This window comes from Halorubrum sp. GN11_10-6_MGM, assembly GCF_005435165.1.
In the GTDB taxonomy this organism is placed as follows: Archaea; Halobacteriota; Halobacteria; order Halobacteriales; family Haloferacaceae; genus Halorubrum.
The window spans coordinates 1-54,229 of sequence record NZ_SGUC01000007.1 but is presented as its reverse complement, the minus strand read 5'-3'; the positions used below and the strand labels follow the sequence as shown (position 1 = coordinate 54,229).

The 54,229-nt window shown below is 71.3% G+C and carries 55 protein-coding genes, 1 tRNA gene and 3 pseudogenes; 27 read left to right on the top strand and 32 right to left on the bottom strand.

Annotation, left to right across the window (positions count from 1 at the left end; genetic code table 11):
• The first annotated feature begins 35 nt into the window (after positions 1-35).
• On the top strand, positions 36-923 hold the full coding sequence (locus EXE46_RS05565) for a hypothetical protein (protein WP_137687495.1): 888 nt from the start codon (positions 36-38) through the stop codon (positions 921-923).
• Between the two features lie 91 nt (positions 924-1,014).
• The gene (locus tag EXE46_RS05560) at positions 1,015-1,605 is read left to right on the top strand and encodes an NAD(P)/FAD-dependent oxidoreductase (RefSeq protein ID WP_137687494.1); all 591 of its coding nucleotides are present in this window, start codon (positions 1,015-1,017) and stop codon (positions 1,603-1,605) included.
• A gap of 95 nt (positions 1,606-1,700) precedes the next feature.
• Here the strand turns inward: EXE46_RS05560 and EXE46_RS05555 are convergent, their stop codons facing one another.
• Both EXE46_RS05555 and EXE46_RS05550 read right to left on the bottom strand, forming a co-directional pair.
• The gene (locus tag EXE46_RS05555; RefSeq protein WP_137687493.1) at positions 1,701-3,359 is read right to left on the bottom strand and encodes a succinic semialdehyde dehydrogenase; all 1,659 of its coding nucleotides are present in this window, start codon (positions 3,357-3,359) and stop codon (positions 1,701-1,703) included.
• A 60-nt stretch (positions 3,360-3,419) separates the two neighbouring features.
• Entirely contained in the window at positions 3,420-4,454 is a 1,035-nt protein-coding gene (locus tag EXE46_RS05550) for an AI-2E family transporter (protein WP_137687492.1), read from the bottom strand.
• Positions 4,455-4,631: 177 nt separating this feature from the next.
• Here EXE46_RS05550 and EXE46_RS05545 point away from each other — a divergent pair, with 177 nt between their 5' ends.
• Positions 4,632-5,807, top strand: coding sequence for an aminotransferase class I/II-fold pyridoxal phosphate-dependent enzyme (locus EXE46_RS05545; RefSeq protein WP_137687491.1), 1,176 nt, complete (start codon positions 4,632-4,634; stop codon positions 5,805-5,807).
• The gene (locus tag EXE46_RS05540; protein WP_137687490.1) at positions 5,807-6,091 is read left to right on the top strand and encodes a hypothetical protein; all 285 of its coding nucleotides are present in this window, start codon (positions 5,807-5,809) and stop codon (positions 6,089-6,091) included. The genes EXE46_RS05545 and EXE46_RS05540 overlap by 1 nt, the downstream gene beginning before the upstream one ends.
• Here EXE46_RS05540 and EXE46_RS05535 read toward each other — a convergent pair.
• Complete coding sequence (locus tag EXE46_RS05535; protein WP_241981497.1) at positions 5,997-6,869, bottom strand: hypothetical protein; 873 nt, start codon at positions 6,867-6,869, stop codon at positions 5,997-5,999. The two genes, EXE46_RS05540 and EXE46_RS05535, sit on opposite strands and share 95 nt — an antisense overlap.
• A gap of 149 nt (positions 6,870-7,018) precedes the next feature.
• Between EXE46_RS05535 and EXE46_RS05530 the strand changes: the two genes are divergently transcribed.
• Together EXE46_RS05530 and EXE46_RS05525 are read left to right on the top strand one after the other, a co-directional pair.
• Positions 7,019-7,396: a translation initiation factor IF-5A gene (locus EXE46_RS05530; RefSeq protein ID WP_137687489.1), complete on the top strand. Its 378-nt coding sequence runs from the start codon at positions 7,019-7,021 to the stop codon at positions 7,394-7,396.
• Between the two features lie 6 nt (positions 7,397-7,402).
• A complete protein-coding gene (locus EXE46_RS05525; RefSeq protein WP_137687488.1) occupies positions 7,403-8,278 on the top strand; it encodes an agmatinase family protein in 876 nt (291 codons plus the stop codon).
• A gap of 10 nt (positions 8,279-8,288) precedes the next feature.
• Here EXE46_RS05525 and EXE46_RS05520 read toward each other — a convergent pair whose 3' ends face one another.
• Together EXE46_RS05520 and EXE46_RS05515 are read right to left on the bottom strand one after the other, a co-directional pair.
• Positions 8,289-8,540 carry a hypothetical protein gene (locus tag EXE46_RS05520; protein ID WP_137687487.1) on the bottom strand — a complete coding sequence of 84 codons (252 nt, stop codon included), beginning with the start codon at positions 8,538-8,540 and terminating at the stop codon, positions 8,289-8,291.
• A 95-nt stretch (positions 8,541-8,635) separates the two neighbouring features.
• The gene (locus EXE46_RS05515; RefSeq protein WP_137687486.1) at positions 8,636-10,237 is read right to left on the bottom strand and encodes an amidohydrolase; all 1,602 of its coding nucleotides are present in this window, start codon (positions 10,235-10,237) and stop codon (positions 8,636-8,638) included.
• 81 nt (positions 10,238-10,318) lie between these two features.
• Here EXE46_RS05515 and EXE46_RS05510 point away from each other — a divergent pair, with 81 nt between their 5' ends.
• Entirely contained in the window at positions 10,319-10,768 is a 450-nt protein-coding gene (locus tag EXE46_RS05510) for a universal stress protein (protein ID WP_137687485.1), read from the top strand.
• Between the two features lie 13 nt (positions 10,769-10,781).
• Here EXE46_RS05510 and EXE46_RS05505 read toward each other — a convergent pair whose 3' ends face one another.
• Complete coding sequence (locus tag EXE46_RS05505) at positions 10,782-11,759, bottom strand: alpha/beta hydrolase (protein WP_137687484.1); 978 nt, start codon at positions 11,757-11,759, stop codon at positions 10,782-10,784.
• Positions 11,760-11,808: 49 nt separating this feature from the next.
• Here EXE46_RS05505 and EXE46_RS05500 point away from each other — a divergent pair, with 49 nt between their 5' ends.
• Positions 11,809-13,191 (top strand): DEAD/DEAH box helicase family protein, encoded by a 1,383-nt coding sequence (locus EXE46_RS05500; RefSeq protein WP_137687483.1) that lies wholly within the window; start codon positions 11,809-11,811, stop codon positions 13,189-13,191.
• A gap of 368 nt (positions 13,192-13,559) precedes the next feature.
• On the opposite strand, the gene udk is transcribed toward EXE46_RS05500, so the two are convergent.
• Entirely contained in the window at positions 13,560-14,258 is a 699-nt protein-coding gene (udk, locus tag EXE46_RS05495; RefSeq protein WP_137687482.1) for a uridine kinase, read from the bottom strand.
• Between the two features lie 311 nt (positions 14,259-14,569).
• Between udk and EXE46_RS05490 the strand changes: the two genes are divergently transcribed.
• The 4 genes from EXE46_RS05490 to EXE46_RS05475 all read left to right on the top strand — a co-directional run bounded on the left by EXE46_RS05490 (position 14,570) and on the right by EXE46_RS05475 (position 16,398).
• Positions 14,570-15,313 carry a CBS domain-containing protein gene (locus EXE46_RS05490; protein WP_137687481.1) on the top strand — a complete coding sequence of 248 codons (744 nt, stop codon included), beginning with the start codon at positions 14,570-14,572 and terminating at the stop codon, positions 15,311-15,313.
• An 83-nt stretch (positions 15,314-15,396) separates the two neighbouring features.
• Positions 15,397-15,990: a GNAT family N-acetyltransferase gene (locus tag EXE46_RS05485; protein WP_137687480.1), complete on the top strand. Its 594-nt coding sequence runs from the start codon at positions 15,397-15,399 to the stop codon at positions 15,988-15,990.
• A 61-nt stretch (positions 15,991-16,051) separates the two neighbouring features.
• Positions 16,052-16,125, top strand: a tRNA-Thr gene (locus EXE46_RS05480).
• 63 nt (positions 16,126-16,188) lie between these two features.
• On the top strand, positions 16,189-16,398 hold the full coding sequence (locus tag EXE46_RS05475) for a hypothetical protein (protein ID WP_137687479.1): 210 nt from the start codon (positions 16,189-16,191) through the stop codon (positions 16,396-16,398).
• Between the two features lie 6 nt (positions 16,399-16,404).
• Here EXE46_RS05475 and EXE46_RS05470 read toward each other — a convergent pair whose 3' ends face one another.
• Positions 16,405-16,827, bottom strand: a complete 423-nt coding sequence (locus EXE46_RS05470) for a universal stress protein (RefSeq protein ID WP_137687478.1) — start codon at positions 16,825-16,827, stop codon at positions 16,405-16,407.
• Positions 16,828-16,887: 60 nt separating this feature from the next.
• Complete coding sequence (locus EXE46_RS05465; protein WP_137687477.1) at positions 16,888-17,400, bottom strand: CinA family protein; 513 nt, start codon at positions 17,398-17,400, stop codon at positions 16,888-16,890.
• Positions 17,401-17,459: 59 nt separating this feature from the next.
• Between EXE46_RS05465 and EXE46_RS05460 the strand changes: the two genes are divergently transcribed.
• The 4 genes from EXE46_RS05460 to EXE46_RS05445 all read left to right on the top strand — a co-directional run bounded on the left by EXE46_RS05460 (position 17,460) and on the right by EXE46_RS05445 (position 20,342).
• Positions 17,460-18,146, top strand: a complete 687-nt coding sequence (locus EXE46_RS05460) for a bifunctional 2-polyprenyl-6-hydroxyphenol methylase/3-demethylubiquinol 3-O-methyltransferase UbiG (protein ID WP_137687476.1) — start codon at positions 17,460-17,462, stop codon at positions 18,144-18,146.
• The gene (locus tag EXE46_RS05455) at positions 18,143-18,748 is read left to right on the top strand and encodes a hypothetical protein (RefSeq protein WP_137687475.1); all 606 of its coding nucleotides are present in this window, start codon (positions 18,143-18,145) and stop codon (positions 18,746-18,748) included. Before EXE46_RS05460 ends, EXE46_RS05455 begins: the two co-directional genes overlap by 4 nt.
• Before the next feature lie 68 nt (positions 18,749-18,816).
• Complete coding sequence (locus EXE46_RS05450) at positions 18,817-19,092, top strand: hypothetical protein (protein ID WP_137687474.1); 276 nt, start codon at positions 18,817-18,819, stop codon at positions 19,090-19,092.
• A gap of 68 nt (positions 19,093-19,160) precedes the next feature.
• On the top strand, positions 19,161-20,342 hold the full coding sequence (locus EXE46_RS05445; RefSeq protein ID WP_137687473.1) for a response regulator: 1,182 nt from the start codon (positions 19,161-19,163) through the stop codon (positions 20,340-20,342).
• Positions 20,343-20,406: 64 nt separating this feature from the next.
• On the opposite strand, the gene EXE46_RS05440 is transcribed toward EXE46_RS05445, so the two are convergent.
• The 4 genes from EXE46_RS05440 to EXE46_RS05425 form a co-directional block, all read right to left on the bottom strand.
• Complete coding sequence (locus EXE46_RS05440) at positions 20,407-21,048, bottom strand: thymidine kinase (RefSeq protein ID WP_137687472.1); 642 nt, start codon at positions 21,046-21,048, stop codon at positions 20,407-20,409.
• Positions 21,049-21,140: 92 nt separating this feature from the next.
• Positions 21,141-21,596 carry a hypothetical protein gene (locus EXE46_RS05435; protein ID WP_137687471.1) on the bottom strand — a complete coding sequence of 152 codons (456 nt, stop codon included), beginning with the start codon at positions 21,594-21,596 and terminating at the stop codon, positions 21,141-21,143.
• Positions 21,597-21,675: 79 nt separating this feature from the next.
• Positions 21,676-22,740: an amidohydrolase family protein gene (locus tag EXE46_RS05430; RefSeq protein WP_137687470.1), complete on the bottom strand. Its 1,065-nt coding sequence runs from the start codon at positions 22,738-22,740 to the stop codon at positions 21,676-21,678.
• Positions 22,741-22,796: 56 nt separating this feature from the next.
• On the bottom strand, positions 22,797-24,059 hold the full coding sequence (locus tag EXE46_RS05425) for an HD domain-containing protein (protein ID WP_137687469.1): 1,263 nt from the start codon (positions 24,057-24,059) through the stop codon (positions 22,797-22,799).
• Between the two features lie 261 nt (positions 24,060-24,320).
• Here EXE46_RS05425 and EXE46_RS05420 point away from each other — a divergent pair, with 261 nt between their 5' ends.
• Positions 24,321-24,725, top strand: a complete 405-nt coding sequence (locus EXE46_RS05420; protein WP_137687468.1) for a universal stress protein — start codon at positions 24,321-24,323, stop codon at positions 24,723-24,725.
• A gap of 77 nt (positions 24,726-24,802) precedes the next feature.
• Here EXE46_RS05420 and EXE46_RS05415 read toward each other — a convergent pair whose 3' ends face one another.
• The 8 genes from EXE46_RS05415 to EXE46_RS05380 form a co-directional block, all read right to left on the bottom strand.
• Positions 24,803-26,005, bottom strand: a complete 1,203-nt coding sequence (locus EXE46_RS05415; protein WP_137687467.1) for an HD domain-containing protein — start codon at positions 26,003-26,005, stop codon at positions 24,803-24,805.
• A gap of 72 nt (positions 26,006-26,077) precedes the next feature.
• Entirely contained in the window at positions 26,078-27,037 is a 960-nt protein-coding gene (locus EXE46_RS05410) for a halocyanin domain-containing protein (RefSeq protein ID WP_137687466.1), read from the bottom strand.
• 9 nt (positions 27,038-27,046) lie between these two features.
• Positions 27,047-27,607, bottom strand: coding sequence for a transcriptional regulator (locus tag EXE46_RS05405; protein WP_137687465.1), 561 nt, complete (start codon positions 27,605-27,607; stop codon positions 27,047-27,049).
• 99 nt (positions 27,608-27,706) lie between these two features.
• On the bottom strand, positions 27,707-29,029 hold the full coding sequence (locus EXE46_RS05400) for a phosphoribosylamine--glycine ligase (RefSeq protein ID WP_137687464.1): 1,323 nt from the start codon (positions 29,027-29,029) through the stop codon (positions 27,707-27,709).
• 76 nt (positions 29,030-29,105) lie between these two features.
• On the bottom strand, positions 29,106-30,326 hold the full coding sequence (locus tag EXE46_RS05395) for an FAD-dependent oxidoreductase (RefSeq protein WP_137687463.1): 1,221 nt from the start codon (positions 30,324-30,326) through the stop codon (positions 29,106-29,108).
• Positions 30,327-30,522: 196 nt separating this feature from the next.
• On the bottom strand, positions 30,523-30,756 hold the full coding sequence (locus tag EXE46_RS05390; protein ID WP_137687462.1) for a DUF2892 domain-containing protein: 234 nt from the start codon (positions 30,754-30,756) through the stop codon (positions 30,523-30,525).
• Positions 30,753-32,450 carry a cryptochrome/deoxyribodipyrimidine photo-lyase family protein gene (locus EXE46_RS05385; protein WP_137687461.1) on the bottom strand — a complete coding sequence of 566 codons (1,698 nt, stop codon included), beginning with the start codon at positions 32,448-32,450 and terminating at the stop codon, positions 30,753-30,755. The genes EXE46_RS05390 and EXE46_RS05385 overlap by 4 nt, the downstream gene beginning before the upstream one ends.
• 93 nt (positions 32,451-32,543) lie before the next feature.
• Positions 32,544-33,656: a hypothetical protein gene (locus EXE46_RS05380; RefSeq protein ID WP_137687460.1), complete on the bottom strand. Its 1,113-nt coding sequence runs from the start codon at positions 33,654-33,656 to the stop codon at positions 32,544-32,546.
• Positions 33,657-33,758: 102 nt separating this feature from the next.
• On the opposite strand from EXE46_RS05380, the pseudogene EXE46_RS17700 reads away from it, so the two are divergent.
• Positions 33,759-34,182 (top strand): annotated as a pseudogene (locus EXE46_RS17700) (hypothetical protein).
• Positions 34,183-34,251: 69 nt separating this feature from the next.
• On the opposite strand, the gene EXE46_RS05370 reads toward EXE46_RS17700, so the two are convergent.
• The 6 genes and pseudogenes from EXE46_RS05370 to EXE46_RS05345 all read right to left on the bottom strand — a co-directional run bounded on the left by EXE46_RS05370 (position 34,252) and on the right by EXE46_RS05345 (position 40,578).
• Entirely contained in the window at positions 34,252-35,124 is an 873-nt protein-coding gene (locus EXE46_RS05370; protein ID WP_137687459.1) for a sulfurtransferase, read from the bottom strand.
• A 139-nt stretch (positions 35,125-35,263) separates the two neighbouring features.
• On the bottom strand, positions 35,264-35,686 hold the full coding sequence (locus tag EXE46_RS05365) for a universal stress protein (protein ID WP_137687458.1): 423 nt from the start codon (positions 35,684-35,686) through the stop codon (positions 35,264-35,266).
• A gap of 69 nt (positions 35,687-35,755) precedes the next feature.
• Positions 35,756-36,745: a Gfo/Idh/MocA family protein gene (locus EXE46_RS05360; protein WP_137687457.1), complete on the bottom strand. Its 990-nt coding sequence runs from the start codon at positions 36,743-36,745 to the stop codon at positions 35,756-35,758.
• Positions 36,746-36,875: 130 nt separating this feature from the next.
• Positions 36,876-37,244 (bottom strand): annotated as a pseudogene (locus tag EXE46_RS05355) (GNAT family N-acetyltransferase); the annotation flags it as partial.
• Positions 37,245-37,390: 146 nt separating this feature from the next.
• Positions 37,391-38,639 (bottom strand): annotated as a pseudogene (locus tag EXE46_RS05350) (TIGR00300 family protein).
• Positions 38,640-38,676: 37 nt separating this feature from the next.
• The gene (locus tag EXE46_RS05345) at positions 38,677-40,578 is read right to left on the bottom strand and encodes a site-2 protease family protein (RefSeq protein ID WP_137687455.1); all 1,902 of its coding nucleotides are present in this window, start codon (positions 40,576-40,578) and stop codon (positions 38,677-38,679) included.
• Positions 40,579-40,681: 103 nt separating this feature from the next.
• Between EXE46_RS05345 and EXE46_RS05340 the strand changes: the two genes are divergently transcribed.
• Positions 40,682-41,185 carry a DoxX family membrane protein gene (locus tag EXE46_RS05340; protein WP_137687454.1) on the top strand — a complete coding sequence of 168 codons (504 nt, stop codon included), beginning with the start codon at positions 40,682-40,684 and terminating at the stop codon, positions 41,183-41,185.
• Positions 41,186-41,251: 66 nt separating this feature from the next.
• The gene (locus EXE46_RS05335) at positions 41,252-41,491 is read left to right on the top strand and encodes a hypothetical protein (RefSeq protein ID WP_137687453.1); all 240 of its coding nucleotides are present in this window, start codon (positions 41,252-41,254) and stop codon (positions 41,489-41,491) included.
• Positions 41,492-41,521: 30 nt separating this feature from the next.
• On the opposite strand, the gene EXE46_RS05330 is transcribed toward EXE46_RS05335, so the two are convergent.
• From EXE46_RS05330 to EXE46_RS05320, 3 genes are all read right to left on the bottom strand, one after another.
• Positions 41,522-43,201, bottom strand: a complete 1,680-nt coding sequence (locus tag EXE46_RS05330) for a methyl-accepting chemotaxis protein (protein WP_137687550.1) — start codon at positions 43,199-43,201, stop codon at positions 41,522-41,524.
• 200 nt (positions 43,202-43,401) lie between these two features.
• The gene (locus tag EXE46_RS05325) at positions 43,402-44,385 is read right to left on the bottom strand and encodes a 5,10-methylenetetrahydromethanopterin reductase (RefSeq protein WP_137687452.1); all 984 of its coding nucleotides are present in this window, start codon (positions 44,383-44,385) and stop codon (positions 43,402-43,404) included.
• An 18-nt stretch (positions 44,386-44,403) separates the two neighbouring features.
• Positions 44,404-45,159 (bottom strand): coenzyme F420-0:L-glutamate ligase, encoded by a 756-nt coding sequence (locus EXE46_RS05320; protein ID WP_137687451.1) that lies wholly within the window; start codon positions 45,157-45,159, stop codon positions 44,404-44,406.
• A gap of 434 nt (positions 45,160-45,593) precedes the next feature.
• Here EXE46_RS05320 and EXE46_RS05315 point away from each other — a divergent pair, with 434 nt between their 5' ends.
• Both EXE46_RS05315 and EXE46_RS05310 read left to right on the top strand, forming a co-directional pair.
• On the top strand, positions 45,594-46,097 hold the full coding sequence (locus EXE46_RS05315) for a DUF367 family protein (protein ID WP_137687450.1): 504 nt from the start codon (positions 45,594-45,596) through the stop codon (positions 46,095-46,097).
• A 106-nt stretch (positions 46,098-46,203) separates the two neighbouring features.
• Complete coding sequence (locus EXE46_RS05310; protein WP_137687449.1) at positions 46,204-46,677, top strand: redoxin domain-containing protein; 474 nt, start codon at positions 46,204-46,206, stop codon at positions 46,675-46,677.
• Between the two features lie 443 nt (positions 46,678-47,120).
• Here EXE46_RS05310 and EXE46_RS05305 read toward each other — a convergent pair whose 3' ends face one another.
• Positions 47,121-47,483, bottom strand: a complete 363-nt coding sequence (locus EXE46_RS05305; RefSeq protein ID WP_137687448.1) for a DUF5518 domain-containing protein — start codon at positions 47,481-47,483, stop codon at positions 47,121-47,123.
• Between the two features lie 137 nt (positions 47,484-47,620).
• On the opposite strand from EXE46_RS05305, the gene EXE46_RS05300 reads away from it, so the two are divergent.
• The 4 genes from EXE46_RS05300 (at position 47,621) to EXE46_RS17030 (ending at position 51,805) form a co-directional block, all read left to right on the top strand.
• On the top strand, positions 47,621-50,044 hold the full coding sequence (locus tag EXE46_RS05300) for a cation-translocating P-type ATPase (protein ID WP_137687447.1): 2,424 nt from the start codon (positions 47,621-47,623) through the stop codon (positions 50,042-50,044).
• A gap of 65 nt (positions 50,045-50,109) precedes the next feature.
• Positions 50,110-51,096, top strand: a complete 987-nt coding sequence (locus EXE46_RS05295; protein ID WP_137687446.1) for a hypothetical protein — start codon at positions 50,110-50,112, stop codon at positions 51,094-51,096.
• 109 nt (positions 51,097-51,205) lie between these two features.
• Positions 51,206-51,505, top strand: a complete 300-nt coding sequence (locus EXE46_RS05290; RefSeq protein ID WP_137687445.1) for a hypothetical protein — start codon at positions 51,206-51,208, stop codon at positions 51,503-51,505.
• A gap of 123 nt (positions 51,506-51,628) precedes the next feature.
• Positions 51,629-51,805, top strand: coding sequence for a hypothetical protein (locus EXE46_RS17030; RefSeq protein WP_199234110.1), 177 nt, complete (start codon positions 51,629-51,631; stop codon positions 51,803-51,805).
• 52 nt (positions 51,806-51,857) lie between these two features.
• Here the strand turns inward: EXE46_RS17030 and EXE46_RS05285 are convergent, their stop codons facing one another.
• Positions 51,858-52,925 carry a type II glyceraldehyde-3-phosphate dehydrogenase gene (locus tag EXE46_RS05285; protein ID WP_137687444.1) on the bottom strand — a complete coding sequence of 356 codons (1,068 nt, stop codon included), beginning with the start codon at positions 52,923-52,925 and terminating at the stop codon, positions 51,858-51,860.
• Between the two features lie 184 nt (positions 52,926-53,109).
• On the opposite strand from EXE46_RS05285, the gene EXE46_RS05280 reads away from it, so the two are divergent.
• Positions 53,110-54,060: an aminopeptidase gene (locus tag EXE46_RS05280; protein ID WP_137687549.1), complete on the top strand. Its 951-nt coding sequence runs from the start codon at positions 53,110-53,112 to the stop codon at positions 54,058-54,060.
• The last annotated feature ends 169 nt before the right edge of the window (positions 54,061-54,229 follow it).

The window sequence follows — 54,229 nt, the reverse complement described above, 5'->3', positions numbered from 1 at the left end:
GGGGCTGTTAAGTCGCTCGCGGCGGGAGCGGGGACATGGCCGACGGCGACGACAGACAGGCGACGTTCGGGACGGACGGGAGCCTCGAAACCGATCGGACGCCGGACGCGACGGGCGAGAACGACTTCGGCGAGGAGAAGGAGGCGAACGAGACCGACGGCGGCTACAGCCGGTACGTCGTCTCCAGCCTCCTCCAGAAGGCGGTCCGGCGCTCCGACGAGGAGATCGCGGCGTGGGCGGCGTGGGAGCTGGCCCGCTCCGGGTACGCGTGGAACCTCTGGGACCGCCTGAACCTCTACGTCGTCGAGGACCTCCGCGCGGGCGACGAGGTCGCGCTCCTCATCGAGCGCTACGAGGAACTGGCAACCGAACGCTGGGAGCCGGACGCGTGGAAGGGGCGCCTCTGTGCGGTCCACGCCGCGCTCGCGGCCGCCCGCGCTCGCTCGACCCGCGAGGCGTCGAACGCGGACGCCTACTTCTCCGCGGTGGCCGACCTGCGGGCCGAAGCCCGCGAACGCGGCGAGGAGCCCGCCCACGACTTCCCCGTCGGGGACCTCGAACCGGAGGGGACGTTCGACGCCGTCTTCGACGGCCACACCGGCGAGGGGTCCAAACGCGGGCGCGGCACCCGATTCTTCAAGACCCACGGCGCGCGCGTCGGCCCCGAGGGCGAAGACGAGCAGAGCGCCCGCTGGCAGCGGCTCGCGATGCTGCTCGACGAGGACGTCGAGTACGACGCCGACGAGCTCGACCGCGCCGTCGACCCGGTCGACCCCGACGATCCGTGGGGTGAGTCCGACCCCAACGAGCCGAGCGGCGACGGGGGAGACGGCTCGGGGGGCGACGACTCCGCGGACGACCCCTCCGAATCGGACGATTCCGGGGGCGACGACGCCGGATCGCTCGCCGACTTCGGCGGCTAGCGGCGTCGGATCACGGCCGGCGTCGGGCGCGCCGCCCCCGTCGATCCCCGCTTCCGTCAACCCTTATGCCCGGGCGACGTGATATGGCGGTATGACAGACGTCGCAATCGTCGGCGGTGGACCGGCCGGACTGAGCGCTGGACTGTTCGCGAGCAAGAACGGCCTCGACACCGTCCTCTTCGACACGAACGACACGTGGATGCACAAGGCGCACCTGTTCAACTACCTCGGCGTAGGCTCCGTCGGCGGCAGCGAGTTCCTGGCGACCGCGCGCCAGCAGGTCGACGACTTCGGCGTTGACCGCCACCAGGGGGAGGAGGTCACCGGCGTCGAGTCGACCGACGACGGCTTCACCGTGACGACCGAGGAAGACGAGTACGACGCCGACTACGTCGTCCTCGCGACGGGCGCGAAGCGGGACCTCGCGGAGTCGCTCGGCTGTGAGTTCGACGACGACGACACCGTCAGCGTCGACCTCTCGACGGAGACCAGCGTCGAGGGCGCCTACGCGACCGGCGCGATGGCCCGCGCCGAGGAGTGGCAGGCGGTCATCTCCGCCGGCGACGGCGCCGCGGCCGCGCTCGACATCCTCTCGAACGAGAAGGGCGAGCACTACCACGACTTCGACGTGCCCGACACCGCGGCGTCGGTGTTCGGCGACCTGATCGACGACGCGGAGTAATCCGGTCGCGCGCGGTCGAACGAACGCCGATTTTTCTGATCCGTTGCCGCCGCGAGCCGTGCGGATCGGGAGCGTGATCCGGACTACCGTTCCCGTCAGCGCCGCGAGAGCCGCCGCCGGGCCGCGTCGATGCCGCGCCTGATGCGTCGCCCGATCCGCGTCGCCGCGAACGCGCCGCGCACGAACCAGTCGGTCGGGAGCCGTTCCGGGAACGTCAGCGGGCCGACCCGCGAGACGCCCACCGTCCGCGTCTCGGTGTACCGCTGAATCCCCTCCCGTCCGTGCCGGCGTCCGAGCCCGGAGTCGCCGAACCCGCCCATCGGCGCGTCGACGGCGCCCCACGTCGCGAGGAAGGCGTCGTTGACGTTCACCGTCCCGCAGTCGATATCGCGGGCGAGCGCCGCGCCGCGCTCGCGGTTCGCGGTCCAGACGCTCGCGTTGAGTCCGTACGGCGAGTCGTTGGCGGCGGCGACCGCCGCGTCGGCGTCCGGGACCGGCGTCACCGCGACGACGGGGCCGAACGTCTCCTCGCAGGCGACCGAGGCGTCCGGGTCGACGCCCGTCAGGACCGTCGGCTCGTAGCAGTACGGGCCGACCTCCGGACGCGCGCGGCCGCCGGTCTCGACCGTCGCGCCGCGCTCGCGGGCGTCTTCGACGTGCGACTCGACGCGCGCCAGCTGGTCGGCGTCGACGAGCGAGCCGAGGTCGGCGTCGTAGTCGTAGCCGGTCCCGAGCGTCACCGCCTCGGTCTCGCGGACGAACGCGTCGAGGAACGCGTCGAACGCGGACTCGACGACGTAGATCCGCTCGGCGGAGAGACAGAGCTGGCCCGCGTTGGAGAAGCAGGCCTGGACCGCGCCCCGGGCGGCCTCGTCGACGTCGGCGTCGCCGAGCACGACGAGCGGGTTGTTGCCGCCCAGCTCCAGCGAACAGCCGATCAGGTTCTGCCCTGCGCGCTCCGCGATCGTCCGTCCCGTCGCCGTGCTGCCGGTGAAGGCGACGTAGTCGACCGCGTCGATAAGCGGCGGCCCGACGGTCGGCCCCTCCCCCGTGACGACCTGAAAGAGCCCGTCGGGGAGCCCGGCGACCTCCAGCAGCTCGGCGAGCAGCAGCGCGCCGTACGGCGTCTTCTCGTCGGGTTTGAGAACGACCGCGTTGCCCGCGGCCAGCGCGGGGATCGCGTCGGCCATCGACAGCGTCAGCGGGTAGTTCCACGGCGAGATGACCCCGACGACGCCGACCGGCTCGCGGGTGACCGTCGCGGTCGCGATCCCGGGCGCGACCCCCCGCCGCCGTTCCTCGGCGAGCGCGCCCGGGGCCTCGCTCGCGACGTACGAACAGCCGGTCGGCACGTCGAACAGCTCCTCGACCGCGGTGCGCCGTGACTTTCCGGTCTCCAGCTGGAGGAGGTCGAGCAGCTCCTCGCGGCGGTCCGCGACGAGGTCGCCGAATCGCTCGACGATCCGGGCGCGCTCGGCGGGCGGAGTCTCGGCCCACGCTTCCTGCGCGTCCCGAGAGTGCTCGACCGCGACCTCGACGTCGTCGGCGTCACAGGCCGGGACACTCCCGATCCGCTCGTCGGTCGCCGGGGCGAAGACGTCGATAGCGCCGGGGGAATCGGCACCGTCGGCGCCGGTCTCGGAGCCGAGTGTGGGGGACGCCGAGCGCGCGACGCGGTCCGCGAGACCGTCGACTCGTCGCGCCGCGAGGCTCGGAGCGTCTGCGACCGCATCGGGAGCATCCGTCGGGGGCATCAGATACCGAACGGACGAGCGGGCGAGGGAAAGCCGTGCCGGTGGTCACGGCGCGGGAAGTCACCGGTCGGCATCCGCGCTTGTCACCGTCGCGCCCTCCTCTCTCGCGTCTGCCGCCGCGCCCTCCTCGGAGAGCATGTCGATCACTTCGAGCAGCAGCGACACGACGAGGGGACCGACGATGACGCCGATCGCGCCGAGCGTGAGGATACCGCCGACGAACCCGACGAAGTACAGCCCCGGCGAGATCCGGCCGGTCCAGTCGGCGAGTTGCGTCCGGATCACCGCGTCCGGGACGAAGGCGACGACGACGAGTCCGATCACGAGTACGGCGATCGCCCGGGCGGTCTCGCCGACGAGGAAGTCGCCGGCCCCGAGCGCGACGATCAGCACGCTCGGCCCGACGACGGGGATGAACTGGAGGATCCCCGCGACGACGGCCAGCAGGACCGGCGAGCCGTAGCCGAGGAGCCGGAACACCGCGAGCGCGAGGACGAAGGTCCCGGCCGCGGTCGCGGCCTGGAGCACGTAGATCGAGTACAACGTCTCGCGCGTCCGCTCGTGGAGCCGGGTCGGAATGTCGTGGTATTCGGCCGGCAGGACGCCGAGGACGGCCGTTCCGACCGCTCCCGGCCGGTAGAGGATACCGTACACGAGGAAGGTGAACACGACGAGTTCCAAGACGAGCACGGGCGCCGCGCCCGCGAGCGCGAGCGCGACGTCCCGGACGAACGCCTCGGCCGCCGCGGCGAAGGGCGCGATCTCGACGACCGTCTCGAACCCGCCGACGCTGATCGGCACGAAGTCGGGAATCCCTTCGAGGATGGCGATCAGCTCCGACCGCCGCCGGTAGAGGGCGTACAGGAGTGGCGCCACGAGGAGCGTGGCGCCGGCGAAGGCGACGGCGGTGGCGGCGGCGCACGCGATCCGGCGCGAGAGCCCGCGACCGACGAGCCGCTGCCGGAGGGGGTACAGGACGTACGCGACGGTGACCGCGAACACGACCGTCCGCAGCACCTCCGCCAGCACGGCCGCCGCGAGCGTCGCGAGTGCGACGAGCAGCACGCCCAACAGCCGCTGCCGGTTGAGAACCATGTCGCCCTGTCGCGATCGGCGAGGAAAGTCGTTGCGGTGGGGTCCCCGCGGACGGGCTCGGAGATCCCCGCGGACGGGCTCCGAGGGTCGCGGCGGCGCGGGGGGGGGACCCGACCGCTCGCGGCGCCGGGCACCCGATACCACAGCACCTAACCTCGCGCCCGCCCGATAACGGGTATGCGCATCGACCCGTTCGGCCTCGAACGCTGGTTCGCGGAGTACGAACACGAGGCCGACATCATGCTGGCCGAGAGCGGCATCCGCTCGCTCGACGCGAGTCGGTTCGACCTCGACCCGGGGAAGCTCGACTACGTCATCCCGACGAACGGCGATCCCGAGTTCCGGGCGGCCGTCGGCGACCGCTACGACCGGGCCGCCGACGAAGTCCTCTTCACCTGCGGCACACAGGAGGCGAACTTCCTGACGTTCCTCTCGCTGCTCGGCGACGAGGGGCCGGTCGACGGCAGCGAGGGCGACGCCGAGGGAGCGAGCGGCGAGTCCGGAATCGGCTCCGGCACCCACGCCGTCGTCGTCACCCCGACCTATCAGGCGCTCCACGCCGTGCCCGACGCGTTCGGCGACGTGACCCGCGTCGAACTGGAGCCGCCGGAGTGGGAGCTCGATCCCGACGCGGTCGCCGAGGCCGCGCGCGACGACACCGCCGTGATCGTCGTCAACAACCCGAACAACCCGACCGGGCGGCACCACGACGAGGCCGCGATGCGGGCGGTGTACGACGTGGCGGTCGAGCGCGACGCCTACCTGCTGTGCGACGAGGTGTACCGCCTGCTCGCCGAGGAGCCGCAGCCGCCGGTCGCGAGCTACGGCGCGCACGGGATCTCGACGACCAGCCTCACGAAGGCGTACGGGCTCGCCGGCCTCCGATTCGGCTGGATCGCCGGCCCGGAGCCGGTCGTCGAGCGCGCGTGGCGCTGGAAGGACTACACCACCATCTCGCCGAGCCTGTTCGGCCAACACGTCGCGAAGCAGGCGCTCGGGCGGCGCGAGGACCACATCCTCACGGAGAACCGCGAGCTGGCGGCCGACCACCGCGACCGCGTCGCGGAGTGGGTCGACCGCCACGGCCTCGACTGGTACGACCCGGTCGGCGTCAACGCGTTCGTGACGGTCCCCGACGGGTTCGACGACGCGGAGGCGTTCTGCCGGACCGTCGTCGAGGAAGCGAGCGTCGTCCTCGCGCCCGGACACCTGTTCGGCTTCCCGGAGCGCTTCCGGATCGGGTTCGGGCTTCCGACCGAGGAGCTGGAAGACGGCCTCGACCGCGTGACCCGCGTGATCGAAGACCACGCGACGGCGTCCGACTCGGCCGCGGCGACCGGAGGTGACGCCTGATGGGCTTCTTCGGCGACCTCAAGGAAGACGTGGTCGAGTTCGTCCGCGACCCCACCGACGAGCAGAAGATACTGGTGACCGCGGCGGTCGCCATCGCGATCGCGGACCGCGCGCTCTACTTCGTCGACTTCCCGTTCGTGGTGCGGACGACCGCCGCGGTCGGCGTGGGCTTCATCGTCATGTTCGTCGTCAGCTACCTGTACACGGGGCAGCTCGTCCCGCCGGACGGGAACGTCGGCGACGACGAGGAGCCGGAAGAGTACGTCGACGAGCTCGATCCGTAGCCGCGTCAGCTTTTCCGAACACGCCCGGCTGCCGCGACGTCGTCGCGTTCGCCGCGCCGCTCGTCGCTACGTCGCAGCGGTCGGCGCCGCTCGCCGCGGCCGATCCGCCGCCGTTCGCGTAGTTCACCGCGTCGCCCCAGTCGACGGGAGGAACGCCGGGGTCGCCGTTGTCTCCGTCCTCCACGTCACTCCGGAGGTCGCGGTGGTCGTAGTCCGGGTCGCGGAGGCGCTCGGCGAGCTCCGGCGTGACCGCGACCCGTTTCACCGTTCGTCCCACGCCGCCTAGCGACCCGTCGTCGAGACCGAACTCGACGTCGTACCCGCGGACGTGCGCGCGGTCGAACTCGTCGTGGAGCGCCGCGGCCGCGCGGGCGGCGTGGCGGTAGACGCCGTCCCGTCCGGGGTCGCTCGTCGCCAACGGGAGGCGCACGACCGGGACGTACACCGGGTCGCCGTCGTCGTGTTCGGCGACCTCGTGGAGCGAGGCGTCGGCGGGGACGTCCGCTCCCTCGCGAAGCGGGGCGTCGGTCGGTGAGGGGTGGTCGTCAGCGAGCGCGTCGGCGACGCGGTCAACCCGCTCGTCACTGGAGCGGAGCGCGTACACCGCGATACCGGCGATCAGCGCGAAGCCGCCGGCCATCACCGCTCCGGCGACCACGAGCCCGTCGCCGTTCAGGGGGACCGCGGCCGGGTCGACGGTGGCGGCGGCGCCGGTCGCGACGAGGTCGGCGACGGTCGAGAGCGGTGCGTCCGGAGAGAGGGGGCCGGTCGGGGACACGCCCGGCGATCCAATGCGGGGCCTGTTGAGTGTTTTCCTCGGGGCCGGCCGGCGGAGTTCCCGAGTCGGGCGTCGGGTACGGACGCTCCGGATTTCGCGAGCGCCGCCGTTCCAAACCGTTTATACCCGCCCCGCGGGAAAAGTCGTTCATGCCGCGAGAGCAGAAGCAGGTTCGCGAACTCCAGGAGGGCAGCTACGTGATGATGGACGACGCGCCCTGTAAGATCAATCATTACAGCACCGCCAAACCCGGGAAACACGGCAGCGCCAAGGCCCGCGTCGAGGGCAAGGGCGTCTTCGACGACAAGAAGCGCTCGCTCTCGCAGCCGGTCGACGCGAAGGTGTGGGTCCCGATCATCGAGCGCAAGCAGGGCCAGGTCGTCAACGTCAGCGGCGACGAGGTCCAGGTGATGGACCTGGACACCTACGACACGTTCACGATGCGCATCCCCGAGGGCGAGGACTTCGAGTCCGACGACAACATCGAGTACCTCGACTACGAGGGCCAACGGAAGATCCTCGGGTAATCGGGTATGTTCCCCGGAGCGACGACGGACCGCGAAACTGCTTCCTACGTGGTCGTCGGCGCTCCGCTCGACGCCACGACCACCTTTCAGCCGGGCGCCCGGTTCGGACCGGACCGGGTCCGGCGATTCGCCGAGAGCTACGACGACTACGACCGCCGCACCGACAGCCGCTTCTCCGCGCTCGGCGTCGGCGATGCGGGCGACGTGCGCCCGTGGGACGACGTCGAGGCGTACCTCGATCACCTCGCCGCGGAGCTTCGGAGCGTCGCCTACGACGACGCGACGCCGCTGCTCGTCGGCGGCGAACACACCGTCACCTACGCGGGCGTCGAGGCCGTCGACCCCGACGTCCTCGTCGTCTGCGACGCCCACCTCGACCTCCGCGAGGCGTACGACGGGAACCCGTGGAACCACGCCTGCGTCACCCGGCGGTGCCTCGACGACCTCGGCGTCGACCGCGCGGTGATCGTCGGCGCCCGCACCGGCTCCGAGGCGGAGTGGGACCGCGCCGCGGACGCCGACGTGGAGGTCGTCGCGCCCGAGGACGCCCGGGAGTGGATCGACGCGCTCGGCGGCGACGCGGGGGGCGGGGACGCGTCATCCCCGTCCGCGGAGCGGTTCGCCGGCGAGTCGGTGTACTGTTCGATCGATATCGACGGCCTCGACCCCGGCTACGCTCCGGGGACGGGAACGATGGAACCGTTCGGGCTCGAACCGCGGGAGGTGCGCGACCTCGTCCGGGCGGTCGCCCCGCACACCGAGGGGTTCGACGTCGTCGAGGTGAACGACCGCGACGACGGGCAGGCGGCGGCGCTCGCGGGCAAGCTGCTGCGGGAGTTCGCGCACTCACACGCGGCGGCCGCCGCCGAGTCGGCCGACTGACGGCGACCGTTTACGAGACCTCAGAGAGCCGCCGTCGCGCGGCGGTCACCGCCTCCATCGCGTCGATCCACTCGCGCGGGTCGGTACACCAGATGCGGTCGCCTTCGACGCTGACGCAGAAGACCGAGTCCGCGGAGGGCGACAGGGTGACGGCGTCGACGTCGGGACGGTCACCGAGGTACGCGTTGATGAGCCGTCTGGCGGTCTCCGCCTCCGAGCGGAGGCGGTTCCCCGCGGCGTACTCGATAGCTATCTCTGCCATGCCTTCGCCTTCGAACTACACGATTAATAATTGCTGTTTCTTGGCAGCGATTGCGGGTTTCACGGGTCGCCGACCGGGGGGTTCTCGGCCGCCGACTACCGCCCGTCGAACACGACCTCGCCGTCGACGACCGTCAGCGCGACGTCTACCTCGTCGATCGCGTCGGCGTGCTCCCACGGGGACGCGTCGAGCGCGACGAGGTCCGCGCGCTTGCCCGGCTCGATCGTGCCGAACCGGTCCTCGTCGAAGCCGGCGTAGGCGGCGCCGCTCGTGTACGCGCGCAGCGCCTCGGTGACGGTCAGCCGCTGCGCCTCCGCGGGGGCGTTGACCGCGTGGTGGACGCCGACGAGCGGGTCCATCGGCATCCCGTCGGAGCCGAACGCGAGCTCGACTCCCGCGTCGAGCATGTCGCGGTAGCGGTTCGTTCGGGCCGTCCGCTCTTTCCCCAGCCGTTCCTCGTACAGGCCGCCCTCGTCCGCCCACTTCAGGAAGTTCGGCTGGACGCTGGCGACGACGCCCGTCTCCGCGAGCCGCTCGATCGCGTCGTCGTCCGCCATTTCGACGTGTTCGACGCGGTGGCGGGCCTCGGCCGGGTTGGTCTCCGAGGCCTCCTCGTAGGCGTCGAGGACGGCGTCGACCGCCTCGTCGCCGATGGCGTGCGCGGTGAACTGGAAGCCCGCCTCGGTCGCGTCCGTCACGGCTTCGCGCAGTTCCTCGGGGTCGACGACCCACTGGCCGGTCTCGTCAGGGGCGTCCGCGTACGGTTCCGAGAGCCGGGCCGTCCGGCCGCCGAGGCTCCCGTCGGTGTACGACTTGATCGCGCCGGTCTCGACGAAGTCGCTCCCGGCGTTCGTCGCGAGTCCGGCCTCGCGGACCGCGTCGAGGTGGTCGCTCCAGTAGTTGATCCGGACGCGGGCGGTGAGCTCGCCGGCCGCGTCGAGGTCGCGGTAGACGCGCGGCGCGTGCGAGTTCCGGACCATGTCGTGGAAGCCGGTGACCCCCCGTTCGGCGCAGGCGTCGAGCGCGGCCTCGACGACGGCGCGCGTCTCCTCGCGGTCCGGCTCGACCGCGCGGTAGATCGGATCGATCGCGGCTTCGAGCAGGACCCCCGTCGGCTCGCCGTCGCCGTCGGTCGGCACCGTCCCGTCCGGGGCGGCCGCCAACTCGTCGGCGAACCGGTCGAGCGCGACGCCGTTGACCGCCGCGACGTGCATGTCCTCGCGGAACGCCGCCACCGGGCGCTCGGTCGAGACGCGGTCGAGGTCTTCGCGGGTGAGGTAGCGCGACTCGTCCCACGTCGACTCGTCGTAGCCGTACCCGAGCACCCAGTCGGTCGCGTCGTCGTCGCCCTCGACGCCGCTTCCCTCCGGTTCCACTTCCGCCGCGCGCTGGGCGAGCAGGTCGACGGCCGCGTCCGGAGAGTCCGCCGCGGAGAGGTCGGCGTGGACGAGGTAGCGGCCGACGGTGGTCAGGTGCGTGTGCGCGTCGACGAACCCCGGGAGCAGGACGCGCCCGTCGAGGTCCACGACCTCCGTTTCGACGCCCGCGAGCAGCCGCACGTCGTGGCTCCGCCCGGTCCGGACGATTTTCCCGTCGCGCACGGCGACCGCCTCGCGGACCGCGTCGCCGCCGGCGTCCGGGTCAGCGAGCGTGTGTACCTCCCCGTTCACGAAGATCCGGTCCGCGGCCTCTGTCATGGGAATTCCGGGGGCACACAGCGTGTTAACCGTTCGGGAAACGGCGACCGATTTATTCGCTCCCGCGACGAACCGCCGCGTATGTACGACCACGTCCTCCTCCCGACCGACGGCAGCGTCGGCGTCGACCGCGCGATCGACCACGCGATCGACGCCGCCGACCGCTACGACGCGACCCTCCACGTCCTCTACGTCGTCGACAGCGACGTGGTGAACGCCTACTCGGGCGACGAGTTCGTCGACGGCGCCGAGGGCGCCGAGGAGACGCTCGAAGAGGCCGGCCGGGAGGCGCTCGACGCCGTGGCGGCGCGCGCTCGCGACGCCGACGTGGAGACCGTCACCGCGCTGCGGTACGGCGTCCCCCACGAGGAGATCCTCCGGTACGTCGACGAGGCGGACGTCGACCTCACGGTGATGGGGTCGAAGACGCGCTCCGGGAGTTACCGCCGGATGCTCGGCTCCGTCACCGAGCGCGTCTCCCGACAGTCGAGCGCGCCCGTGAGCATCGTGAAGACGACCGTCGACGCCTGATCTGCGGGCCAGCTTATAACCGGTCTCGGACGTCCGCAGCGACCGCCGACAGCGCCGCCTCCGCGGTGTCCACCCGATCCGCGAGGCTACAGAACCCGTGCGCCATCGCCGGGTAGTGGCGCCCCTCGACGGGCGTCCCCTCGCTCTCGAACCGCTCAGCGAGCGCGAGGCCGTCGTCGCGCAGGGGGTCGAAGCCGGCCGTGACGACCGTCGCGGGCGGGAGGTCGCCCAGATCCTCCGCCCGGAGCGGCACCGCGTACGGGTTCGCGGCGTCGACCGGGCTCCGCAGATACCGGTCGTAGAACCACCGCATATCCTCGCGGGTCAGCAGGGGGCCGTCCGCGTTCTCCCGGTACGAGTCGGTCTCGAAGTCGTCCCCGGCGATCGGATAGAGGAGGAACTGTCCCCCGAGAGCCGGAACGTCGCCGACGTCGCGGGCGCGGAGCGCGGTCGCGACCGCGAGCGCGCCGCCGGCGCTGGTGCCGGAGACGCCGATCCGGTCGGGGCCGACGCCGAGCGCCGCCGCGGCCTCCGCGACCCAGTCGACCGCCGCGGCCGCCTCGTCGACCGCGACCGGGAACGGGTGTTCGGGCGCGAGCCGGTAGTCGACGGAGACGACGACCGCGTCGGCGCGCACCGCGAGCTCGCGGCAGATCCCGTCGACCGAGTCGAGCGTGCCGAGCGTCCACCCGCCGCCGTGGAAGTGGACGAGAGCGCGGGCCGCGGCCGCGTTTTCGGCCGTTCCGCCGTCACTGTCAGCCGTCCCGCCGGCGCTTTCGGGGCGGTACACCCGCACCGGCACCTCGCCGTGCGGCCCGTCGAACGCGAGGTCGCGGACCTCGGACACGGGCGGCTCGGGCGGACCGGAGAAGAGATCGTCTTCGAGGCGGCGGGCGGCGTCGACGGAGAGGTCGCTCCACGCGGGGAGCCCCAACGACTCGATGTCTGCGATCGCCGCGGCGAGGTCCGGGTCGAGTTCGTCCGCGCGCATACCGGGGCGAGGCGGTGGGACTTTGTAAGTCGGTCGGCAACTCCGGGCGATGGACGTCCGGTTGACCTACGAGGACGGCACGATCCGGGTCGACGCGGACGCCGACCTCGCGGCCGACGCGCTGCCGCCGCTCCCGGGCGTCGAGACCGACCCCCGGACGGGGACCGGTCGCGCGCCGGCGCACCGCTACGCCGAGCTCCGGCGGGCGCTCCGGGTGGCCGGCGTCTCGGTCGACGACCGCGTCCTCGACGCGAGCGACCGGGCTGCCGAGGAAGCCGGGCTGCCGGACGCGCTCGCCACCGACTACGACCTCCGGGAGTACCAGCGCGAGGCGCTCGACGCGTGGCACGAGGCCGGGGACCGCGGCGTCCTCGAACTCCCGACCGGCGCGGGCAAGACCGTGATCGCGATCCGGGCGATAGTGGATCTGGGCGTGCCGACGCTCGTCGTCGTCCCGACCGTCGACCTCCTCGACCAGTGGCAGCGCGAGCTGGAACGCGAGTTCGACGCGCCGATCGGGCGGTTCGGCGGCGGCGAGCAGCGACGCGAGGCGATTACGGTGTCGACGTACGACTCGGCGTACCTCAAGGCGGACGGCGTCGGCGACGCCTTCGAGTTCGCCGTCTTCGACGAGGTCCACCACCTCGGCGGCGAGGGGTACCGCGACGCCGCGCGCCTCCTCGCGGCGCCCGCGCGACTCGGACTCACCGCCACCTTCGAGCGCCCGGACGGCGCCCACGAGGTCGTCGCGGAGCTGGTGGGCGAGCGCGTCTACGCGCTCGACGTCGACGACCTCGCGGGCGACCACCTCGCGCCGTACGACATCCGGCGGATCGAGGTGGAGCTGACGGACGCGGAGCGCGAGCGCTACGAGGAGACGCAGGGGACGTTCGTCGAGTACGTCCGCGACGCGGGCATCACGTTTTCGAGCGGCAGCGACTACCAGGAGCTCGTCAAGCGCTCCGGCAACGATCCGGCCGCCCGGGAGGCGCTCCTCGCGAAGCAGGACGCCCGCGAGATCATGATGAACGCCGACCGGAAAATCGAGCGGCTCGCCGAGATCTTAGACCGCCACCGCGACGACCGCGTGATCGTGTTCACGGCGCACACCGACCTCGTCTACCGCCTCTCCGAGCGTTTCCTCATCCCCGCGATCACCGCCGAGACGGGTGCGAAAGAGCGCCGCGAGATCCTCGAACGATTCCGGGACGGCACGTACGGCCGCGTGGTCGCTGCCAACGTCTTAGACGAGGGGGTCGACGTGCCCGACGCCAACGTCGCGGTCGTGCTCTCCGGCTCCGGCAGCGAGCGCGAATTCACGCAGCGGCTCGGTCGCGTGCTCCGACCGAAAGACGACGGCGGCCGCGCAACTCTCTACGAGCTCGTTAGCACCGAGACTGCCGAGGAACGGGTGGCGAGCCGGCGTCGATAAGCCGGAACGGTCGAGATACGAGATTTAAATGGCTGTGAGCGGCTGCGACGATTGGTAATAAATGGCGGTGCGGTGGCGCGTGCCTGCGAGCGGCCGCCCTCGGCGGCCGCGAGGAGCACGCGCGAGGGACGCGGTGAGCGCTCGGAGAGCGCGAACCGCGAGGCTGGGGAGGCGTGAGGTGCGGGGCTGTGCTGTGCCGGGTGGGATTCAAAGGGGCAGGCGCGCTCGACGAACCCCGGCGACGCAAGGACCGCAGGGAGCGGAGCGACCGAGGACCGCAGCGAGCCGTGGGAGTCGAGCGCGCCTGGGGCTTTGGCGGTGTCTGCCCTTCCGGTATCCGTCCGCAGAAATTCGACGTATCTACCCGATTAATCGTCGCCATCGACGTCGAGCGAGCGCTTCTCGCCGAGCTCCTGTTCGAGGCTCCCGCGCTCCCAACTCCGCACGGCGTCGCCCTCGACCTCGGCGCGGAGCTTCTCCTCCAAGAGGTTCACCGCGACGCTGTTGGCGCCCTCCGGGATGATCACGTCGGCGTGTTTCTTCGAGGGCTCGATGAACTGCTCGTGCATCGGCTTCACCGTCGAGAGGTACTGGTCGATGACGCCCTCTAGGTCGCGCCCGCGCTCGATCACGTCCCGACGGATCCGCCGAAGAATCCGCACGTCGGCGTCGGTCTCGACGAACAGCCGGAGGTCCATCATGCCGTTTATCTCCTCGTCGTACAGCGCCAGGATTCCCTCCAACACGATGACGTCGGTCGGCTCGACGGTGACGCGCTCGTCTTTCCGGTTGTGGATCTCGAAGTCGTACTGTGGCATCTCGACGGACTGCCCCTCCAGCAGCGCCTCCAAGTGCTCGCGGAGCAGCTCCCACTCGAACGCGGAGGGGTGGTCGTAGTTGACGTCCTGTCGCTCCTCGAACTCGAGGTGCGAGAGGTCCTCGTAGTAGTTGTCCAGGGGGATCCGGGTGACGCTGTCGCCGAGGTCGCGGGTGACGAGCCGGGAGACGGTCGTCTTCCCGGCGCCCGTCCCCCCCGCGATCCCGATCACGAACGAGGGAATGGTCATACCGGCGTTCGAACGGCCGCGGGCTTGAACGCTCCCTTTCGTCGGCGCGCGAGGGAGAGCCGACGCGCCCCTTCGAAGACGCGCGAATCCGTGGCGAATCCGCGACGAATCCGCGACGAGTCCGCGACGAACCCGCGACGAACCCGCGACGAACCCGCGACGAATCCGCGACGAACCCGCGACGAACCCGCGACGAACCCGCGACAAATCCGCGCGCCAAGTCGTGTGGCAACCGATCGCACAGCTACGCTCGCCGCGGATAAAACGCTACCGGGGGCACCTTTTAGCCGGTCGGAGCGGATCCGAGTCGTATGCGAACAGACACCACGGTTCGCGACGTGATGCATCGCGAGTTCCTCGGCGTCAGCGAGTCGGACGCGCTGTCTGAGGCGGCCGCGCTCATGGTCGAAGAGGGAACGAACTGCCTCGTCGTCGTGCGCGGCGGCGAGCCGGTCGGACGGTTAGCGGCTCACGACGCGCTCGACGCGCTGCTGGAGACGACCGACGACGATGCGACGGCGACGGACGGAGACGGGACGTCAGAGGAGACGCCCGTCACCGTCGGCGAGGCGATGGGGCCGCCGCTGCCGACGGTCTCGCCGGACGACTCGCTCGCGACGCTCGAAGAGCGGCTCGTCTCGGAGGGGACCGACCGAGTGGTCGCCGTCGACGACGGGGAGGCCGTCGGCGTCGTCACCGACGGCGACGCGCTCGCCGCGGGCGCACCCCGCACGGGGGCCGGCGCCGACGGCTTCGGCGACGAGACCGCGACCGGTGACCCGCGGCCGGAGGAGACGGTGCTGTCGACGGCGGCCGCGACGGATTCCGACGCGGAGCGGAGCGCCGCGGCGACGATGGACCCGGAGGCGACCCGAGAACGCACCGCGACCGCGTCGCGGGACGAGTCCTCCGGGACCGACGGCGGCGCCGACCCGATCGCGGAGGCGCAGGGCGGGGGCTCGACGCAGGGCGTCTGCGAGAACTGCGGCGCGCTGGTGCCCGACCTCGTCACCGCGAACGGGCAGGCCGTCTGCCCGAACTGCCGCGAGATCTGAATCGACAGCGAGATCCGAGTCGCTTCGGAACGGCCGATTCGCCGGCCGGCAGTCTCAACACGCCGCGAACCGAAGCCGGGGGCATGGGCGAGACGGACGCGGGGATCGAACCGGCGACCGCCGACGACGTCGACGCGGTCACCGACATGTGGGTGGCGCTCGCGGCCGATCAGCGCGAGCACGGCGCCACCCTCCGCGCCGAGGCGAACCGCGCGACGGTCCGCGAGTGGGTCAGGCAGTCGGTCGTCACGGGAGAACTGCTCGTCGCTCGCGGGTCGGACACCGCGTCGGGATCGGACGGTGACTCGAGGTCGGACGGCGACTCGACGTCGGCCGGCGACGGCTCCGGTCCCGTCGGCTTCGTCGGCTTCTCGCTCGAACGCGGCGACTACGAGCGCGACGCCGTCCGCGGAACCGTCAGTAACCTCTACGTGGTGCCCGAGCGTCGCGGGGAGGGGATCGGCGCGGCGCTGCTCGACGCGGCGGAGCGCGCGCTCGCCGAGGCGGGCGCCGACCGCGTCGCGCTGGAGGCCCTCGCCGACAACGACCGGGCTCGGGCGTTCTACGCGGACCGCGGCTACGGTCCCCACCGCGTCGAACTGATGAAGCCTTTAGGTGAGGAGGGAGCCGCGGACAGCGTCGGCGAGACGGCCGAATCCGCGGACGAAAGCGAGTGACCTCGGCCGGGTTCGCGGAAAGCGACACGCACTCATAGGAGGACCGAGTACGGCCGCACGCGCCAGGGGAGCATGGGTGGTTCATGCACTCGACTTGTAATCGAGACTTCCGGGGTTCAAATCCCTGCCCTGGCTTCGCGCGGTTCCGCCGACGCGCCCGCGGGCACTTCTTAAGTATCCCCGAGACCCACGTGCGGTATGGACTCGTCGGACCGCGCGCTGCTCGGCGTGGCCGGAATCGTCGGCGCGCTCGTGCTCGCGGTCGCGTTCGCCGGCGGCTACCTCTTCGGCTTCGACGGGTCGGCGGCCCGTCCGATCCGGCTCCTCGCGGTCGAACCGCTCACGTGGATCGTGATCGCCGCGCTCGTCGTCGCGGTCGTCGGGAACGCCTACATCGGCTCGGAGTGAGGCGGCTCATCGTACGACCGTCACCGGGACCGGCGACCGCTGGAACACCGTCTTGGCCACGTTCCCGACGAACAGGCGGTCCGCGAGCGACCCGCTGTGGGTTCCCAACACGACGACGTCGAACGCCTCGGCGTGGTCGATGATCTGGCGCGCGGGCCGACCCGCCTCCACGACCGTCTCGACCGTCGCGTCGTACTCGGCGGCTATCTCGCGGGCCCGCTCGAAGACGGGTTCGGCGGCCTCACGGATCCCCTCTTCCCCGCCGTCGTCCGACAGGGCGATCCCCGCCGCCTGTCCCATCATCGGCGACGCCGCGCCGACGACGTTCAGGACCGTGATCTCTGCGTCCGGATGACCGTCGAGCGCGTACCGCAGCGCGCGCTCTGAGAGGTCGGAGCCGTCCATCGCCACCAGCACGCGCTCTATCATACCGGCAATACGGACCGGAAGCTGATAAACTCGTGTGGCGGGGACGGACCGATCCGGCCGTCAGCCCTCGACGTCCTCGATGGTACGGACGAGCACGCCGAGCGCGCGCTCCGCCGCGCCGCGCTTCACCGCGTCGCGATCCCCGTCGAGGACGGCCCGCTCGCTGCGGACGAACGACTCCTCGGTCCCCCACGGCGCGGCGTGCGCGACGCCGACGTAGACGAGCCCCACCGGTTTCTCGTCGGTCCCGCCGGTCGGCCCCGCGATCCCCGTCGTCGCGACCGCCCAGTCGGTGTCGGCCCTGTCGCGCGCGCCCGCCGCCATCTCGCGGACCACCGGATCGCTGACGGCGCCGTGGGCGTCGAGCGACTCGCGGGAGACGCCGAGCAGTTCGCGTTTGGCGCCGTACGTGTACGTCACGAAGCCGCGGTCGAAGTAGGCGCTCGCGCCCGGCACGTCCGTCACCCGGGACCCGACCAGTCCGCCCGTGAGCGACTCCGCGGTCGCGAGCGTCTCGTCGCCGTCGCCGAGCAGCGCGTTCAGTCGCTCCGCGAGGTCCGTCGCGTCTGCCATGCCCCCACTCCGTGCGAGGCGCCCCTGAGGTTTACGCCCGCCCCCCGCGAAGAACGACCGTGACCGACTCCGACTGGGACGAGCGCTTCGCGGCGGGCGAGTACCCGCGCGCGCCGGAGCCGTCCCCCGTACTCCGCGCATACGAGCCGTCGCTGCCGGAGGGCCGCGCGCTCGACGTCGCTGCCGGGACCGGCCGCAACGCGGTGTTCCTCGCGGACCGCGGCTACGACGTCGACGCGCTCGACGCCTCGCGGGAGGGACTCCGCATCGTCCGCGAGCGCGCCGCTGAACGGGGCGTCGGCGACCGGATCGAGACGGTTCGGGGCGACGTCTCGACGTACGGCTTCCCGACGGAGACGTACGACCTCGTGACGATGAGCTACTTCCACACGCTCGACCGGTTCGCGGACCTCGTCGAGTCGCTCGCGCCGGGCGGCTACCTCTTCGTCGAGGGGCACCTCCGGTCGGCGGAGCCGTCGCCGTCGGGGCCCAGCGACGACCGCTACCGCTTCGCGGCGAACGAACTGCTCCGGGCCGGGCTCGGACTGAGCGTGCGCTACTACGACGAGACGACGGCGGAGCGCCCGGGAGACCGCCGGCGCGCCACCGCGCGGCTGCTCGCGCAGAAGTCGACCGGCGGACGCCAGTCGTACCCGCCCCGTCCGGCGGCGCCGGATCGATGGCCGGGAGCCGAGGGCGATCCGACCGGCGAAACCGAGCCTCCCGCGGACGAGCGAGACGCGTGACCGACGACGGCTCCGCGTCGCCCGCGGCGGTCCTCCGCTCGCTCGTGGCGCGCGCCGTCGAGGCCGATCCCGCGAGCCTCGACGAGCGAATCGAAGTCGTCGAGCGCGGGAGGGGGCCGGACGGCGACGACGCGGGCGAGGGCGATTCCCGAATCCCCGCCGGGCGGCTCGCCGAACTCGTCGGCGAGGCGGACAGCGTCGTCGCCGTCGTCCCGCGGTTCGACGCCGACCTCGCGCGGCGACTGAACGCCTCGCTGTCGGCGGACGACCCCGGGTCAGACGAGGGGAGCGACGCCGACCCCGATACGAACCCCCCGCGAACGGTTCGCGTCGTGTTCACCGACGCCGCGAGCGACCGCCTCTCCGGCGCGACCGGACCGATCGTCCGGCGGGCGCTCGCCGACCGCGGCGTCGACGCGTACCGCCACGCCGGCGAGTCGCCGGTGGCCGTGGCCCTCGCCGACGAGCGCGCCCTCGTCGGACTGGTCGACGACGCCGGGATCGCCGCGCTGCTGTGGACGGGGGACCCGGCCGTCCGCGAGTGGGCGGCCGCGACCTGTCGGCGCTACCTCGACGGCGCGGAGCCGGTGAGCGCGGACTGACCGGAGCGACCCTCGACCGACGGGGCGCTCCCCGGTCCGCTTTTGAGGGTCGGCGTCGAAGGACGCGTATGAAAGCGTTACTGCTGTTAGTGGCCGGGATCGGCGGACTGCTGGAAGCCGTCGCGCCGCGGCGCGCCGTCGCGCTCTGGACGCGCGCGCTCTACCGGAACGCCGGCGAGGCCGAGCCGCGCGAGTGGGTGTACGCGGCCGCGAAAATCGAGGGGACGCTGGTGGCGGCGGGCGCGCTCGTGGGGCTGTTCCGGCTCGCGACCGCCCCCGACGGGACCGCGACCGCCGAGGGGACGCTCGCGAACGAGCGCGACGGCGACGCCGACGGAGCGTGAGCCGAGCGCCGGCCGGCGGCGGCGGCGCGACCCGAACGTATATCCGGTAGGTCCCGGTATGGCATTACATGACGGGGACTCACGCGGACCCCCAGTCGGAGGACGCGTCGGCGGTTCGCGTCCTCCACGTCGACGACGATCAGGCCTTCCTCGATCTGACCGCGACCTTCCTCGAGCGGATCGACGAGGCGTTCGCGGTGACGTCCGCGGCCGACGTCGACGACGCCCTCGAAACGCTTGATTCGGCGCCGATCGACTGCGTCGTCTCCGACTACGACATGCCCGGGACGGACGGGCTGACGCTCCTCCAGTGGGTCCGCGACCGCGGCGTCGAGGTCCCCTTCGTGCTGTTCACCGGCAAGGGCAGCGAGGAGATAGCGAGCGAGGCCATCGCCGCGGGCGCGACCGACTACATCCAGAAGCGCGGCGGCAACGATCAGTACGAGGTGCTGGCCAACCGAGTGCGGAACGCGGTCGACCAACACCGATCGCGGGCCGCGCTCGCCGCGAGCCAGGAGCGGCTCTCGCGGTTCATCGAGCAGTCGCCGCTCGGAACGATCGAGTACGACGAGGCCTTCCGGATCGTTCGGGTGAACCCCGCCGCGGAGGAGATCCTCGGCTACGACGAGTCGGACCTGCTCGGCGGAACGTGGCTCCCGTTCGTTCCCGAGCCGGAGTACCGGCACGTGGCCGCGCTCGAACGGGACCTGCTCTCGGATAAGGGCGGGTACCAGAGCGTCAACGAGAACGTCCGCAGCGACGGCGAGCGGATCCGCTGCGCGTGGCACAACCAAGTGGTGACCGACGACGAGGACGCGGTGATCGGCGTCTTCTCGCAGTTCGAGGACGTCACCGAAGAGGAGGCGCGGAAACGCGAGATCGAGCGGACGAACGCCGTGTTGTCGACCGCGCTCGACGCGCTTCCCGTGGGGATGCTCGTCGAAGACGCCGACAGGCGGGTGATACGGGTGAACGAGCGGCTGTACGACCTGCTCGACGTGGACGGGGACCCGGAGACCGCGACCGGCGTCGACTGCGAGGCGCTCGCCGAGGAGCTGAGCGCGGAGTTCGCGGAGCCGGAGGAGTTCGTCGACCGGATCGAGCGGATCGTCGAGGCTCGGCGCCCGGTCGACGACGAGCGGCTCGCGCTCGCGAACGGAGGAACGCTGGTCCGCACGTACAGATCGATCGACCTCCCGGGCGGCGACGGACACCTGTGGGCCTACCGACGGGCGCGCCGATCCGACTGAGCGTCGGTCTCGTGTTGACGGACGACCGACCCCACGCCGACGGACGACCGGCCGGGGAACCGGCTCAGTCGTTCGCGGAGTCCGCCTCGGCGCTCTCGAACGGGCGCTGTTCGTCGGGCCGGTCCCCGGTCAAGAGGACGTGGCAGTCGCGGCACCGGGCCTCGTAGGACTCCTCGGCGCCGACGAGGATCGTCGGGTCGTCGACGTGGGCGGGCTCGCCCTCGATGAGCCGCTGGTTCCGGGAGGCGGGCTCGCCGCAGACCGAGCAGATGGCCTGTAGCTTGTCGACGTACTCGGCGGTCGCCATGAGCTGCGGCAGCGGCTCGAACGGCTCGCCGCGGAACGTCTGGTCGGTGCCCGAGACGATCACGCGGCTGCCGCGGTCCGCGAGGGTGTTACAGACCTCGATGAGGGCGTTCGAGAAGAAGTTCGCCTCGTCGATCGCGACGACCTCGGCCGGGTCGTCGTCGAGGACGTCGAGCGGGCCGTCGCCCTCGTTGTTGACGACGGTCGCCTCCCACTGGCGGCCCGTGTGGCTCCCGATCGTCGTCTCGCCGTAGCGGTCGTCGACCGCGGGCGTGTAGACGGCGACCGACTGGCCGGCGATCTCGGACCGCCGGAGCCGGCGGAGCAGCTCCTCCGTCTTGCCCGAGAACATCGACCCGGAGATGACCTCGATCCAGCCGGATCGAGTGATGGCGTGCATACCCTATCGGGCCGGTGCCAGCGACTAAACCATTACTCTCCCGCCGCGTCGCGTCCGTTTCGCGACCGTCGAACACCGCCGTCAGCCGGGGATCAGACCCCGGTCGCGACCGCGACGATCAGGGCGGCGACGAGGACGTACGCCGCGGCCGAGACCGCCCAGTCGCGCCGGATCGGCCCGAGCCGCTGGCGCGGGAGTCCGGACGCGCGCGGCAGCGGGACGAGCGCGAAGAAGCCGACCATCAGCGCGAACTGCGCGACGCCCGCGACCGCCAGCGCGACGGCGGTTCCCGCGCCGAGCGCCGCCTGAACCGCCGAGACGAGGCCGACGAACAGCAGCCCGGAGCCGGCGCCGGCGACGTAGTGGACCCACGTCGCCAGCCGCTCCGGCGCGTCGTCGACGGGCGTGTCCGTGAGCACGCTCGCAGCGACCTTCGGCGCCGTCTCCCCCTCCGGGCGCCGCGCCATCACCGGGTCCATCGCGAGCGTCGCGAGGAGTCCGACGACCGGTCCGAGGGCGAGTCCGGCGAGCAGCGAGAGCGTCGTCATCACGGTATCACACGGCCGCGAGGGGTTTCACTCCGTCGACGGGGACCTTCGGTCGGACGGCCGCCGAACTCGCGGCGGGTCAGTCGGCGCGCGGGACGACCGACTCGCCGCCGATCACGACCCGCGAGACGTCGGCCTGTCCGGCGCGCCTGACGACCGCCCGGACAAGGTCGCGGGCGCCAGCGAGGTTGTCGGAGTCGCCGTCGAGGACGAGCAGGTCCGCGTCCGCGCCTGACTCGATCACGCCGCGGTTCAGCCCGGCGATATGGGCGCCGTTGGCCGTCGCCATCCGGAGGATCTCCCGGGCGGGGAGATCCGAGAGCTTCGCCGCGAACTCCATCTCGCGGAACATCGACGGCGAGTCGGTCATCACGTTGTCCGTGCCGAGCGCGACGGTAGTGCGCGCCGCCAGTTCGCGGATCGGCGGCACGCCGACGTTCGTCACGAGGTTCGAGCGCGGGCAGACGACGACGGGCGTCTCCCGGTCGGCGAGCCGTTCGAGGTGGATCGGTTCGGCGTGGACCATGTGGACGAGGAAGTCGGGGTCGAGGTCCATCGCGGCGTTGACGTCGTCCGCGTCGCGCTCGCCGGCGTGGATCCCGAAGGGTTTGCCGGCGTCGCGGGCCGCCGAGCGGACCGCGTCGAAGTCGGCGTCGCGGGCGCCCGAGGCCCCGTACCCGTCGGCGACCGAGAGCACGTCGGGGTCGTCGCGGCCGAAGACGACCGGCTCGATCGCGCGCTCGCCGAACGCGACCCCCTCGCCCGCGAGCGCGTCGCGGAGCGTGCGCACGCCGTCGACGCCGCCCTCGCGGAACTCCAGGAACGTGCCCGTGCCCGTCGACTCCATGTACCGCAGGGTGCGCGCCATCGCGGCCACCTTCTCCTCGCGGTCGGTCGCCCGGAGGAGCCGGTGTTTCAGGCCGTCCGGCGGGGCGACGAGGTCGTCGAGCGAGAGCCCCTCGCCGGCCTCCTTGGCGATCGAATCGCCGATGTGGGTGTGGGCGTTGACGAACGCCGGGAGGAGTACGTCGTCGCTCTCGACCGACTCCTCCTCGATCCGGACGATCTCGCCGTCCGCGACGACGACCCGGCCCTCGACCGGCTCGAAGTCGGGACCGACCAGAATCGTCCCCTCCAGATGCATACCGGAGGATCGCCAGCCGGGGTTAAAACGTCACGGGACCGGGACGGCGGGGCCGGCTACTCGAACTCGTCGAGCGTCGTCGGCATCGCGTTCCGGACCTCGGTCACGAGCCCGTCGGGGTCGAGGCCGAGCACGTCCGCGGCCGCGCGGCCGACGCGGTCGGTCGCCGGCTCGGGCGCGTACACGCCGAGCCGCCACTGGTTGCGCTGGGCGGTCCGGAGCGCGGAGACGAGCGGCGACTGGCGTTCGAGGCGTCGGATCTCCCCGTTGACGGTCACACGCGCCGTCGACTCCCGCATCGTCGGCTCGGGCGGGACGTCTAAGATCACGTGGTCGCGGGCGACGCCGGCCTCCGCGGCGATCTCGCGTTCGAGGGCGGCCTCGGCCGCGTGGTCCGCGTCGTGGACGCGCTCGGGAACGTCGTCGTACTCGGCCCACACCGCCAGCTTGTAGAGGTCGCGCTCGTCGTAGCGGCGGGAGAGCTCCGCCGTCTCGCGGCAGTCGCGGATCGCGGCGAGGAAGTCGTGGTCGTCCATCCGCCGGAGCTCGGGCGCCGTCGTCGCGGTCGCGTCGAGGAGCTCGGTCGCCGCCCGGCGCAGCATCGCCTTCGAGATGCGCGCGACGTGGTGGGTGTAGACGACCGGATTCATCAGCGCCCGGGCGAGGAGCAGGCTCTCCGCGGTCTGGACGTTCCCCTCGTCCAAGACCAGTTCGGGACCGTCACGACTCGATCCGTCGGCGCTCGCGCCGTCACCGCGCTCGACGAACGTCAGTTCGCGGACGAACCGCTCGGTGTCGATGGTGCCGTACGGGACCCCCGTGTGGTAGGCGTCGCGCACGAGGTAATCCATGCGGTCGACGTCGAGCTCGCCCGAGACGAGCCCGGCGTACGGCCCCTCGCCGGCGACGATCCCGGCGATCCGGTCCGGGTCGAGGTCGTGGTCGCGCAGCACCTCACCGACCGCGCCGGTCGCGAGCAGCCCGTCGACGTCGTCGTGGTACTTCCCGGTCCGGCGGTGGGTGAGCGATTCGAGGTTGTGGCTGAACGGGCCGTGGCCGACGTCGTGGAGCATCGCCGCGGCCTCGATGCGGTCTGCGCGTTTCCCCTCGATCCCGAGGTGGTCGAGCGCGCGGCTCGCGAGGTGGTAGACGCCGAGGCTGTGCTCGAACCGCGTGTGGTTCGCCGAGGGGTAGACGAGCTGGACCGTCCCGAGCTGTTTGACGTGTCGGAGGCGCTGGACGGCGGGGGTGTCGACGAGCGCCGCGGCGACACCGTCGATCTCGATGTGGTCGTGGACGGTGTCTTTGACCGTGATCATGCGTCCGCCTTCGGCGGCAACGGATAAAAGGCTGTGAGTGTCGACCGGAACGGCGCCCGTCTCGCCGTGAGGCGAGTTCGCTGCGAGGCGGTTGCGTCCCGATGCGAGTTCGCTGTGACCTGATTTCGTCCCGACGCGAGTTCGTTGCGAGCCGGTTCCGTCGCGACGCGAGTTCGTTGCGAGCCGGTTCCGTCGCGATCCGATTCCGTTCCCCGCGAATCCCCGGCACGATTTATACGCCGACCCTGCGAAGCGTCGCGTATGTACGACGTGTTGCTCGCCATCGGACTCGACGACGAACAGCGGGCGATCACACAGGCGGAGGCGGTCATCGATCTGCCCGGTGCTCCCGACGAGGTGACCGCGCACCTCTGTCACGTCTTTCAGGACAACCCGGAGGGCGCGTCGGTCCACCAGCTCGGGACCGTGCGGCGCGCCCGCGAGGCCCTCGAAGACGCCGGCGTCGACTGCGTCCACCACGAGGCCAGCGGCGACCCCGGCGACGAGCTCATCGCGGCGGCGGACGACGTCGACGCCGACGTCATCTGCGTGTCGGGCCGCAAGCGGAGTCCGGCCGGCAAGGCCGTGTTCGGCAGCACGACGCAGGAGCTCGTGTTGAACGCGGACCGCCCCGTGCTGGCGGTTCCGGGCCCCGACGGAGTCTGAGGAGAGCGCGAGGCGGCGGGTCGCTCGGCCCGCGGACCGCGCCGTGCGGGCGGCGGGGACTCGTTCGGCTGCGCCGCTCAGGCGGAGGGTCGACTCGCCGCCCGCAGCCCCAGCACGTCCCGCGCCGCGCTCGCGACCGCGCCGACGTGTTCGGCCGGACAGTAGACCCCGAGCCGCCAGCGGCGGCGCTCGGCGGCCCGGAGCCCGGTGACGAGCTCCGAGGCGTCCTCTAACCGCTGCGGGACGCCGTCGACGACGACGGCGGAACCGGACTCCTTGAGCGCCGGGCGGGAGGGGATGTCCACGAGGACCGCGTCGCGGTCGACGCCCACGGCGTCCGCGATCTCGCGTTCGGCGGCCCGCTCCTCCGCGCGCCCCGCGTCGACGGTCCCCGCCGGAACCTCGTCGAGCTCGGCCCAGACGGCGCGCTTGTAGAGGTCGCGCCGCTCGATGCGCTCGCCGAGCGCCGGGACCCGGTGACGGAGCTCGACGAGGAGGTCGTGGTCCGCCATCCGACGGAACGCCTCCACGTCGGTCTCCGTGCGGTCGAGGTAGCGCTCGCAGGCCCGCTCCAGCATCGCGCCCGCGACTCGGGAGACGTGGTGGCGGTAGACGACGGCGTTCATCAGCGACCGCGCGACGAGCAGGCTCTCGGCGGTGGCGACGTTCCCCTCGTCTAAGACGAGATCCGCCGAGGCTCTCTCCCCGTCGCCGCCGATCAGTCGGAGTTCCGTGACGAGCCGCCCGGTGTCGACGGTGCCGTACGGGACGCCGGTGTGGTGGGCGTCGCGCACGAGGTAATCCATGCGGTCGACGTCGAGCTCGCCCGAGACGAGCGGGCCCAAGGCCCCCTCGCCGTCGATCAGGGCGGCGACGCGCTCCGGGTCGAGGCCGTTGCGTTCGAGGATCTGGCAGACCTCGCGGTCGGCGTCCGTGAGAAGCCACCGCACGTCGTCGTGGTCCCGGCCGGTCGCGCGGCGGATGATCCCCTCGGTCTGGTGGCCGTACGGGCCGTGGCCGACGTCGTGGAGCATCGCCGCCGCCCGGACGTGCGCCGCGGTGTCGTCGTCGACCCCGAGGCCCTCGACCGCGCGACCGGCCAAGTGGTAGACGCCGAGGCTGTGCTCGAACCGGGTGTGGTTCGCGGAGGGGTAGACGAGCCGGACGGTGGACAGCTGTTTGATGTGTCGCAGCCGCTGGAACGCCGGCGTGTCGACAAGCTCGGTCGCGAGGTCGCCGAGCCGGACGTGTCCGTGGACGCTGTCCTTGATCGCCTTCATTGTCGTCCGATCGCCCGCCGGGGAATTGGACGTTTCGCCTCGGCGCCCGAGCGCTCGGTCCCACCGACGCGCTCAGTACCGAGACGGCGAGACGACTACCGCGCCGCGCATCCCGCCGTTCCGGTGGCGCTCGCAGGCGTACTCGTGGATTCCCGCCTCCTCGAAGGTGTGCTCGAACACGTGTTCCGCCTCCTGATCTTCAGGGGTGTCGGCGGCCTCGACGGCGACGAGGTCGCTCTCGAAGGGCCCGTCTTCGGCGACGACGCTGTGTTCGCCCGCGCCGGGTATCCAGCGCCACCTGACGGTCGTTCCGGGAGTCACGCGGAGCGCGGGCGTGCCGTAGACGAGACCGGTGTCCCACTCCTCGGCCTCCGGGTCGTATCCACCGGGGCCGCCGACGCGGACGGTGACCGAGTCTCGTCGGAGCGGATTCTCGGTCCCGGAAACGTTCGGCGTCTCCGCGAACCAGTCGCCGTAATCGACGGGCGTCGTGTCGTACTCCGTGACGTACGACTCGATCTCCGGGCCGACGACGAGCGCCCCGTGCTCGCCGATGCTCTGGTGGGGGCGACAGGAGTACCGGGTGATCCCCTCGTGGGCCTCGGTGAGAGTGACAGCGTACTCGTGACCGGCCTCGTCGGTGAGTTCCGATCTGATCGCCGCAGGACCGTCGTACGTCACTACGTCGTGGACGCCACTCTCACCGGTCCACTCCCAGCGGACCGTCGTGTCGTAGTCGACCCACACCGCCGCGGGGTCGAATCGAAATCCGTCGCCGTCGCCGACCGCGATCGCGACCTCGTCCTCGCCCCGCCGGTCGACCGTCCCGGCGTAATCTGTCCCGCCGTCGAACCAGTGGCCGTACTCCGGCTCGGGCAAGTCGGTCGTGTCGGTGAACCCGTCGCCGGAGCCGTCGCTCCCGCCGTCACCGATCCGGTCGAGGGTACCGAGACAGCCGGCGAGCGTCCCGAGCGTTCCGCCCGCCGCCAGCGCCAGGGCGCGGCGACGGGAGGTGGAGGGCGTTCGTGACATCGGCCGTGGTCACTCGTCGACGACGTCGATCCCGAACCGCTCTTCGAGCGCGCGCACGACCGATCCGCCGACGTTCGCAGTCGCCGCCCGCCCGTCCTCGACGGCGAGGAGGTCGTCCTCGTCGAGTTCCAGTTCGGCCGCGACCTCCTCGACCGTCAGCCCGGCGTCCTGCCGCGCCTCGGTGACGACGTCACCGTAGCCGGAGACGAGGTACGGGAGCCGGTCGGACTCGTAGCTCGTCCCCTCCTCCTCCCACCGCTTCGAGTCGCCGGTCGCGGAGTCGTACATCTTCGCCTGCTTCCGGGCGAGCTCCTTCTTCCGGCTCTCGGTCGCCCCCGAGTTGGCGCCGGCGCCGCTCGAACTGCCGCCGGAGCTCCCGCCGCGCCCGCTCGGGCCGCCCCGATCGCTCGGGGCGTTGCCGGCGTCGTCGTGGGGGCGGCAGTTCGAACACACGAGCAGCTTCGCGCCGGCGACCGTCGCCTTCCGGAGGTCCGTGGTCTCGCGGCCACAGAGCTCGCACGCGTCGCCGTCGTCGCCGCCGCCGCCGCCGCCGGTCGAATACTTCGGCATACCCCGAGTAGTGGGCCGGACCGTTAAAAAGTCGTGGAGGCGGCCGCTCGGCGCCGCCCGGGTCGAACCCGAGCCGGGGGCCGGTTTCCGGACCGGCGCTCAGGGTCCGGCGTACGGCCCGAGGTAGCCCCACGCCTGAAGCCGGTCGCCGTCGCCGTCGATCCAGCGCTCGCCGATGTCGTCGCGGTAGTACATGTTCGGCATGACGATGTCGTCGATCCGGTCGTAGGCTTGCTCTCGTGCTGCCCCCATCGTCTCCCCTTTTCCGGTCACGACGATGGGCATCCCGCTCTCGCCGGCGACGCGCCACTGCCCCTCAACCTTTTTCGCGTCTTCGAGATGAATGCCTTCGCGGCTCTCCGTTTCAAACACCACGGCCGCGTTCCGCGAGTTCTCGTCGTACGTCTTCTCGTCGTCGAACGGGAACGGCGGGAGGACGACTCTGACGGCGATTTGGTACCCGTTGTGAACGTCTACCGCTGGCTCGTTGCCGTGCGCGAGGTCGTAGAAGAATTCCCCGGTGGACGACTCGATCGATTCTTCTTGAAGCGCAATGGTCGGGTAGCCGAAACGTGGCGTGAACTCCAGCGGGTAGATCCCGTTCTCGTTGACGATACAGTTGATATCGATACTCCCGACGTACCCCTCGTCGGCGAGCCAGCCTTCGATTTTCCCGAAGGTTTCTTCGAAGAGTTTGTTCTGGCCCGCCCAGAACATCGAAGTCCCCATCTCGCCGGTCGATGGACCGATGTTCCCCGGGAACAGTTTCTTGTGCTCAAAATTGAAATTGACTTGGTCGATGAACTCGCTTCCGTTGAAGAACCCGCAGACAGCGACCTCGACGCCGTCGACCTTCCGCTGGAGCTGGAACCCCTTCATCCGGTGCCCCCACGCCTTCTTGTACGCCTTCAACACGTCTACGACGTCGCTCCCGTCGTCCTCGTTGCCGACGTACAGTAAGCGCTTGACGTTCTGGACTTCGCCGAGTGGTTTGATCACGTACGGAGCAGGGTTCTCTTGGACGTGCTGTATCCCCGCGTCGAAACTATCGAAGACGTGGTGTTCTACGGTGTTGACGCCGTGGTCTTCGAGGATCTCCATCGCGTACGCCCGATCCTCTTCGAGGCGGTCGGTGTTCGGCGTCCCGCCGATGACCGCCTTGCCTTCTTCGCGGAGCTGCTGTGCGAGTTCGCCGGTTCCCACGTCCGACCCGACCCAGATGTCGTCGAAAATGATGACGTCGGCCCAGTCGACCTCGCCGCGCCAGTCGTCGGTCTTGGGAACGAACCCGTCGCCGATCTCTCGGTCGCTTTCGGCCTCGATGTAGTACCTCACGTCGTGGCCCTCGCGCCCGACCTGCCACGCCAGATCGGTGATCAGCGCGGCGTCGGCGGAGACGAAGAGAAAGTTGGCGGCGTCCATACGCCCCTTTCTCTCCAAGTCGACTTGAGTGTGGGTGCGGAGACGCCGCGTCGGGGATCGAGCGCTCAGAAGCGGTTCACGTACCGACCACGTCGGCGTCGGTCGGGTTCGCGCCGCCGTACTCGGCGACCAACTCGTCCAGCCGCTCCGGGTCGTCGGCGTGCGCGAGCGGCTCCGTCGCGGTTACGCAGGGCGCGTCTACCCCGAGCCGGTCGCAGACCCGGTCGGCCGTCACCTCCGCCATCCGCCGGTAGGTCGTCAGCTTCCCGCCGACGACGCTGTAGAACCCCTCGACGCCGTCGCGCTCGTGATCGAGCAGCGTGAAGCCGCGCGAGATCCCCCGGCGGTCCTGCCCGTCCTCATCGGGGGCGTAGAGGGGGCGAACGCCCCACCACGTCCGTACGGTCGGCGCGTCGGCGACGGCGGGCAGCATCGCGGCGCACTCCTCGACCGAGCGCTCGACCTCCCAGTCGGCCGTCTCGTAGTCGTCGGGGTCGGAGACGGGAACGCTCGTGGTTCCCAGCACCACCTCGCCGTCGTGGGGCACGACGATGTCGCCGTCGTCGGGGTCTCGGCACCGGTTCAGCGCCGGACCGAGCCCCTCGTATTCCACGGAGACCATGACGCCGCGGCTCGGCGCCATCCCGACCTCGACGCCCGCCATCCCGGCGATCCGGTCGGCCCACGCGCCGGTCGCGTTGACGACGACTTCGGGCGAGAGCGTCGCGTTCACGTCGCCGCCGACTCGAACCGAGTCGACCGCGCCGCCGCGGACCGTCACGTCCTCGACAGGCGCGTGAGGATAGACGCTCGCTCCGCGCCGCTCGGCGTCGGCGGCGTTCGCGGCGACCAGCCGCGAGGGGTAGACGACGCCGTCGGGAACCCGAAACGCCTCCTCGACTCCGGTCGCGAGCCCCGGAACCGCCTCACGGACCTCGTCGCTTTCGAGTCGGTCGGTCGGAATCCCGACGGCCTCGGAGGCCGCGATCTTCTCTTCGAAATAGTCGGGGTCGTCGCCCGCGAGTCGGACGAACAGCCCGTCGGTCTCACGGATACAGCCCCCGGCGATCTCCCGGAGCGTCCGGTTCTCCTCGATACACTCGCGCGCCCCTTCTGCGTCGGCCTCTGCGTACCGGGCGCCGCTGTGGAGGAGGCCGTGCGAGCGTCCAGACGTGCCGCTCCCGAGGCCGCCGCGGTCGACGAGCGTCGCGTCGACGCCGCGGGCGACGAGGTCGCGAGCGATACCCGTCCCCGTCGCGCCGCCGCCGATAACGAGGACGGTCGGGTCCTCGTTCACGCCGCGATCACCTCTGTCCAACCCGAGCGGGAGCCCCGCCGATCCGAGCGAGAGTTCACCGCGAGATGCCGTCGTCTCGGGTCGCTGTCGAGCATGTGAACGGTAGGCATTCCGGACACTTGAGGCTGCCGTCCGTTCGGGCGTAAAACACGTTCAGAAGTTCTCTGGGACTAGAATTCGGATTACAGTCGATCGCTCACCGCGACCCGCCGGCGTCGGCGGGACAGGTGTCGACGCCGAGCAGGCTGTACAGGCCGCAGGTGCCGGTCGCGGCGGTCGCGAGCATCGCGAGCGCGACGACGCCCAGCACCGGCGCCGCGAGGACCGGAAGCGGAACTGCGCCCGCGAGCGTCGCTATCGACGCGAGGCCGGCGACCGCGCCGACGACCGTCCTGACGCGCTTGTCCGTCGCACCGATGTTCTGGTTCATAATTCACAATACGGCACACTAACGTATGAAGCTTTCCACGCGGCGGCGACGGCCCGAGGCGGGGCGACCCGGGCCGCCGAGTCACCCGAACTCGTCGAGGTCGGTCTGCGGGGACCCGCCGTCGCCGTCCCGCGCGCCGCTTCGGAGTCGCCGTGGTCGGCGGCGATCGACCGTGCGCTGCCGACACCGCCGGACAGCGACGCCCGGCGCGCGATCGCCTCGTCGCCGAGACGAGCCGCGGCCGCGCCGTGGACCGCGCCGTACCGCTCCCGGAACTCGCTGCGGGCCGCCTCGTAGTCGACGACCGGATACGGGTACTCCTCGCCGATCCGGACGCCGACCTCGCGTTGGACCGCGAGCGGCGCCTTCTCGGGCGCGTCGAGGTGCGCGGCGGGGATCGGGTCGAGCTCCGGCACCCACCGCGTGACGAACTCCCCGTCCGGGTCCTGATCCCTGACCTGCTTGCGGGGATTGTACAATCGCAGTCCGGGGCGGCCGACCAGCCCGCACTGCGACTGCCACTGCGTGTAGTTGATCGCGGGGTCGCCGTCGATCAGGTGTTCGTAGAAGTGATCGGCGCCGATCCGCCACGGCTGCTGGAGGACGTGGAAGAAGAAACTCGCGCAGAGCGCCCGCATCCGGAAGTTGAGCCACCCCGTCTCGCGGAGGCAGCGCATGCTCGCGTCGACCATCGGGAAGCCGGTCTCGCCGTCCTTCCACGCCGCGACGAGATCGGGGTCGTGACGGTCGCGGTTGAACCCCTCGTAGACGGGGTTCACCGCCCGGTCGAGCCACCCCGGCCAGTCGAGCAGCTTCTGCGCGTAGTGGCGGTTCCAGAACAGCCGCGAGACGAACATCGACTTCCCGCGGCCGGCCGGGGCGCGCTCGTCGACCTGCCGGTGGACCTCGCGCACCGAGAGGCAGCCGAACCGCAGGTACGGCGAGAGCCCGCTCGTCCCGTCACGGGCGTCGACCGGCGAGGAGATGGAGCCGGGGTAGTCGGCGATACGCTCGGTGAACGCTCGGAGCCGTTCGCGGGCCGCCTCGCGTCCCCCGGTCGGGACGCGGGTCTTCGTCGGCTCAACGTCGTACGCGTCGGCGATCCCCTCGGGCGTGACCCCGGTCTCGACGCGCTCGACCGCGACCGACCGCGGGTCCCAGTCGAACGGGTCGGCGGCGAGCCACGACTCGACGCGGTCGCTCCAGTCCTCGCGCGGGCGGTCGGCGTCGCGGACGAGGCCGTCGCCCGCGACGAATTCGACGCCCAACCGCTCGCGGGCGCGCTCGTCCCGACGGCGCCCGTACCGACCGGTCGCCGTCGCGCTCGCGACGACGTCCCAGCCGGCGTCGACGAACCGCTCCAGCACGTCGATGGGGTCGCCGTGGGCGAACGTCAGCCCCGCGCCGCCGACGTCGCGGTACTGGCGGTCGAGGTCGCGCAGGCAGTCGTGGAGGAATTCGATCCGCGCGTCGCAGGCCGCGCCGCGCTCGCCGTAGAAGCCCGGGTCGAAGACGAAAATCGGGAGGATCCGGTCGGCCTCGCTCGCGGCCGCCGCGACCGCGGGGTTGTCCGCGATCCGCAGGTCGGCGCGGTGCCAGACGACGGTTCCCGTCGGTCGGCTCCCGTCGTCCAGCCCGCGGACCGCCTCGGCGCTCGGCGCGGTCGAGAGCGCGTCCGGGTCGGCCGACGCCATCTCAGTTTCCCGTTCGGCGCGTCGCGGCAAGGCTCTGTCGGCCACCGAACTCGGCGGCCGAGCCGGGGACGGTCCCGGGGGCCATTCGGGCGATCAGTCGGAGCGGTCCCGCAACCGGTCGATTCTCTCCCCGAGCGGCGGCCGACTCTTGAGGACCGTTCCGGGTCCACCGGTCGGGACGTCGAGGTTCTGCTCGGCCGCGACGCGTTCGAGCGCGTCCGCGACGGCACCCGGGCCGAGCCGCTCGGCGGCGTGGTCGTCCGCGCGCCGGATCGCCCGACGCGCGAGCCAGAGTGTCGGCAGCCAACCCGCCAGCGCGAGGGCGAGCACCGCGCCGATCGCGAGTGTCGAATCCGACGCGAGCGCCGCGGTACCGAGGACGACGAGTCCGAAGAGCGGACCGCGCTTGACCGCCCGGTAGTGGTGAGCGACGATACCGACGTTGACGGCCAGGAGCGCGCCCAGCGCGTCGTCGTCGAGCCGCCGGAGCGCGAACGTCGAGACGTAGAGGGTCCGCCGCATCGGGAGTCCGCGCAGCCGGATCTCGATGGTCTCGTCGGCGTCGGTCAGCACGCGAACGTCGGCCGCGGCGAGACCGACGCGTTCACCGAGGGATTCGAGGCGCTCGCGTTCCGCCGCGGTGGGTGCGCGATGCGACCGGGCGACGCGGATGAGGACCGGCGTCGCGACCGAGAAGACGGCCACGAGCAGGACGACGGCCACCGGCGCCGCCGCGAGGTCCTCGCCTCGTACGAGCCGCTCGAACGGGACGAACACGGCCGTCAGCATGACCGCGAGGACGAGCGCGAACCGGGCGACTCTGCGAACGGCGGTCGCCGTCGACAGCTCGACGTCCCGCGCCTCGCGGATCGCGGGGACCGTGACCGCGTAGGCGGCGAGCGTCACGCACCCCGCCGAGAGGAACAGCGCGAACTGCGCCGCGAGGTCGCCCGCGACCGACGTCACCGCCGGCGGCGACGAGCCGAGGAGCGGCGCCGCGAGGGCCCGTCGCGCGGTCGAACCGACGCCGGCGAGTCCGAACAGGAGGTACGCGACCCCGGCGACGGGGAGGAGGGAGACGAGCAGGCGGCGGAGCCAGACGGTCGGCGCTGAAGTACGGAGGGCGAGCCGGGCGGCGACCCAGTATGTCGGCAGCGCCGCGACGAGAAGTCCGAGTGCGGTTCCGAACTGGAGGGCGAGCGACATGGTAGCTCGTCTCGCGACACAACGGCGTAACGTATTCGATCTCCTTCACGAGCGCGCTCGGAGAAAGGCCGCCGGCTCCGCGGCGTCGTCACACGGCTGACGATGGCGCCGAGAGACGACGGCGCGAGTCCGGCACCCACAGACCGGTCAGTGTTGGGGCGGATAGGGGCTCGATGCTCCGGGAGTCGCACCGTCGAGTCGGCGGAGGTGGTCGAATCGGGGAACGCACACCTGCGCGTCGAGTTGTCTCGGGAGTACTACCCGTGGCCGCTCGCTTCGAGATTCGCTGGTACCGCAACGACGATTCGCCGTTCGCTACCAAGAGGACCACGGTGATACCGCGTGGAAGTGTCGACGGGATCGGCACCCGACCGCGCACAACTCGCGGGAACACTTCCACCCGCCGCCGGCAGCCGACCGCTCCGACGCGGAGGACGCCGAGCGGCCGTCGGACCACTGAGACGTGGTCCGCCTCGCGTTCGACCGCGTGGAGGACCGTATCGAGACGCTGTGGGAGCGACGGTAGTCGGTAGACGGCGCCCAAACGAGTCGCGTGTCAAAAAACGCTGCTGCGCTCAGCGGCCTCGAACCGCCCTTACTCGCCCGTCTCGATCGGCGCGCCGACGAGGTTCCCCCACTCGGTCCACGAGCCGTCGTAGTTCCGGACGTCGTCGTAGCCGAGCAGCTCGTGCAGGAGGAACCACTCGATCGACGAGCGCTCGCCGACGCGGCAGTAGGTGATCGTCGACTCGTCGCCGTCGACGCCGGCGTCGCTGTACAGTTCGCGGAGCTCGTCGGCGCTCTTGAACGTGCCGTCGTCGTTCAGCGTGGTGCCGATCGGGACGTTGCTCGCGCCGGGGATGTGGCCGCCGCGCTGGGCCGTCTCGTTGAGTCCCTCGGGGGCGATGACCTCGCCGGAGAACTCCTCGGGGGAGCGAACGTCGACCATCGGGATCCCCTCCTCGATCGCCTTGTCGATGTCGTCCTTGTAGGCGCGGACGCTCTCGAAGGGGCCGCGGGCCTCGTACTCGCGGGGCGTGAAGTCTGGCTCCTCGGTCGAGAGCGGGTAGTCGTTTTCGACCCAGTACCCCTTCCCGCCGTCGATCACGCGGACGTCGTCGTGACCGTAGTACTTGTAGATCCAGTAGCCGAACAGCGCGAACCAGTTCGGGACGCGGCCGCCGCCGTACACGACGACGGTCGTGTCGGCGTCGATACCGCCCTCGCCGTTTCGGGCCGCGAAGTCCACCTTCGAGACGATGTCGCGCTCCGTCTCGTCGGTGAAGACCTCGTCCCACTCGAAGTTCAGGGCGCCGGGGATGTGCCCCTCTTCGTACGGCGTGTACTCCGACTCGTCGGTGACGGTCGGGTTGTTGATCTCGACGAGCCGGAGGTCCGAGTCGTCGTCCTGGAACGCGTCGAGGTTCGATTCCACCCAGTCGGCGGTGACGAGTACGTCTTCGGACATCACCCGCGGTACGTCCCAACGACGCTTTGAACGCCCGATAATGGCGGTTCTTTCCGGCGCCTGTGACAGCCGGATCGCCGGGGGAAATCGTAGAAAACGGCCGCGTTGAGGTCGTTTTGTCGTTTTCTCTGTCTGACACCTACCGAATCACCGTCACGGGCACGTTCGCCTTGTCGACGACGCTCTTCGCGACGCTGCCGACGACCTGCTCGCGCTCCTCGGAGAGCCCGCGGTGGCCGACGTAGATCGCGTCGACCGACGCCTCGGCAGCGTACTCGGTGATGGCGTCGGCCGGCCGGCCAGTGAGAAGCTGCGTCTCGACGGTGATCGGCTCGTCGACCGTCTCCTCGGCGATTTGTCGGGCGCTGTCTAGGACGCCCTGTCCGGCCTCCACGGCGGCCTCCTCGCCCGGGAGGATGATCGTCCCGTCGACGAGTTCCGAGTCCGGCGTCAGCACATGGGCGATCTCCAGCGTCTCGTAGAACGCGACCGCCTGCTGCGCCGCGTACCGGACCGCCTCGTCCCCCTCCGTCGAGCCGTCGGTCGCAACGAGGTAGCTCATACGCGGAGGTAGCCGGGAGAGACACATAATTCCTGTCGGCGGTTCCCGGATCGCGACTCCGCGAGCGGGTCACTCCCAGTCGGCGTCGCTTCCGGGCCGGACGCGGTCGCCGTCGGACGCGTGGATCGCGTCGAGGATTTCTTGGACTCGCGCGGCTTCCGCGAACGAGACGAGGTCGCCGTCGTCTCCCTCGACCGCGTCCGCGAACTCGGTCAGGAGCGCGCGCACGGTGTCGCCGCGCTCGTCGACGAGGGTCTCCGCGTCCTCGCGACCGCGGTTCCGAACGAGCCGGTACCAGTGGGTCAGCGACAGCGACGCCTCGTCGCCGACGACGGTGATGCTGTTCTCCTCCTCGCCCTCGTGGTCGCAGAGCAGGTCGACCGTGCCGCGGACGCCGTCGGCCCGGAAGCTGCCGACGACGTCGTCCTCGTAGGTCTCGGGTCCGGAGTACCCGACGTCGGCCGAGACGGCCTCGACCGGGCCGAACAGCTCCTGAACCCCGAACAGGAAGTGGGTCCCGACCTCGCGGAGCGGGCCGCCCTGCTCGCGCGACTCCAGCCACGCTACGTCCTGCCACTCGCGGGGCCACTGCGGGAACCGGAACTGGAGCTCGACCCGGCGCGGCTCGCCGATCTCGCCCGCGGCGACCGCCTCCCGCAGCCGGACGAACCCGGGCGTGTAGCGGAACGGGAGGTTCACCGCGGTGACGCGGTCCGTCCCCTCGGCGAGCGCGACGAGCTCGCGTCCGGTGGCCGCGTCCGCCGCGATGGGCTTCTCGCAGATCACGTGCTTGTCGGCGGCGAGCGCGTCGGCGACCACCTCGCGGTGCGCGAGCGGGGGCACGCCGACGTAGACGGCGTCGAGGCCGTCGGTCTCGACGAGGTCCGTGTGGTCCGTCGTCGTCGCGGTGCGCTCGGTGCCGTGGTCGGCCGCGAGCGAGGCGGCGCGGTCCGCGTCGAGGTCGCAGGCGGCCGCCAGCTCGTACCGCTCGTGGTCGTCTATCGCGGCCGCGAGTCGGTTCCCGATGACGCCGCAGCCGACGATCCCGATCTGTATCACGGCCGTCGAGAGCGGTCGAACGGGCTTGTAGCTTCGGGAGTCGGGCCTGTTGGGGGCGGTTCGTCGGACCGGTTCGCGGGACGGCTTCCTGGGGCCGGCTCGTCGGACCGGTTCGCGGGCGACAGCCGGTTCAGGCGTCGTCCAGCGTCCGCGCCACCATCTCGCCCCACGGCGCGAAGCCGTGGCGATCGTAGAACGCCCTCGCGCGCTCGTTCTCGGCGTCGACGTCCAACACCAGTCGGTCGATCGGGAGGTCCTGGTCGGCCGCGAGCGAGAGCGCCGCGTCCATCAGGTCGTCGGCGACGCCGGTCCCCCGATGCTTGGGCGCGACGTACAGTTCGTTCAGCACCGCCGCGTCCCAGATCATCGCGGTGCGCTCGGGGAGGACGAAGACGTAGCCGACAACCTCGCTCTCGGAGCCTTCGGTCTCCCCGACCGCGACGGTCACGCACCGCGGATCGTCGGCGACGCACCGGTCCACCCAGTCGAGCCAGCGCTCTCGGTACGCGTCGGTGAGTTTCCCCTCGTAGGTCGCCGCCTTCCCGTCGCCCCCGGTGTTCTCGCCGAGGCCGCGCTCGAAGGCGAGCTTCAGGTCGTACAGGCCGTCCGCGTCGCGCTCGCGGTCGTATGGTCGGATGTCGACTGTCATGAATCGTCCTCTACCACGAACTCCGCGAGCGTCGGCACGAAGGTTCCGATGTCGGTGACCATCCCGACCGCCTGCGCCGAGCCGCGGTCGAGCAGCTGCGTGACGGTTGCGGGGTTGATGTCGACGCAGACCGTCTTCGTCGTCGAGGGGAGGCAGTTCCCGACGGCGACCGAGTGGAGCAGCGTGGCGAGCATGAGGACGATGTCCGCGTCGTGGGCCTGCTCGCGGATCGCGTCCTGCGCTTCCACCGCGTCGGTGATCGTGTCCGGGAGCGGGCCGTCGTCGCGGATCGACCCCGCGAGGACGGTGTTCACGTCGTTTTCGACGCACTCGTACATCACTCCCTCCGTGACGGTCCCCCTCCTCGACAGCGGCCTCGATCCCGCCCGCGCGGATGATCTCCGAGATCGTCCAGATGTGGTGTTTGTGCCCCTTCCGCGGGTGTTCGAGCGTCTCCACGTTCATCCCGAGCGACGTGCCGTAGATGGAGCGCTCCAGGTCGTGCGTGGCGAACCCGTTGCCCGCCGAGAGCGCGTCGACGTAGCCCGCGGCGACCAGCTCGGCGAGCGCGTCGCCGGCGCCCGAGTGGATCACGGCCGGCCCGGCGACGACCATCACGTCGCCGCCGTCCGCCTTCACCGCGCGCAGCTCGTCGGCGACCTCGCGGATCGTCGACTCGGAGGGGCGCTCGGCGGAGACGCCGCCCTGCATGAACCCGAACGCGCCGCCGCCGCTCCGCGGGCGCTCGGGCGGGTTCACCCGAATACCGGACTGATCGGTGGCGATCAGGTCGCCCTCCTCGACGGCGTTGAGGGTCTTGGTGTAGGCGCGGGGCCCGTCGTCGCCCTCGCCGCCGTCGGGCTCCACCACCAGCGCGCAGTCCATCTCGATCCGCTCGACGTCGATCCACTCGCCGTCGTACAACACCTCGGTCGGATGGTTCGTCGTCGAGTAGAAGTTCGGCGGCACCACCCTGTCCGCGGGCGCCGCGACGAGTTCCACTTCTGACGGGCTCTCCAACACCGCGCCGTTCTGGTGGAGCTCGTGGAGGATCGCCCGGAGCGTCTCGGGGTCGTCGGCGGTGACGGTCAGCCGGCAGTACGACTCCTCGGTCTCGTGTTTCCCGACGTCGAACCGCTCGACGTCGAACGAACCTCCAAGATCCATCACCGCGCCGAAGCAGCGCTGCATCGTGCCGCTGTCGATGATGTGGCCCTCCAGCTCGACCGTCCGCGAGTGCGTCATACGGAGCCGTCGCGTCCGCCGGGGAAACGCGTTTCCCTCAGATCAGCCCGAGCGCGGTGAGGATCTGGTTGCCGAAGATCATCGCGATCAGGCCGGCCAGCATCACCAGCCCGGACGACACCGTGATCGTCCGCACCGCGGCGTGTCTGTCGCTGATCGGGACCCGGCTGATGACCGCCTCGGCGACCATCCGGAGGATGCGGCCGCCGTCGAGCGGGAACGCCGGGAGGCAGTTGAAAAGCGCCAGCTGGATGTTGATCCACCCCGACCAGAAGAGGAGGTTCGCCAGCAGGAAGACGCCGCCGCCGAGCGCCGCCAGCGGCCCCTCGACGACGAAGAAGTTGGTCAGGCCGCCGGTGAACCCCGCGAAGTTGAACGGGAGCCCGAACAGGCTGCCGAGCGGGAGGATGAGCGCGACGAAGACGAGCCCGAGCGGCGACTCGGTGACGCCGCCGAACGGGGTCCCGTCGCCCGTCGCCTCGCCGCCGTCGCCGCCGAGGAGTTCGAGGTACGCGCCCGCGGGGTACTCGGTGATACCGACGTCGTCGAGCGCGAGCCCGCTCGTCCCGGGGAAGACGCTGACGCCGATGAACCCGCCGTCGCGGTTCGGGTGGGGGTCGAGCTCCACGTCGTAGGTGGTGCGCTCGCCGTCCGCGTCGTAGACGGTGACGGGGACGGTCTCGCCCGGGTCGCGATCGCCGAGGACCGCCGAGAGCGCCCCGTTGTCGACGACGCGCTCGCCGTCGACCGAGACGATCGTCAGCGGCTCGCCGAGGGCGGCGCCCTCGGCGTGTATCGGGCCGTCTTCCTGAACGCCGACGACGTACGCACCGACCGGCACGTCGGGGACGGTGACCGCCACTTCGCCGTCCGCCGTCTCGACGCCCGAGGCGTTCTCGGCGCCTGGTGCGTCGCGGACCTGGTCGATGACGCTCGCGTTGCCCGTCACCGTCAGCGTCGCGCGCTCGTCGCCGCCGACCGCGTCGAAGAAGTCTGACTCGGTCGCGACGGGCTCGCCGTTCACGGCGGCGACCGTCACCGGCCGCTCCCCGATCGTCACCCCGAGGGGGTTGCCGCCGGCGGAGCCGATCACCTGTAGCTCGCGGTCGACCGTCATCGTCTCCCGCGCGTCGCCGTCGTCGACGGTGAGCGCGACCGAGCCCCCGGCGTCGGCGATCGCCGACTCGAACTCGCCGGCGGTCTCGATCGGCGTCCCGGCCACCTCCACGATCCGGTCGCCCTGCGAGATGTCGGCCGCGGCCGCCGGGGAGCCGGGGTTCACCTCGCCGACCGCGTAGCCCGCGGCGGGCGAGATGGCGCCGACGACGGGGCCGAAGAGGAGCGCGAAGACGACGATCGTCAGCACCGTGTTCGCCGTGACGCCGGCCGCGAACATCCGGGCGCGGGCGCCGCGGGAGGCCGCTTGGGTCGCCTCCTCGTCCGGCTCGACGAACGCGCCGACCGGGAGCAGCGCGAAGAAGACGAGCCCCATCGACTCGATGTCGATGTCCTCGACCCGGCAGAGGAGGCCGTGCGCGCCCTCGTGGACCACCATCGCCACCGCGAGCCCGGCGACGATCTCGGGGGCGACCGACAGCGGGAGGAAGTCGTTGACACCCGGGATGATGAGGAAGTTCTGCGGCTGCTGGATCGCGGAGGGCTGCGCGTTCGTGAACGCCGACATCGCCGACGAGAGGATGAGCGCGAACGACGCCACCATCGCCACCAACGCCCCGCCGAGCCCGAGGTTGGCGACCGCGCGCCAGAACCGCTTCGGCGCCGCGAGTCGGCCGAGGAAGGCGCGCCCGCGGAGCGTCCGGAGGGTCAACACAGGCCCGGAGACCCTGAACGCGTCCGGGAGGATCCCCTCGTTCCGCAGCCACATCGCGACCGCGGAGTAGGCGAGGACCCCCGTCAGCACCCAGAACAACGTGTTCATTACGCCTTGGTTGGGTTCGGTCGTCCCTAAGGCGTTCGGTTCCCGGAACCCGGGCCGAGCGCCGCGCCGAGGACTGATACCCCTCCCGTCCGTGTGACTGGATATGACGGAGAGTGACCGATCGGAGCCCGATCGAACGGGGATCGACCGAGCGGAGACCGACCGAACGGGGACCGGCCGATCGCTCGCGCCGCTGATGGGCGCGACGTACGTCGTCGCCGGGATCGCGCACTTCCTGATCCCGAAGCGCTTCGCCGAGGCGATCCCGCCCGCGTTTCCCAACCCTGTCGGCCTCGTCTACCTCTCCGGAATCGCCGAAATCGTCCTCGGGATCGGCGTCGCGATCCCGCGGACGCGACGCGCCTCGGCGTGGGGGATCGTCGCGCTCCTCGTCGCGGTGTTCCCGGCGAACGTCCACCTCGCCCGGAGCGACACGCTGAACGACCTCGTCCCCGACCGACTCGTCGGGCCGGCGCGGCTCGCGGCGTTGATCCGACTGCCGTTTCAGGGCGTCCTGATCGGCTGGGCGCTCCGGTACGCGCGCGCCGACGAGGCGGAGTCGACGGCGGCGGGGGCGGAGCCGACGACGTCGGGTTCGGACGCGTAGTCGCGCGACCGTCGAGGTCCCGCCGCGAACTCAACACCCAAGTACCCCCCGGTCCAAACGCCGTCCATGATCGCGCTCATCGACTTCGTCTCCCGACTGGTCGGCGACGTCGGCCGATTCGTCGATATCTTCCTGAACGACCTGATCCTCGGCGCGGGCGATCCGCTGTCCGCGCTGCTCGTCGTCGTCGGACAGGTGCTACTCATCAGCGCCGTCGCCGTGCTGGGGTACGGCGCGGTCGGCGCGCTGCTCGGCGAGATCGGCGTGACGCTCCCGTCGCTCGGCGGTCGCGGTCGGTCGGAGTAACGCGGAGAGGGGGGTCGACGGCCCGGATTTTCAGTCGTCGTCGGCCACCGACCGCTGCTCCGGGCCGTTCCCCGGACCGCGGGGGGTACTCGCGGCGTCGTCCGCCCCGTCCGGCACCTCGAACTCGTTCAGCCGCGCGAGCAGCTCGTCGGACTGGTCCGAGAGGGTGTGAACCTGTCTCGTCACCTCGGAGACGGTCGCGGTCTGTTCCTCGGCCGCGGCCGCGACGGTCTCGGCCTCGGTCGCCGTCTGTCCGCTCACGGACGCGACTCCGTCGACCATGTCGACGACCTCCTGCGTCGTGCGCGCCTGGTCGTCGGTCGCGTCGCTGATCTCCTGGACGGTCTCGTCGACCGTCGTCACGTCCTCGACGACCCCCTCGAACTCCCGCAGCGTCGACTCGATCGTCTCGACGCCCTCGGCGACCTGTGTCTCCATCGCCTCGGCGTCGGCGGCGGTCTCCGCCGAGGCCTCTTGGACCGCCTCGATGCGCCCCGAGATCTCCGCCGCCGACTCGCGGGTCTCCTCCGCGAGCGACTTCACCTCGTCGGCGACGACCGCGAACCCGTCACCCGAGCCGTCGGCGCGAGCGGCCTCGATGGAGGCGTTCAGCGCGAGCAGGTTCGTCTCCTCCGCGATCTCGTCGATCACGGCCGCGATCTCGTCGATCTCGCCGACCCGCTCCGCGAGGTCGGTGACCGCGGCCGCCGTCTCGCCGATTCTCGTCTCCAGCGCCTCTAGCTCCGCGATCGCCTCGGCGGCCTCCTCGCGACCGGACCGGCCGCGCTCGGCCGCGTCGCGGGCGGTCTCGGCCGCGTCGTCCGCGCTCGCCGCGATCTCCTCGACGGTCGCCGACAGCGTGTTCATCTCGCCGGCGATCGCCTCCAGCTCGTCGGTCTGCGCGGCCGCGCCGTCGGAGATCTCTTGGACCGAGCCGGCGACCTCGCCGCTCGCGTCGTCGACCTCGTCCATGCTCGCGCGCACGTCGTCCGCGGTGCCGGCCACGTCTGCGGTGAACGCGCCGACGTCCGCGAGCGTCTCGCCGAGCGTCGCCACGAGCCGGTTGTAGTTGTCGACGAGCTCGGCGTACCGGTCCTCGTCAGTCGCCAGCGCGTCCGCGTCGATGGTCGCCGTGAGGTCGCCGTCCTGCGCGCGCGCCGCGGCGTCGCCGAAGGCGTCGACGAGCGCCTCCAGCTCGGCCGTGTAGGCGGCGAGGTTCTCGGCCATCTCGTCGAGCGACTCGCCGAAGGAGCCGGGGACCTCCTCGTCGAGCGCCGGGTCGTCGAACTCCTGCGCCGCGAGCGCCTCCGCCTGCGCGGAGACGGTGGTGAGGTAGCCGTGGACCTCGCCGAACGCGCCGACGAGACTCCCGACCTCGTCCGGCTGGGTCGGATCGAGGGCGTCCGGGGCCTCCTGCTCCGACCGGTCGGCCGCGTCGACGCCGTTCACCCCGTCTATCTCACCGGCGGCGATCGCCTCCGCCTCGCGCTCCAGCGCCCGTATCGGGGCGACGAAGTCGCGCCGGACGATGAGCAGCGTGTTGTAGATGGCGACGATGGCGCCGAGGAACAGGGCGCCGGAGACGACGTACGCGACGGTGCCCGAGACGAGGAACTGCGTGAGGAAGATGCCGACGGTGACGAGGAACTGGATGCCGACCGCCGTGACGACCTTGCGCTCTATCGACTCCGAGACGCCGAGCCCGTCCATCGTCCGCCACAGGAGGGCCTCGTACCGCCCGCGTCCCCCCGGGCGGCGTTGTCGTGTCGTGGACATGTGCGGACTTCGACGAGAACGGGTTATGAACCTCCCGCCCGCGTTATCACGCTCGATTCTCGATTGTCACGGCGCGGGAATCCGCCGACCGAGAGCGAACGCCGATCGGTTCGGGCGTCTCGCGGCGAGACGCCTCAGAACAGCCCGTCGACCGCCTCGCTCGCGAGGTCGACGGCGCTCTCCAACTCCGGGCCGAGCGGCGAGCCGACGACGAGCCCGTCGGCGTGCTCGGCGACGGCGGCAGCGCGCTCGCGGACGGCCTCGGGGGTCCCGGCCATACAGAACGCGTCGATCATCGCCGGCGTCACGCGCTCGAAGGCGGCGGAGAACTCGCCGGCGGAGACGCGCTCGCCGATCTCCGTCGCCGCGTCCCGGTCGATCCCGTGGCGCTTCAGGACCGGTGGGGCCGCGCCCGCAGTGATAAAGGCGACCGGCGGGCGGGCGGCCTCCCGGGCGGCGGTCGCGTCCTCGGCGACGGAGACGGCGGCGTAGGCGATGAGGTCGAACTCGCCCCGATGGTCGGGGCGGTCCCCGAGACCGTCGTCGACCTGCTCGCGGGCCCACGCGAGATCTTTGGGATGCGAGCCGTTGTACAGCAGTCCGTCCGCGTGCTTCGCGGCCATCCGGCACATATGGGGTCCCTCGCCGCCGACGTGAACGGGGATGTTCGCGCCCTGCGGCGGCTCGTAGTTGAGCCCGGCGTCCGCGGCGTCGAAGGTCCCCTCGCGGTCGACGCGCTCGCCGGCCCACAGCTTCTGGGCCGTCTTGAACGCCTCCAGCACGGGGCGGAGCCCGCGCTCGTCTTCCAGTCCGAGGTTCGACAGCGTCGAGGGGTCGCCGGGGCCGAGCCCGAACACGGCGCGGCCCCCGGAGGCCTCGTCGAGGGTGGCGACCTTCGAGGCGAGGGTCACGGGGTGGGTCTCGTAGGGGTTCGCGACGCCCGGACCGAGTCGGACCGACTCCGTGGCGGCCGCGAGCCGGGCGAGGAACGCCCACGGGTCGCGGTTGTTGTAGTGACACGTCGAGTAGACGGCGTCGTAGCCGGCCTCCTCGGCGCGGACGCCGAGGTCGACGAGGCGGGACAGCTCGTGTTCGGGGGTGAGTTCGATGCCGAGCATTGTGGGTGTGAGTCGTGGTTACGGCCGGTACTCCCAGTCGCGCAGCGCCTGCCGGACGAAGTCGCCTTCGACCTCGCGGAAGTGGCTCTCCGAGCCCTCGTGGTCGCCGAACGCCCAGTCGCGGACGACGACGACCGGGGTGCCGCCGTCGCCCTCGCCCGCGACGAGGTTCGCCGCCGCCGCGAGTTCGTCGATCACGTTCTGGACGGTGACGCCCATCTCGCGGCCGTCGCGGTCGCGTTCGCCGCGCCAGTCGCGGCTGGCCGGCAGCCCGGCCCATCCGATCGCGACCCCGCGCTGGCCGTGGCGGAACGGGCGGCCGCAGGTGTCGCTGACGACGACGCGGTCGGCGGCGACGCCCTCGCGGATGCGCGCCGCGCTCTCGGAGGGGCGCTCCGGGAGCAGCAGCAGGTCGCCGTCGGGGACGTTCGAGCGGTCGATGCCGGCGTTGACGCCGACGTGGCCGAAGCGGGTCGCGGTGAGGAGGAACGGCGCCTCGGTGATCAGCTCGGTGGACTCCTCGATGACGGCCTGCGCGAACCGCGGGTCCTTCTCTTCGCCCGCGATCTCGGCGAGCCGGTCGGCGACCTCCCTCGCACGCGGGCTCGCCGGGAAGTCGTCGAGGTCGTAGACGCGTCCCTCCGCCTTCGAGACGACCGTGCTGGCGACGACGACCACGTCGTCCGGCCGGAGGTCGACGCGCTCGTCGATCATGGCCGCCAGATCGTCTCCCTCCCGGATCTCCGGGAGGTCCGGAACCGCGAACAGCTCCATACACCGACCTGCGCGGCGACGAGGAAAAACCCCGCCGGTACCGGGCCGGCTTGACGGTATCCGGGGAGACGTGTGTGACGGAGCTCGACGAGTGCTACCCGCGATCGGCCGAGAGAGACGAGTTCGATCGTCCGATGTCGGACGTAACGCTCGAACTATCGGACGCGTATTAGGTGATAACAGAGATAACGAGTCATTCAGCCGAACGGTTTTGTGCGGCGAGACGCGACCGGAGCTTGCGATGTGTGAACAACTGACGGACATCGACCCCGACCCGATCGAAACGCGGACGCGCGTTCCGTCCGACAGCGACGACGACGAGCGGATCGTGACGCAGACCCGCGCCCCGTGAGGGGCGGCGGACCGCGGTTCCGCCCATTTTTTTTGTTCCCCCCGTCCGCACGGCTTATAGGCGACTCCGCCGAACCCGGGGTGTGGACCTCCACGTCCGGTACGAGGGCGACGACGACCCCGACAAGTGTACGGCCCGGAAGCTCGCGCGGTTCGACCTCGCCGAGCTTCACCGCTCGGACCGCGCGACGCCGTACGGGGTCGTGCTCAACCCCCACGCGGAGCGGGCGCTCTCGCCCGCGGACGCCGACATCGCCCGCGAGAACGCGCTGGTCGCGCTCGATTGCTCGTGGGAGTCGGCCGGCGAGAAGATGTTCTCGCTGCCCGGCGAACACCGAGCGCTGCCGTACCTCGTCGCCGCGAACCCGGTGAACTTCGGGCGCCCGATGAAGCTCACGACGGTCGAGGCGTTCGCGGCCGCGCTGGCCATTCTCGGCGAGCGCGACCACGCCGAGCGGATTTTGGCGAAGTTCACGTGGGGCGAGACGTTCCTCGAACTCAACGACGAGCCGCTCCGGCGGTACGCCGACTGCGAGGACTCCTCCGAGATCGTCGCGATCCAGCAGGAGTACCTCGACCGGGAGTGATCGCCGACCGCTCTCGGGCCGCCCGGCCCGAGACGCGCCGCATCGATACCGGCACCGAACGGGGTCGCGACAAGCCTTTTGGATGATTCGGCCGTACCAATTTGCGATGGTATCCACAGGCGACGCCGCACCCACGTTCACCGCGACGGTCGGGACGAGCGACCACGAGCCGTTCGACCTCGACGAGCAGCTCGGCGAGGGGCCGGTCGTGTTAGCCTTCTTCCCCGGCGCGTTCACGCCGCCGTGTACGAACGAGATGATCGCGTTTCAGGAGCGCGCCGACGCGTTCGAGGACGCGGGCGCGACGCTGTTCGGGATCAGCGCCGACTCGCCGTTCTCGCAGGGCGCGTTCCGCGAGGAGCACGGGATCGAGTTCGACCTCGTGAGCGACATGGCCGGCGACGCGATCCGCGCGTACGGGCTGGAGATGGACATCGCCGACCTCGGCCTCCACGGCATCGCCAACCGGGCGGTGTTCGTGATCGACGACGACGGCGAGATCGTCTACGACTGGGTCGCCGACGACCCGACGAACGAGCCGGACTACCAGGCGGTCCTCGACGCCGTCGAGAGCGCTTAAAAAGTAGCCGCTCGCGGAGTTGGCAGTTCCGGTGTCGTTCCGGTCATCCTTTTATAAAACGTTGCTGCCCCCGTAGTGACGGATCTCTCAAAACCCTCACCCGGCCAGTTATAAACTGCTGCCGGTGGATCAGCGGTGAACGCCTCCAAAGCCCCAGTCGGCTCCGGTCGAGGGCCTCGCTGCGCTCCTCGCTCACTCCGTTCGCTGCGGTGCTTACGTCGGCCGTCTTCCCGGAGCCGACTGCCCCTTTGAGTCCCACCCCGCACAGCAACCGCACCTCACACCTCCCCAACCTCGTCGCTCACTCTCCGCTTCGCTCCGAGTGAGCGACTCCCTCGCGCGGCGCTCCTCGCGGCCGCCTTCGGCGGCCACTCGGAGGCGCGCGCCAGTGACAAGGCTCCCGCTTTCGACTCTCTCACTGCCGACATTCCAGAAAAACGCGTTTACTCCCCCAGAACGCCGCCGACCGCGCCCGCGAGCGCCGAGTCGACCGCGAACAGGAGCGTCAGGAACAGCCCGACGACCAGCACTCCGGCGCCGCCGAGCAGGCTCCCGAGCGGGCCGCCGGCCAAGCCGACGAGCCCGCCGAACGCGGCGAGCAGCAGCGTGACGACGACGCCGCTCACCGACCCCGCCAGCAGGCCGTGCCAGAAGCCGGAGAAGAGCCCGCCGCCGGCGACGTAGCCCGCGACGAACCCGCCGATGAGCCCGGCGCCGACGTGACCGACGACCGGGACGAACGTCGCCAACAGCCCGGCGATCAGCATCACGACGAATCCGTAGCCGACCGCGCGCCAATCAGTCATGCGCCGGGGTAGCCGACCGAGGGGTAAATACTCGCGGGTGTTTTAGTATTCTAGAGTTTATTTTTAATAATATCTTATAAATCGGGCCGTGAGAATGGCAGTTGGATTAATAACTGTGTGGCGGATAGAGGCATCCAATGAGCGACTCACACGAATCGGACGGCCCCGGCCGCGGGGCGACTGTCCCTCCTAGCGACGGGCCGAGCGCGGACGCCGACGGCGCGCGGCTCCGGCTCGCGGTGCCGGAGATGGACTGCTCGTCGTGCGCCGGGAAGGTCGAGGGCGCGCTCGACCGCGAGGGCGTCCTGTCGGTGGACACCCGACCGACAACTGGCGTCGTCGTCGTCACGTACGACCCGGACCGGACCGACGTCGAGGCGCTGACGGCCGCGGTCGAGGGCGCCGGCTACGCGGTCGCCGACGCGGAGTCCGACGGCGTCGCCGACGACCTGTTCACGAGCCCGCGAGCGATCGCGACCGCGGTCGGCGGCGTCTTCCTCGCGGTCGGGCTCGTCCTAGAGTGGCTGCTTCCCGGCCTCGACCCGACGTTCGCAACTGTCGAGGGCGTCGGCTTCCTCGGCCCGTGGGCCGTCACCGGCGCGTCCGTCGCGTACCTGCTCGCGGTCGCGGCCGCCGGGCCGCCGATCCTCCGGAACGGCTTCTACTCGCTGCGCGGGCTGAGCCTCGACATCGACCTGCTGATGAGCGTCGGCGTCGTCGCGGCGCTGCTCGTCGACCTCCCGTTCGAGGCGGCGACGCTCGCGGTGCTGTTCTCGGTCGCCGAGCTGCTCGAACGCTACTCCATCGACCGGGCGCGCACGTCCCTCCGCGAGCTGGTGGAGCTGTCGCCCGACGAGGCGGTCGTGATCCGCGACGGCGCGGAGGAGACGGTCCCCGCCGAGGCGGTCGCGGCCGGCGAGCGGCTGGCGGTGCGCCCCGGCGAGCGCGTCCCCCTCGACGGCGTCGTCCGCGAGGGCTCCGGCGCGGTCGACGAGTCCCCGATCACCGGCGAGTCCGTCCCCGCCGAGAAGGCGCCCGGCGACGAGGTGTACGCCGGCTCGATCAACGAGGAGGGATATCTGGAGATCGAGGCGACCGCCCCCGCCGAGGAGTCGACGATCGCGCGCGTCGTCGAGCTCGTCGAGGCCGCGAACGGCGAGGAGACGCGCGCCGAGCGGTTCGTCGACCGCTTCGCGAGCGTCTACACCCCGATCGTCGTGGTCGGCGCGGTCGCCACGGCGGCGCTCGGGCCGATCCTCGTCGGCGGCGGCGCGGAGACGTGGTTCGTCCGCGGACTCACGCTGCTCGTCGTCGCGTGTCCGTGCGCGTTCGTCATCTCGACGCCCGTCAGCGTCGTCTCCGGGGTGACGGCGGCCGCCCGCAACGGCGTCCTGATCAAGGGCGGCGAACACCTAGAGGCGGCGGGCGACGTCGACACCGTCGCGCTCGACAAGACGGGGACGCTCACGCGCGGCGAGCTGTCGGTGACCGACGTGGTCCCCCTCGGCGGCCGCGACGCGGACGACGTGCTCGCGTGCGCGACCGCCCTCGAACGCCGGAGCGAACACCCGGTCGCGGCGGCGATCGTGGCGCGGGGCGAAGAGACCGGCGCCGGGAGGCCAGACGGCGCCGAAGGGGCGACCGACGGCGTCGACGTCGCCGACTTCGAGGCGCTCGCGGGCGAGGGCGTCCGCGCGGACCTCGACGGCGAGACCCACTACGCCGGCAAGCCCTCGCTGTTCGAGGAGCTCGGCTTCGACCTGAGCCACGCCCACGTCCGCTCTGACGGCGGGACGGTGCGCGGGGCGAGCACCGCCGGCGGTTCGACTGCCGTCGCCGACCCCGAGTCCTGCGACCACGGCGAGTACCTCGACCTGACGAGCGAGACGATCCCCCGGCTCCAGAGCGAGGGGAAGACGGTCGTCCTCGTCGGGACCGAAACGGAACTGGAGGGCGTCATCGCCGTCGCGGACACGGTCAGGCCGGAGGCCGCGTGGGTCGTCGACCGGCTCCACGATCTCGGGATCGACCGCGTCGCGATGCTCACGGGCGACAACGAGCGCACCGCGCGGGCGATCGGCGAGTCGGTCGGCGTCGACGAGGTGCGCGCGGAACTGCTTCCGGAGGAGAAGGTCGACGCGGTGCGCGAGCTGAGCGACGAGACGGAGGGCGGCGTCGCGATGGTCGGCGACGGGATCAACGACGCCCCCGCGCTCGCGGCCGCGGACGTGGGGATCGCGATGGGCGCCGCCGGGGCCGACACCGCCATCGAGACCGCGGACGTGGCGCTGATGGCCGACGACCTGACGCGGCTCCCCTACGTCGTGGACCTCTCCTCGCGCGCGAGTTCGACGATCCGGACGAACATCGGCGCCTCGCTCGCCGTGAAGGCGCTGCTCGCCGCGGGCGCTCCGCTCGGCTACGTGAGCGTCGCGATGGCCGTCGTCGTCGGCGACATGGGGATGAGCCTCGGCGTCACCGGGAACGCGCTCCGGCTCGGGAGCGTCGAGCCCGCGGAGCCGCCCGAAGCGGACAGGGAGGCCGACGGGTCGGGCGCGTAGCGGCCCGGACACCGCGACGGCGACCCGCCCGCACGTTTATGCCGAAACGACGGTAACGGGCCGGTATGCCCTCCGAGAGCGGGACCGCCGGCGACGCCGTTGACGGCGCGACCGTCGACGACGCGACCGTCGATGATGCGACCGTCGATGATGCGACCGTCGAGAGCGACGGGCCGGCCCGCGACGACGAGAGCCGCGCCGTCGAATGGGGACCGGTGCGATACGACCGGCTCAGGTCGCTCGGGACGGGCGCGACGGTGACGATCCTCGGTGGCGTCGCCGTCGTCTTCGGTGCCATGGGGGTCGCGTTGGTGACGGACGCGGTCCGCGGGAGCGGTACCCTCCCGAGCGTGGACGGCGGGACGGTCGCGCTCGGCGTGGTGGTCCTCGCCGCGGTCCTCGTGGCCCTCGTGCCGACGCTGTACGCGGTGTATCACCAGTCGACGGCCGGACGCTGGTCGGTCGAGCGACTGCGCGACGGGGTGGCGTCGCTGCGCCCGGGCTGGACCGTCGCGGGTGCGGTCGCCGCGGCCGTGCCCTTCCTCGTCGTCCCCGCCGACTTTCTCACGTCGCTGTGGCCGCTGTTCTGGCTGGTCTGGTTCGTTCCGGCGGTCTCGCAGTCCGAGGGCGGCACCGTTCGACTCGATCCGGCGACGGCGACCGTCGAGCGGACGTATCCGCTCTACGACCGGACGCGCAGCGACGACCTCGGGTCGGTCGTCCGGACGCGGCGGATCGACCTCCCGTGGACGACCGTCTTCCTGCTCGCCTACCGCGGCAACGCGTGGTACCGGTCGACGCCGTGGCTGTTCGTCCCGAACGACCGCGCCGACGAGGTCGAATCGACGCTCGACGCGGTGCTCGCCGAGAGCGACGGGCCGGACCGCGCGAGCGTCCCGGAGCGGCTCACCCTCGCCGTGCTCGGGTCGTCCTCGCTTGTCGTCGGGCTGCTGATGGCCGTCGCGGCCGGCGAGGGGGCGGGCGGACTGGCGCTGGCGCTGCTCTCGGCGCCGTTTTCGTTCCTCTTTCTGGCGCTCGCCGCGCGGCTGTGAGTCGGTCGCGCGCCCGGCGGGGAGAACAGAACGCCCGGGCCGCGTCGGCGACACCGGATGTGACACCCCCTATCACGCGACTCATATACCCGCGGCGCCTAGCACGTCCATGGACAGACAGCGCCTCGAACGCGCGCTCGAAGCCGAGTTCGGCGGGACCGAGGCCGAGCGGCGCGCGGTCTCGCGGGCGGCCCGCGACCTCGTCGACTCCGGCCGCCCCTCCGAGGACCGCGGCCACGGACTGACCGTGACGGGGGTGATCGGTCACCTGGAGGACGCCCCGGACGACTCCTCGCTGGTCGAGCGGTGGAACTGGTGGATGGGCGCGCTCGACGCCGCCTACGGCGGCTACGACTACTTCACCGTGCGGTTCGTCGAGGACGACGAGGCGACCGGCCTCCGGCGGTAGCCCGGCGACCCGGACGACGACGGCGGTGACCCGAATCGGCCGAGAGCGACTCGGACCCGTCTACTTTCACTTTCACTCCGCGGATGGCTCGCTTATAGGGGCGTTCCGTCCGGAGAACCGTGTATGAGCGCAGTCACCGTCGACCGGCCGCGGTACGCGACGCCGACGCGCGTGGACGTCACCGACTGTCGAACCGAGCGCCTCCCGGACCGGATTCGGGCGAACCGCGTCGACGGCAGCGAGGTCCACCTCGAACGCCGGGGCGGACGGACGTTCCTCGTCACGCGACCGAGCGAGTGACCGCCGTCGACGGACGGTAGAACGGTTCGGAACGACGGCGGCGGCGAGGTCGTCAGTCGTCTGCCGGCAGTTCCGCGCGAGTGAGGTCGCCGTCGGCGAGCCGGCTGTCGAGGCCGACGCCGAGCGTCTCGTTCGTGCGCGCTATCGACTCCGCCGGATCGGCGTCGGTCGTCATCGCGCGGATCGCGTCGACGTTCTCGGGGACGACGTCCGCCTCTTGGTGGACGTTCTGGAAGAGGTAGAGGTCTCGGCCCGTGACGCTTATCGACTCCTCCCAGACGCAGTTCTCCCAGAGGTCGCCGCGGGAGCGCCCCGCGTCGGCCGCGTACTCCTTGAGTGCGCCCGCACCGTCGATACCGGCGGCTTCCGGGACGAGGAAGATCCGGCTCTCGTCGGCGAGCAGGTCGCGGACGGCCGCCGGGTCCGGCTCGGTCTCCAGGGTGACGTTGACGCTGTGTGTGTGCATCGCCGTCACGGGGGCCTTCAGCGCCGCGGTGTCGACCGTGATGTCGGGGAGGATCTCGTTGACGTCCGGGCCGTGGTGGGAGGGGACCGTCGCCGGGTCGGGGACGATGTCGTTTATCGGGCCGCGGTCGGTCTCGTTCGGGTCGCCGCCGCGGCGCACGAGCGTGACGCGCGCCTTCTCGACGCCGTACGCCTCGTCGAGGGGGGCGAGCAGCCGGGAGAGTGCGGTCGTGTTACACGAGACGACGCGGACGGAGTCGGCACCCTGGGCCGCCTCGAACCGGGCGCGCGCGTTGAACGAGGCATCGGCGACGGCGGCGTCCTCCCCGCCCTGAAAGATCGCCGGCGTGTCGTGGGCCTCGTAGACCGGTGCGTTGCGCTCGCCGACGCCGGACGGGGCGCAGTCGACGATCACGTCGACCGCGTCGAGCAGGTCGCCGAGGGCGCCCGCGAGCTCTACCCCCGCGGCCGCGAACTCGTCGGTGCGGTCCTCGACCGCCGCGTACAGGTCGTAGCCCCGGCGAGCCGCGGCCTCGACGCCGTAGTCCGGCGACGCCTTCGTCACGCCGACGAGCTCCATGTCGGGCTGGGCCGCGACGGCGTCCGCGACCCGCTTGCCGATCGTACCGTAGCCGTTGACGCCCACGCGTGTCATACGTCCCTGTCGCTCGGGGACTGGTATAATCTTTTCGAGCAACGCAAAACGAAATTAACTACCCCACGAGTAATCGATCCGTTAATTCGACGGCGAGCGACACCGGACGTAAATAATTCAATTACGGAATAGGGTTAAAACAGCGATGGCAAGGCCTAACGCCCGGCCGGGCGGAGAGTCGCACATGGTCGCCGACCTCTCCGACGCCGCGTCGACCGCGGTCGAACAGTGCCTGAACGTCGCCCCCGACGAGTCCGTCGTCGTCGTCACCGACGACGAGCGCGTTGCCGTCGGCGAGGCGCTGTACGCGGCCGCGAGCGCGGTCACCGACGACGCGACGATACTGCGATACCCGCCCGCGGACCAGCACGGGACGGAACCGCCGGCGCCGGTCGCGGCCGCGATGCGGGAGGCCGACGCCTTCCTCGCGCCGACGACGAAGAGCCTGAGCCACACCCGCGCCCGGGGCGCGGCCTGCGACGCCGGCGCGCGCGGCGCGACCCTCCCGGGGATCACGGAGGAGGTGTTCACGACCGGCCTCGACGCCGACTACGCCGCGATCGACGCCGCCTGCGACGACGTGCTCGACCAGGTGGCCGACGCCGAAGAGGTCAGGGTCACCGCGCCGGCAGGCACCGACATCACGTTCGGGATCGGCAAGCGCGAGTGGCTCGCCGACACCGGGATGGTCCGCGAGCCCGGCGACTTCTCGAACCTCCCCGCCGGCGAGGTGTTCGTCGCGCCCGAGACAGCGACCGGGACCTTCGTCGTCGACGGGACGATGATGCCCCACGGCCTGCTCGACGAGGGACAGACGCTCGCCTTCGAGGTCGAGGACGGGTTCGTGACCGAGATAGACGACGAGGCGATCCGCGCCGACGTCGAGGCGGCCGCCGAGGCGGTCGGCGACGCCGCGTACAACCTCGCCGAACTCGGCATCGGGACCAACGTCGGCGTCGAGGAACTGGTCGGCTCGGTCCTCTTAGACGAGAAGGCGGGCGGCACGGTCCACATCGCGATCGGCGACGACGCTGGCATCGGCGGCGAGACCGACGCGCCGCTCCACCTCGACGGCATCATCCGAGACCCCACAGTGTACGCCGACGGCGACGAGATCGACCTGCCGAGAGCGTAGGTGCGACCGACGCGGATACGGGAGCGTTTGATTATAAATAAAACTGCGGTGGCGCGTGCCTCCGAGCGCCCAGCGGGCGCGAGGAGCACGCGCGAGGGAGTCGGTCGCCGAGCGAAGCGACGGCGACCGACGAGGCTGGGGAGGCGTGAGGTGCGGGGCTGTGCGGGGC

What these genes read in the sequence shown, in the direction of transcription:
- EXE46_RS05565 (WP_137687495.1), top strand. Translation starts at nt 36, where the DNA reads ATGGCCGACGGCGACGACAGACAGGCGACGTTCGGGACGGACGGGAGC.
- EXE46_RS05560 (WP_137687494.1), top strand. Translation starts at nt 1,015, where the DNA reads ATGACAGACGTCGCAATCGTCGGCGGTGGACCGGCCGGACTGAGCGCT.
- EXE46_RS05555 (WP_137687493.1), bottom strand. Translation starts at nt 3,359, where the DNA reads ATGCCCCCGACGGATGCTCCCGATGCGGTCGCAGACGCTCCGAGCCTC.
- EXE46_RS05550 (WP_137687492.1), bottom strand. Translation starts at nt 4,454, where the DNA reads ATGGTTCTCAACCGGCAGCGGCTGTTGGGCGTGCTGCTCGTCGCACTC.
- EXE46_RS05545 (WP_137687491.1), top strand. Translation starts at nt 4,632, where the DNA reads ATGCGCATCGACCCGTTCGGCCTCGAACGCTGGTTCGCGGAGTACGAA.
- EXE46_RS05540 (WP_137687490.1), top strand. Translation starts at nt 5,807, where the DNA reads ATGGGCTTCTTCGGCGACCTCAAGGAAGACGTGGTCGAGTTCGTCCGC.
- EXE46_RS05530 (WP_137687489.1), top strand. Translation starts at nt 7,019, where the DNA reads ATGCCGCGAGAGCAGAAGCAGGTTCGCGAACTCCAGGAGGGCAGCTAC.
- EXE46_RS05525 (WP_137687488.1), top strand. Translation starts at nt 7,403, where the DNA reads ATGTTCCCCGGAGCGACGACGGACCGCGAAACTGCTTCCTACGTGGTC.
- EXE46_RS05520 (WP_137687487.1), bottom strand. Translation starts at nt 8,540, where the DNA reads ATGGCAGAGATAGCTATCGAGTACGCCGCGGGGAACCGCCTCCGCTCG.
- EXE46_RS05515 (WP_137687486.1), bottom strand. Translation starts at nt 10,237, where the DNA reads ATGACAGAGGCCGCGGACCGGATCTTCGTGAACGGGGAGGTACACACG.
- EXE46_RS05510 (WP_137687485.1), top strand. Translation starts at nt 10,319, where the DNA reads ATGTACGACCACGTCCTCCTCCCGACCGACGGCAGCGTCGGCGTCGAC.
- EXE46_RS05505 (WP_137687484.1), bottom strand. Translation starts at nt 11,759, where the DNA reads ATGCGCGCGGACGAACTCGACCCGGACCTCGCCGCGGCGATCGCAGAC.
- EXE46_RS05500 (WP_137687483.1), top strand. Translation starts at nt 11,809, where the DNA reads ATGGACGTCCGGTTGACCTACGAGGACGGCACGATCCGGGTCGACGCG.
- udk (WP_137687482.1), bottom strand. Translation starts at nt 14,258, where the DNA reads ATGACCATTCCCTCGTTCGTGATCGGGATCGCGGGGGGGACGGGCGCC.
- EXE46_RS05490 (WP_137687481.1), top strand. Translation starts at nt 14,570, where the DNA reads ATGCGAACAGACACCACGGTTCGCGACGTGATGCATCGCGAGTTCCTC.
- EXE46_RS05485 (WP_137687480.1), top strand. Translation starts at nt 15,397, where the DNA reads ATGGGCGAGACGGACGCGGGGATCGAACCGGCGACCGCCGACGACGTC.
- EXE46_RS05475 (WP_137687479.1), top strand. Translation starts at nt 16,189, where the DNA reads ATGGACTCGTCGGACCGCGCGCTGCTCGGCGTGGCCGGAATCGTCGGC.
- EXE46_RS05470 (WP_137687478.1), bottom strand. Translation starts at nt 16,827, where the DNA reads ATGATAGAGCGCGTGCTGGTGGCGATGGACGGCTCCGACCTCTCAGAG.
- EXE46_RS05465 (WP_137687477.1), bottom strand. Translation starts at nt 17,400, where the DNA reads ATGGCAGACGCGACGGACCTCGCGGAGCGACTGAACGCGCTGCTCGGC.
- EXE46_RS05450 (WP_137687474.1), top strand. Translation starts at nt 18,817, where the DNA reads ATGAAAGCGTTACTGCTGTTAGTGGCCGGGATCGGCGGACTGCTGGAA.
- EXE46_RS05445 (WP_137687473.1), top strand. Translation starts at nt 19,161, where the DNA reads ATGACGGGGACTCACGCGGACCCCCAGTCGGAGGACGCGTCGGCGGTT.
- EXE46_RS05440 (WP_137687472.1), bottom strand. Translation starts at nt 21,048, where the DNA reads ATGCACGCCATCACTCGATCCGGCTGGATCGAGGTCATCTCCGGGTCG.
- EXE46_RS05435 (WP_137687471.1), bottom strand. Translation starts at nt 21,596, where the DNA reads ATGACGACGCTCTCGCTGCTCGCCGGACTCGCCCTCGGACCGGTCGTC.
- EXE46_RS05430 (WP_137687470.1), bottom strand. Translation starts at nt 22,740, where the DNA reads ATGCATCTGGAGGGGACGATTCTGGTCGGTCCCGACTTCGAGCCGGTC.
- EXE46_RS05425 (WP_137687469.1), bottom strand. Translation starts at nt 24,059, where the DNA reads ATGATCACGGTCAAAGACACCGTCCACGACCACATCGAGATCGACGGT.
- EXE46_RS05420 (WP_137687468.1), top strand. Translation starts at nt 24,321, where the DNA reads ATGTACGACGTGTTGCTCGCCATCGGACTCGACGACGAACAGCGGGCG.
- EXE46_RS05415 (WP_137687467.1), bottom strand. Translation starts at nt 26,005, where the DNA reads ATGAAGGCGATCAAGGACAGCGTCCACGGACACGTCCGGCTCGGCGAC.
- EXE46_RS05410 (WP_137687466.1), bottom strand. Translation starts at nt 27,037, where the DNA reads ATGTCACGAACGCCCTCCACCTCCCGTCGCCGCGCCCTGGCGCTGGCG.
- EXE46_RS05405 (WP_137687465.1), bottom strand. Translation starts at nt 27,607, where the DNA reads ATGCCGAAGTATTCGACCGGCGGCGGCGGCGGCGGCGACGACGGCGAC.
- EXE46_RS05400 (WP_137687464.1), bottom strand. Translation starts at nt 29,029, where the DNA reads ATGGACGCCGCCAACTTTCTCTTCGTCTCCGCCGACGCCGCGCTGATC.
- EXE46_RS05390 (WP_137687462.1), bottom strand. Translation starts at nt 30,756, where the DNA reads ATGAACCAGAACATCGGTGCGACGGACAAGCGCGTCAGGACGGTCGTC.
- EXE46_RS05385 (WP_137687461.1), bottom strand. Translation starts at nt 32,450, where the DNA reads ATGGCGTCGGCCGACCCGGACGCGCTCTCGACCGCGCCGAGCGCCGAG.
- EXE46_RS05380 (WP_137687460.1), bottom strand. Translation starts at nt 33,656, where the DNA reads ATGTCGCTCGCCCTCCAGTTCGGAACCGCACTCGGACTTCTCGTCGCG.
- EXE46_RS05370 (WP_137687459.1), bottom strand. Translation starts at nt 35,124, where the DNA reads ATGTCCGAAGACGTACTCGTCACCGCCGACTGGGTGGAATCGAACCTC.
- EXE46_RS05365 (WP_137687458.1), bottom strand. Translation starts at nt 35,686, where the DNA reads ATGAGCTACCTCGTTGCGACCGACGGCTCGACGGAGGGGGACGAGGCG.
- EXE46_RS05345 (WP_137687455.1), bottom strand. Translation starts at nt 40,578, where the DNA reads ATGAACACGTTGTTCTGGGTGCTGACGGGGGTCCTCGCCTACTCCGCG.
- EXE46_RS05340 (WP_137687454.1), top strand. Translation starts at nt 40,682, where the DNA reads ATGACGGAGAGTGACCGATCGGAGCCCGATCGAACGGGGATCGACCGA.
- EXE46_RS05335 (WP_137687453.1), top strand. Translation starts at nt 41,252, where the DNA reads ATGATCGCGCTCATCGACTTCGTCTCCCGACTGGTCGGCGACGTCGGC.
- EXE46_RS05330 (WP_137687550.1), bottom strand. Translation starts at nt 43,201, where the DNA reads ATGGACGGGCTCGGCGTCTCGGAGTCGATAGAGCGCAAGGTCGTCACG.
- EXE46_RS05325 (WP_137687452.1), bottom strand. Translation starts at nt 44,385, where the DNA reads ATGCTCGGCATCGAACTCACCCCCGAACACGAGCTGTCCCGCCTCGTC.
- EXE46_RS05320 (WP_137687451.1), bottom strand. Translation starts at nt 45,159, where the DNA reads ATGGAGCTGTTCGCGGTTCCGGACCTCCCGGAGATCCGGGAGGGAGAC.
- EXE46_RS05310 (WP_137687449.1), top strand. Translation starts at nt 46,204, where the DNA reads ATGGTATCCACAGGCGACGCCGCACCCACGTTCACCGCGACGGTCGGG.
- EXE46_RS05305 (WP_137687448.1), bottom strand. Translation starts at nt 47,483, where the DNA reads ATGACTGATTGGCGCGCGGTCGGCTACGGATTCGTCGTGATGCTGATC.
- EXE46_RS05300 (WP_137687447.1), top strand. Translation starts at nt 47,621, where the DNA reads ATGAGCGACTCACACGAATCGGACGGCCCCGGCCGCGGGGCGACTGTC.
- EXE46_RS05295 (WP_137687446.1), top strand. Translation starts at nt 50,110, where the DNA reads ATGCCCTCCGAGAGCGGGACCGCCGGCGACGCCGTTGACGGCGCGACC.
- EXE46_RS05290 (WP_137687445.1), top strand. Translation starts at nt 51,206, where the DNA reads ATGGACAGACAGCGCCTCGAACGCGCGCTCGAAGCCGAGTTCGGCGGG.
- EXE46_RS17030 (WP_199234110.1), top strand. Translation starts at nt 51,629, where the DNA reads ATGAGCGCAGTCACCGTCGACCGGCCGCGGTACGCGACGCCGACGCGC.
- EXE46_RS05285 (WP_137687444.1), bottom strand. Translation starts at nt 52,925, where the DNA reads ATGACACGCGTGGGCGTCAACGGCTACGGTACGATCGGCAAGCGGGTC.
- EXE46_RS05280 (WP_137687549.1), top strand. Translation starts at nt 53,110, where the DNA reads ATGGTCGCCGACCTCTCCGACGCCGCGTCGACCGCGGTCGAACAGTGC.